At 37.4% G+C, this 57,671-nt stretch carries 45 protein-coding genes and 1 pseudogene (1 of these 46 running past the window's edge); 18 read left to right on the top strand and 28 right to left on the bottom strand.

What is annotated here, in order from left to right; translation table 11 throughout:
• The 5 genes from LIV57_RS12590 to folK form a co-directional block, all read right to left on the bottom strand.
• Window positions 1-1,643: the 5' portion of an ATP-dependent DNA helicase RecQ gene (locus tag LIV57_RS12590; protein ID WP_227942858.1), read on the bottom strand. The gene continues 265 nt to the left of window position 1, outside the view; only the first 1,643 of its 1,908 coding nucleotides appear in the window; the start codon lies at window positions 1,641-1,643; its stop codon lies beyond the left edge, outside the window.
• A 78-nt stretch (window positions 1,644-1,721) separates the two neighbouring features.
• Complete coding sequence (locus LIV57_RS12585; protein ID WP_202841231.1) at window positions 1,722-3,161, bottom strand: OmpA family protein; 1,440 nt, start codon at window positions 3,159-3,161, stop codon at window positions 1,722-1,724.
• 209 nt (window positions 3,162-3,370) lie between these two features.
• On the bottom strand, window positions 3,371-4,897 hold the full coding sequence (locus LIV57_RS12580; RefSeq protein WP_227942857.1) for an OmpA family protein: 1,527 nt from the start codon (window positions 4,895-4,897) through the stop codon (window positions 3,371-3,373).
• Window positions 4,898-4,951: 54 nt separating this feature from the next.
• Window positions 4,952-6,067: an OmpA family protein gene (locus LIV57_RS12575; RefSeq protein WP_227942856.1), complete on the bottom strand. Its 1,116-nt coding sequence runs from the start codon at window positions 6,065-6,067 to the stop codon at window positions 4,952-4,954.
• 17 nt (window positions 6,068-6,084) lie between these two features.
• Window positions 6,085-6,501 carry a 2-amino-4-hydroxy-6-hydroxymethyldihydropteridine diphosphokinase gene (gene folK, locus LIV57_RS12570; RefSeq protein WP_202841227.1) on the bottom strand — a complete coding sequence of 139 codons (417 nt, stop codon included), beginning with the start codon at window positions 6,499-6,501 and terminating at the stop codon, window positions 6,085-6,087.
• 20 nt (window positions 6,502-6,521) lie between these two features.
• On the opposite strand from folK, the gene sppA reads away from it, so the two are divergent.
• A complete protein-coding gene (gene sppA, locus LIV57_RS12565; protein ID WP_110008042.1) occupies window positions 6,522-8,279 on the top strand; it encodes a signal peptide peptidase SppA in 1,758 nt (585 codons plus the stop codon).
• 77 nt (window positions 8,280-8,356) lie between these two features.
• On the opposite strand, the gene LIV57_RS12560 is transcribed toward sppA, so the two are convergent.
• The 7 genes from LIV57_RS12560 to rpmB form a co-directional block, all read right to left on the bottom strand.
• On the bottom strand, window positions 8,357-8,617 hold the full coding sequence (locus LIV57_RS12560) for a GlsB/YeaQ/YmgE family stress response membrane protein (RefSeq protein WP_034694983.1): 261 nt from the start codon (window positions 8,615-8,617) through the stop codon (window positions 8,357-8,359).
• Between the two features lie 72 nt (window positions 8,618-8,689).
• The gene (gene ftsY / locus LIV57_RS12555) at window positions 8,690-9,643 is read right to left on the bottom strand and encodes a signal recognition particle-docking protein FtsY (protein WP_076595870.1); all 954 of its coding nucleotides are present in this window, start codon (window positions 9,641-9,643) and stop codon (window positions 8,690-8,692) included.
• A gap of 15 nt (window positions 9,644-9,658) precedes the next feature.
• Window positions 9,659-10,123 carry a RidA family protein gene (locus tag LIV57_RS12550; RefSeq protein ID WP_227942855.1) on the bottom strand — a complete coding sequence of 155 codons (465 nt, stop codon included), beginning with the start codon at window positions 10,121-10,123 and terminating at the stop codon, window positions 9,659-9,661.
• A gap of 156 nt (window positions 10,124-10,279) precedes the next feature.
• Complete coding sequence (locus tag LIV57_RS12545) at window positions 10,280-11,236, bottom strand: MBL fold metallo-hydrolase (RefSeq protein ID WP_227942854.1); 957 nt, start codon at window positions 11,234-11,236, stop codon at window positions 10,280-10,282.
• Window positions 11,237-11,317: 81 nt separating this feature from the next.
• Complete coding sequence (locus tag LIV57_RS12540) at window positions 11,318-11,470, bottom strand: DUF4295 domain-containing protein (protein WP_002976755.1); 153 nt, start codon at window positions 11,468-11,470, stop codon at window positions 11,318-11,320.
• 20 nt (window positions 11,471-11,490) lie between these two features.
• Entirely contained in the window at window positions 11,491-11,673 is a 183-nt protein-coding gene (gene rpmG, locus LIV57_RS12535) for a 50S ribosomal protein L33 (RefSeq protein ID WP_002976756.1), read from the bottom strand.
• A 6-nt stretch (window positions 11,674-11,679) separates the two neighbouring features.
• Window positions 11,680-11,922: a 50S ribosomal protein L28 gene (gene rpmB, locus LIV57_RS12530; RefSeq protein ID WP_002976757.1), complete on the bottom strand. Its 243-nt coding sequence runs from the start codon at window positions 11,920-11,922 to the stop codon at window positions 11,680-11,682.
• A 243-nt stretch (window positions 11,923-12,165) separates the two neighbouring features.
• On the opposite strand from rpmB, the gene LIV57_RS12525 reads away from it, so the two are divergent.
• Window positions 12,166-13,875, top strand: a complete 1,710-nt coding sequence (locus LIV57_RS12525; RefSeq protein ID WP_227942853.1) for a T9SS type A sorting domain-containing protein — start codon at window positions 12,166-12,168, stop codon at window positions 13,873-13,875.
• 137 nt (window positions 13,876-14,012) lie between these two features.
• Here the strand turns inward: LIV57_RS12525 and lnt are convergent, their stop codons facing one another.
• On the bottom strand, window positions 14,013-15,647 hold the full coding sequence (gene lnt, locus LIV57_RS12520; protein ID WP_227942852.1) for an apolipoprotein N-acyltransferase: 1,635 nt from the start codon (window positions 15,645-15,647) through the stop codon (window positions 14,013-14,015).
• A 56-nt stretch (window positions 15,648-15,703) separates the two neighbouring features.
• Here lnt and LIV57_RS12515 point away from each other — a divergent pair, with 56 nt between their 5' ends.
• Window positions 15,704-16,117 (top strand): VanZ family protein, encoded by a 414-nt coding sequence (locus LIV57_RS12515; protein ID WP_227942851.1) that lies wholly within the window; start codon window positions 15,704-15,706, stop codon window positions 16,115-16,117.
• Here the strand turns inward: LIV57_RS12515 and proC are convergent.
• From proC to LIV57_RS12495, 4 genes are all read right to left on the bottom strand, one after another.
• Complete coding sequence (gene proC, locus LIV57_RS12510) at window positions 16,107-16,910, bottom strand: pyrroline-5-carboxylate reductase (RefSeq protein WP_227942850.1); 804 nt, start codon at window positions 16,908-16,910, stop codon at window positions 16,107-16,109. The two genes, LIV57_RS12515 and proC, sit on opposite strands and share 11 nt — an antisense overlap.
• 382 nt (window positions 16,911-17,292) lie before the next feature.
• On the bottom strand, window positions 17,293-18,306 hold the full coding sequence (gene murB, locus LIV57_RS12505; protein ID WP_227942849.1) for a UDP-N-acetylmuramate dehydrogenase: 1,014 nt from the start codon (window positions 18,304-18,306) through the stop codon (window positions 17,293-17,295).
• A gap of 6 nt (window positions 18,307-18,312) precedes the next feature.
• On the bottom strand, window positions 18,313-18,798 hold the full coding sequence (locus LIV57_RS12500) for a hypothetical protein (RefSeq protein WP_227942848.1): 486 nt from the start codon (window positions 18,796-18,798) through the stop codon (window positions 18,313-18,315).
• A gap of 11 nt (window positions 18,799-18,809) precedes the next feature.
• Complete coding sequence (locus tag LIV57_RS12495; protein ID WP_110008033.1) at window positions 18,810-20,015, bottom strand: pyridoxal phosphate-dependent aminotransferase; 1,206 nt, start codon at window positions 20,013-20,015, stop codon at window positions 18,810-18,812.
• A 214-nt stretch (window positions 20,016-20,229) separates the two neighbouring features.
• Here LIV57_RS12495 and LIV57_RS12490 point away from each other — a divergent pair, with 214 nt between their 5' ends.
• From LIV57_RS12490 to LIV57_RS12470, 5 genes are all read left to right on the top strand, one after another.
• On the top strand, window positions 20,230-22,722 hold the full coding sequence (locus LIV57_RS12490; protein WP_227942847.1) for a GEVED domain-containing protein: 2,493 nt from the start codon (window positions 20,230-20,232) through the stop codon (window positions 22,720-22,722).
• Window positions 22,723-22,995: 273 nt separating this feature from the next.
• Complete coding sequence (locus tag LIV57_RS12485) at window positions 22,996-23,961, top strand: T9SS type A sorting domain-containing protein (RefSeq protein WP_227942846.1); 966 nt, start codon at window positions 22,996-22,998, stop codon at window positions 23,959-23,961.
• Between the two features lie 145 nt (window positions 23,962-24,106).
• On the top strand, window positions 24,107-25,291 hold the full coding sequence (locus LIV57_RS12480) for a hypothetical protein (protein ID WP_227942845.1): 1,185 nt from the start codon (window positions 24,107-24,109) through the stop codon (window positions 25,289-25,291).
• A 10-nt stretch (window positions 25,292-25,301) separates the two neighbouring features.
• A complete protein-coding gene (locus tag LIV57_RS12475) occupies window positions 25,302-26,723 on the top strand; it encodes a hypothetical protein (RefSeq protein ID WP_227942844.1) in 1,422 nt (473 codons plus the stop codon).
• Window positions 26,724-26,747: 24 nt separating this feature from the next.
• Entirely contained in the window at window positions 26,748-27,203 is a 456-nt protein-coding gene (locus tag LIV57_RS12470; protein ID WP_227942843.1) for a DUF1801 domain-containing protein, read from the top strand.
• Between the two features lie 261 nt (window positions 27,204-27,464).
• Here the strand turns inward: LIV57_RS12470 and LIV57_RS12465 are convergent, their stop codons facing one another.
• From LIV57_RS12465 to LIV57_RS12450, 4 genes are read right to left on the bottom strand one after another with little or no spacing between them, the layout of a single operon-like run.
• Window positions 27,465-28,730 (bottom strand): TolC family protein, encoded by a 1,266-nt coding sequence (locus tag LIV57_RS12465; RefSeq protein ID WP_227942842.1) that lies wholly within the window; start codon window positions 28,728-28,730, stop codon window positions 27,465-27,467.
• The gene (locus tag LIV57_RS12460) at window positions 28,720-31,815 is read right to left on the bottom strand and encodes an efflux RND transporter permease subunit (RefSeq protein WP_227942841.1); all 3,096 of its coding nucleotides are present in this window, start codon (window positions 31,813-31,815) and stop codon (window positions 28,720-28,722) included. Before LIV57_RS12460 ends, LIV57_RS12465 begins: the two co-directional genes overlap by 11 nt.
• A gap of 15 nt (window positions 31,816-31,830) precedes the next feature.
• Window positions 31,831-32,931, bottom strand: a complete 1,101-nt coding sequence (locus tag LIV57_RS12455; protein ID WP_227942840.1) for an efflux RND transporter periplasmic adaptor subunit — start codon at window positions 32,929-32,931, stop codon at window positions 31,831-31,833.
• Between the two features lie 4 nt (window positions 32,932-32,935).
• Entirely contained in the window at window positions 32,936-33,418 is a 483-nt protein-coding gene (locus LIV57_RS12450; protein ID WP_227942839.1) for an MgtC/SapB family protein, read from the bottom strand.
• 403 nt (window positions 33,419-33,821) lie between these two features.
• On the opposite strand from LIV57_RS12450, the gene LIV57_RS12445 reads away from it, so the two are divergent.
• Window positions 33,822-34,673: an EamA family transporter gene (locus LIV57_RS12445; protein WP_227942838.1), complete on the top strand. Its 852-nt coding sequence runs from the start codon at window positions 33,822-33,824 to the stop codon at window positions 34,671-34,673.
• Window positions 34,674-34,755: 82 nt separating this feature from the next.
• On the opposite strand, the gene LIV57_RS12440 is transcribed toward LIV57_RS12445, so the two are convergent.
• Together LIV57_RS12440 and LIV57_RS12435 are read right to left on the bottom strand one after the other, a co-directional pair.
• Entirely contained in the window at window positions 34,756-36,117 is a 1,362-nt protein-coding gene (locus tag LIV57_RS12440; protein WP_227942837.1) for an ATP-binding protein, read from the bottom strand.
• A 27-nt stretch (window positions 36,118-36,144) separates the two neighbouring features.
• Window positions 36,145-36,849: a response regulator transcription factor gene (locus tag LIV57_RS12435; protein ID WP_227942836.1), complete on the bottom strand. Its 705-nt coding sequence runs from the start codon at window positions 36,847-36,849 to the stop codon at window positions 36,145-36,147.
• 100 nt (window positions 36,850-36,949) lie between these two features.
• Between LIV57_RS12435 and LIV57_RS12430 the strand changes: the two genes are divergently transcribed.
• Both LIV57_RS12430 and LIV57_RS12425 read left to right on the top strand, forming a co-directional pair.
• Window positions 36,950-37,609, top strand: coding sequence for a YiiX/YebB-like N1pC/P60 family cysteine hydrolase (locus LIV57_RS12430; RefSeq protein WP_227942835.1), 660 nt, complete (start codon window positions 36,950-36,952; stop codon window positions 37,607-37,609).
• A gap of 160 nt (window positions 37,610-37,769) precedes the next feature.
• On the top strand, window positions 37,770-38,081 hold the full coding sequence (locus LIV57_RS12425; protein WP_227942834.1) for an NIL domain-containing protein: 312 nt from the start codon (window positions 37,770-37,772) through the stop codon (window positions 38,079-38,081).
• A gap of 454 nt (window positions 38,082-38,535) precedes the next feature.
• On the opposite strand, the gene murA is transcribed toward LIV57_RS12425, so the two are convergent.
• Both murA and LIV57_RS12415 read right to left on the bottom strand, forming a co-directional pair.
• Window positions 38,536-39,843: a UDP-N-acetylglucosamine 1-carboxyvinyltransferase gene (murA, locus tag LIV57_RS12420; protein ID WP_110008022.1), complete on the bottom strand. Its 1,308-nt coding sequence runs from the start codon at window positions 39,841-39,843 to the stop codon at window positions 38,536-38,538.
• Window positions 39,843-40,508, bottom strand: a complete 666-nt coding sequence (locus LIV57_RS12415; protein ID WP_202841191.1) for a DUF4290 domain-containing protein — start codon at window positions 40,506-40,508, stop codon at window positions 39,843-39,845. The genes murA and LIV57_RS12415 overlap by 1 nt, the downstream gene beginning before the upstream one ends.
• Before the next feature lie 188 nt (window positions 40,509-40,696).
• On the opposite strand from LIV57_RS12415, the gene LIV57_RS12410 reads away from it, so the two are divergent.
• Window positions 40,697-42,136: an alpha-amylase gene (locus LIV57_RS12410; protein WP_227942833.1), complete on the top strand. Its 1,440-nt coding sequence runs from the start codon at window positions 40,697-40,699 to the stop codon at window positions 42,134-42,136.
• 241 nt (window positions 42,137-42,377) lie between these two features.
• On the opposite strand, the gene LIV57_RS12405 is transcribed toward LIV57_RS12410, so the two are convergent.
• On the bottom strand, window positions 42,378-42,788 hold the full coding sequence (locus LIV57_RS12405) for a thiol-disulfide oxidoreductase DCC family protein (protein ID WP_110008019.1): 411 nt from the start codon (window positions 42,786-42,788) through the stop codon (window positions 42,378-42,380).
• A 4-nt stretch (window positions 42,789-42,792) separates the two neighbouring features.
• The gene (locus tag LIV57_RS12400) at window positions 42,793-43,260 is read right to left on the bottom strand and encodes a heme-binding domain-containing protein (RefSeq protein WP_227942832.1); all 468 of its coding nucleotides are present in this window, start codon (window positions 43,258-43,260) and stop codon (window positions 42,793-42,795) included.
• A gap of 430 nt (window positions 43,261-43,690) precedes the next feature.
• On the opposite strand from LIV57_RS12400, the gene katG reads away from it, so the two are divergent.
• From katG to LIV57_RS12370, 6 genes are all read left to right on the top strand, one after another.
• Window positions 43,691-45,967, top strand: a complete 2,277-nt coding sequence (gene katG, locus LIV57_RS12395; RefSeq protein ID WP_227942831.1) for a catalase/peroxidase HPI — start codon at window positions 43,691-43,693, stop codon at window positions 45,965-45,967.
• 575 nt (window positions 45,968-46,542) lie between these two features.
• Window positions 46,543-47,271: a hypothetical protein gene (locus LIV57_RS12390; RefSeq protein ID WP_227942830.1), complete on the top strand. Its 729-nt coding sequence runs from the start codon at window positions 46,543-46,545 to the stop codon at window positions 47,269-47,271.
• Window positions 47,268-48,161 (top strand): T9SS type A sorting domain-containing protein, encoded by an 894-nt coding sequence (locus tag LIV57_RS22955; protein WP_227942829.1) that lies wholly within the window; start codon window positions 47,268-47,270, stop codon window positions 48,159-48,161. The genes LIV57_RS12390 and LIV57_RS22955 overlap by 4 nt, the downstream gene beginning before the upstream one ends.
• A gap of 119 nt (window positions 48,162-48,280) precedes the next feature.
• Window positions 48,281-52,915 (top strand): DUF5977 domain-containing protein, encoded by a 4,635-nt coding sequence (locus LIV57_RS12380; protein ID WP_227942828.1) that lies wholly within the window; start codon window positions 48,281-48,283, stop codon window positions 52,913-52,915.
• 5 nt (window positions 52,916-52,920) lie between these two features.
• On the top strand, window positions 52,921-56,397 hold the full coding sequence (locus LIV57_RS12375) for a DUF6443 domain-containing protein (protein WP_227942827.1): 3,477 nt from the start codon (window positions 52,921-52,923) through the stop codon (window positions 56,395-56,397).
• A 1-nt stretch (window position 56,398) separates the two neighbouring features.
• Window positions 56,399-57,121 carry a hypothetical protein gene (locus tag LIV57_RS12370; protein WP_227942826.1) on the top strand — a complete coding sequence of 241 codons (723 nt, stop codon included), beginning with the start codon at window positions 56,399-56,401 and terminating at the stop codon, window positions 57,119-57,121.
• Between the two features lie 133 nt (window positions 57,122-57,254).
• Here LIV57_RS12370 and LIV57_RS12365 read toward each other — a convergent pair.
• A pseudogene (locus LIV57_RS12365) lies at window positions 57,255-57,548 on the bottom strand (XRE family transcriptional regulator); the annotation flags it as partial.
• Between the last annotated feature and the right edge of the window lie 123 nt (window positions 57,549-57,671).

The following is a 57,671-nucleotide window of genomic DNA, read 5'->3' as shown; positions in this document are numbered from 1 at the left end:
AGTTTCATTTTACAATAGTCGTTATTTTCTACGTAAAATTTCATCTCTTCCCATTTCTGGATTTTATTCCTCTGAATATGTTCAAATAATTTCCAGTAAGCGCTGTTCACAGCTCTTTCATCACGGGGTTTCAGGAATTTAATGCTGGCTAATGCTCCGTCGATATATTCAAGGTAATTCTTTTGCTGAAGCTCTTTCAGACGTTCCTTGATTAAGGGAACACTGATATTGATTTTGTTGCTGACCTGCTGTTCGCTGAACATCACTTTGTGCGTAGTAATTCCTGATAGGGTACGGAAAAGGAGTTCTATGAAATGGCCATCTTTTTGTGGCAGCTGATCGATTTCATCAGCTTTAATAAAAAGTTCGAGCGAAGACAGACTTTTGTTGTCATTGTAGTAGACAATTTCCTGGTTGTGCAGAAAATTGAGTACATTGTTGATCTTGGCCTTCGATAGTTTTGTAAAATTCTGTATACTGAGATGATTCAGTTGAAATGTCTTTTCCGGAAGTTCAAATTCAGCTACCTGAAAAATAGAGTAGAGATAACTAACAATTTTCAAAAACTCAGCTTTGTTGGGTGTCTGGTTTTTTAAGACCTGATCAAAATTCAATAGTTCCTGTTTGTTCCAGAGCATGAAGGCAAAACTGTCTTTGCCATCTCTTCCGGCCCTTCCGATTTCCTGATAATAGTTTTCAAGGGATGCAGCGGGAGAATAGTGAATGACAAAACGAACATTATCTTTGTCAATACCCATTCCAAAGGCATTGGTAGAAATAAGGACGTGATTGTCACTGTTATTCCAAAGATTCTGTCTTGCATTCTTTTCTTTTGTTGTGAGGCCCGCATGAAAATAATCTACATTTTTCAGTTGATTTTTCTTTAGAAATTCTGCCAGCAGTTCAGCTTCTTTTCTTGTTCTTACGTAGACAATTCCGGAATCATTGCTGTATTTTAAGATATCAAAAACACGCTGAAATTTATCAGATACTTCATCTGTAAAAATTTTAATGTTCTCTCTTTTGAAACTCTTTTGAAAAACAAAAGGATTTTTCAGTTCCAGTTTATTTTTAATTTCTTCCAGCACTTTCGGAGTTGCAGTTGCAGTTAAGGCAAGGCAGGGAATCTCCGGGTTATTACTTCTGAATCCTTTTATATTCTGGTAGCTGGGCCTGAAATCCTGTCCCCATTCTGAAATACAGTGCGCTTCATCAACGGCAATGAAGGAGAGCTGTATTTCTTCCATATTCTGAATAAACTGAGTATTGGTAAGCCTTTCAGGAGAAACATAAAGCAGCTTGGTAAGTCCTTCTTTACAGCGGTCATAAATGGTTTCAGCATCATATTCATCCAATTCGGAGGAAAGATATTCTGCTTCTATACCGCGGGCTTTAAGCTGATTAACCTGGTCTTTCATCAATGCCAGCAAAGGAGAAACAACAAGGCAGGTTCCTTCTTTCAATAAGGCTGGTAATTGATAGCATAAAGACTTTCCTGCTCCTGTAGGTAAGAGAACCAGGGTATCTTTTTCATTAATAACAGCATTGATAATTTCTTCCTGAGAATCTCTGAAGTCGGTATAACCCCAGAAATACTTAAGAGTATCATATTTTAGCTTTTGAAAATCCTGCGGAGAAATCATGTTGTAAAAATAAGGAAAGAATTAGGACAAAAAAAGTCACGCAGGGCGTGACTTTCATATAATATATCAATATGTTTATTATTTAGCTTCGAAGTATACTCTTCTGTTGGCTCTGTTTTTCCATTCAGGGCACTTCGTTGCCGGTTCACATTCAGGATATTTAAGGTCTTTTTCACCTTTTCCTATTGCCTGTAATTTACCTGTCTGAACACCGTTTTTGATCAGATAGTTCTTAACGTTGTTTGCTCTTCTTTCAGATAGTTTCTGGTTGTAAGCATCAGTACCTCTTGTATCTGTAGCTCCGATTACATTGTAAGAACCATTTGAAGAATTAATATAGTTTACTGCATTATTTAAAATTGGAGTATTTGAAGGTAAAATTCTGTCAGAATTCAGATCAAACTCAATTCCTTCCAATTTAGTTTCTGTTTCTACTACAGGTCCTGTTGTAGCTACAGGACATCCGTTGTTTTCAACAGGTCCCGGAACCGTTACACACTTATCGTAAAGGTCAATTACACCGTCTAAGTCAGTATCAAGCGCAACTCCGGCACCATCCACTCTTGCCCCTGCAGGAGTATCAAGCTGTCTGTCCCAATCGTCGCATACACCGTCGTTATCAGCATCACCTTTTTTACATACTTCAATATCCTGGTTTTTGTTAGCCAGTACATCAAGTTTATAATAGATTTCCTGAAGCGGGTCATGCCACATTAAGTGAGATTCGTGTTTTCCAAGTTTAACAGAAAGACCTAAAGTAGCGTTGAAGAAGTTGTCGGAAACCTGCTCAGAACGTTTGTTGATAGCGCTGTATTTATCACCTCCACCGTCAAATTCATCATCACCGGTTACTACATACATTAATCTACCTTCAATATCGATTCTTCTGTTCACTTTAAACTTCAGACCTGTACCAGCCTGCATGAACATAGAACCTAATTCGAAAGGTTTGATTTCAGTCATCAATCTCTGTCTATTGCTTCCGTCTTTCTGATATGCTCTGTACGCAATAGTACCGATACCAGCATATCCGTGAAGTGCCCATCTGTAAGGAGAATGGTTGTCAACTCTTCTTAACAGGTTTGAGAAGTTAATATCTCCTAAGATAGAGATCGCGTCATACTGAGTTCTTGCTCCTACTGCTGTTGCATCCGGTGCTGAATTTTTAGTATTGAACCATCCTTGTCTGGTTTCACCTCTGTCATACTGTAAATTGATCCCAAAAGCATGGGTAATTGCTTTATCAATACTTACATACGCTGAATATCCAAAAAGGTTTTTACCGTTACCATTTTTGATAGAGGTTAAATCCGCAGACTGAAGAAGTGGAACACCCACCCCGGCAGAAATAGACCAATCGTTAAATCTTTTAGATTGATTGGTGAATGGGGAAACATTAGCAGATCCCGAAGAAAATGTATTAGGATATTCTCCTTTTGAAACTGCCGTTGAGTCTTGTGCATACGTGGCAGAAGGAATTGCCAATGCTAATGCAACAATTGCTAAACTTAATTTCATAGTGTTATTTTTTTAAGTTAAGTTATTTTAAATGATTTTTTACGCTAAAAAGTGATATTGTGTTAATTTTTTTCAAAACAAACGTACTGATTACTAATGTGTTTGTACAATTGTCCTGAAAATAATGATAAAGGTATGTAAAAAAATTCGTAGTAGAAAAAAAATAAACCGAAAAGAACAATTCTTTTCGGTTTATGAAGTATTTGAAATTATTTCTTCTTTTTCTTAGCGGGAGCTTTTTTGACTGCTTTTTTTACAGGAGCATCTTCATAGTCTTTCTTTTTGATAGAATCCCATTCTGAACTTTCTATAAATCTTACAGTAACTTTTCTGTCCGCCATTCTTTCAGCATCTGAAGCTGATGCAGGAATAGTAGCTTCAGCAGAACCTACTCCTCTTGATTTCAGCACATTTTCATTGATGCCTCTGTTTTCCAGAGCTCCAACTACAGCTGCTGCTCTTTCTTTAGACAATCTAAGGTTGTATGCTGCATTTCCCTTGATATCTGTATGTCCTGTTAACAGGTAATTACCCCCGTTTTCTTTAATAATTGAAGCAGCCAGATCCAGTTTCTCATTAGATTCAGGTCTGATGGTTGCTTTATTAAAGTTGAAATAAATATCTTTAAGGGTTTTTTCTACTTCTACAGCAGTTTGCTTATTATCTTTAACAACAGGACATCCGTTGTTTTCAACAGGGCCCGGAACCGTTACACACTTATCGTAAAGGTCAATTACACCGTCTAAGTCAGTGTCAAGTGCAACTCCGGCACCGTCCACTCTTGCCCCTGCAGGAGTATCAAGCTGTCTGTCCCAATCATCGCATACTCCGTCGTTATCAGCATCTCCTTTTTTACATACTTCGATATCCTGGTTTTTGTTAGCCAGCACATCAAGTTTATAATAGATTTCCTGAAGCGGGTCATGCCACATTACGTGAGACTCGTGCTTACCTAGTTTGAAAGAAAGACCTAAAGTAGCGTTGAAGAAGTTGTCTGAAACCTGCTCAGAACGCTTGTTGATAGCGCTGTAAGCATCACCTCCTCCATCAAATTCATCATCTCCGGTTACCACATACATTAATCTACCTTCAATATCGATTCTTCTGTTCACTTTGAACTTCAGACCTGTACCAGCCTGAAAGAACATAGAACCTAATTCGAAAGGTTTAATTTCTGTCATCAATCTCTGTCTGTTGCTTCCATCTTTCTGATATGCTCTGTACGCAATAGTACCGATACCAGCATATCCGTGAAGTGCCCATCTGTAAGGAGAGTGGTTGTCAACTCTTCTTAACAGGTTTGAGAAGTTGATATCTCCTAAGATAGAGATCGCGTCATACTGAGTTCTTGCTCCTACTGCTGTTGCATCCGGTGCTGCATTTTTAGTATTGAACCATCCTTGTCTGGTTTCACCTCTGTCATACTGTAAATTGATCCCAAAAGCATGGGTAATCGCTTTATCAATACTTACATACGCTGAATATCCAAAAAGGTTTTTACCATTACCATTTTTGATAGAGGTTAAATCTGCTGACTGCAGAAGCGGAACACCTGCTCCTACTGAAACAGACCAATCATTAAATCTCTTGGATTGGTTGGTAAATGGTGTAACATTAGCAGATCCTGAGGAAAATGTATTGGGATATTTTCCATTTGAAACTGCTGTTGAGTCTTGTGCATAAGCGGCAGAAGGAATTGCCAAAGCTAATGCAACAATTGCTAAACTTAATTTCATCGTGTATTATTATTTGATTTTCTTTTTTGAAAAAGAATGGTAAGGCTGTTTTAATTATTTAATCGGGCATCCGTTATTTTCAACAGGTCCTGGTACAGTTACGCACTTATCGTAAAGGTCAATAACTCCATCAAGATCCATATCCAAAGCAACTCCGGCTCCATCTACTCTTGCTCCTGCAGGAGTATCAAGCTGTCTGTCCCAGTCATCACATACTCCGTCATTGTCTGCATCTCCTTTTTCACAGACAACAAGGTCTGTACTTGCATTTTCAAGAACGCTGGTTCTGTAGTAAGCTTCCTGAAGCGGGTCATGCCATGCCAGATGAGATTCGTGCTTTCCTAGTTTGAAAGATACTCCTAAACTTACTGTCCAGGCGTTATCAGATCTTCTGGAATTTAACATGTTATATTTTGAACCTGGAGTGGAAGGATCATAATCATTAGGATCTGCCCATCCGCCGCCATCGAATTCATCATCACCACTGATAATGTACATGGTTCTTGCCTCAACGTCAATAAGTTTTGAAACATTGTATTTTATTCCCACACCTCCCTGATAGAAGATAGAGTTGATATCAATGTCCTGTTTAATGAATAAAGGAGTTCTTCTTGGAGAATTGCTCCATCTGAATTCGTCGTTATCATGCAGTGATGTTCTGAATCCCTGAAGACCGATACCCATATATCCGTGGAAAGCCCATCTGTATGGAGAGTGGTTGTCTACTCTTCTGAATAAGTTCGAGAAGTTGATATCCCCCAATAAAGAGATGTTGTCAAACTGTGTTGTTGCAGTAGCTATTCCTGATTTTACACCTTCAGCACCAGGAAGCTGGGCTGTCTGTTTTGTTTCTCCTCTCATATACATAAGGCTTAGCCCGAATGCATGTGTGATTTGTTTGTCCACGCTTACGTAAGCATTGTATCCCCAATTGGTTTTATCCTTGCGGATAGATTTTAAATCGGAGTGTACCATAAATGCAGGACCTCCTCCAACAGAAATAGACCAGTCTCTGAAACGTCTGGATTTATTGTCAAAGGGTTTTACATTAGCGGAACCTGAGGAGAATGTATTAGGGTACTCTGTGGAAGAGTTTACTGTTGTGCCGCTGTTCTGTGCGAAAGCTGCAATTGGCAATGACGTAGCCAATAATAATAAACCTAATTTCATACAATATGTTTTATGTTTTAAATAAAATCTTTTAATAATATCCTGGAAAAATCCCTTTCAAAAAGATGTTTTTTATGAGGGATTTCTAATCTTTCTGATTTAAAATTCAACTCATTATACTTAATGATATCAATATCAATTATCCTGTCTGTGTAACCACCGGATACTTTTGAATCATTAATTCTTCCCATCTCAACTTCTATATTCTTAATACAATCAAGCAGTTGAATGGGTGAAAGATGTGTGAATATTATTGCTGCAATATTACAAAAAATATTGGAACTGGCAAACTCTACAGGCTCAGACATTAAAAATTCGCTGGTTTGTGAAATGTAATTTCCGGCTTCACTGATTTTTTTTAATGCAAGCTCTACATTTTTTTTTTGCTCTCCTAAGTTACTTCCCAGTAACAAAACGACCTTATGCTGCGACATATTAGAAAATTGATTGATTTATGAGAAGTTTCTTCAAAAATGTTTTGGCAAATATAGTCGCAATTATCATACTTTGCGCTCTATTTTTCATCTTTTTCATCATGATGCTTGTGTTCAGTGCAATGGGGAATGATAAGTCGGTGGCGGTGAAAAAGAACTCAGTTCTTACGATTAATTTAAAGACCAATATCATCGATAGTCCTACCGAAGAAGAGATGGGATTATTCGGGATAGGCGCACAAAATAAAAGTATTCTTATATATGATGCATTGGAGGCTATCAACAAAGCAAAAACTGATGATAATATTAAAGGAATCAGTATAGAAGCTGATGACTTGTCTGCAGGCCTTACGCAGATTGATGATCTTAGAAATGCTATTGAGGATTTCAAAAAAAGCGGAAAGTTTGTATACGCTTATGGAAACGGAGTATCACAGTCTGCTTATTATTTAGGATCTGTTGCTGATCAATATTATCTGCATCCGGCAGGAATGATTGAATTAAAAGGTCTTTCTACTGAGGTTACTTTCTTCAAAGATTTTGCAGATAAATACGGAATCGGAATTGAAGTAATCCGTCATGGTAAATTCAAGTCTGCGGTAGAACCTTTTTTAAGAAATGATATTTCTCCTGAAAATAAAGAACAGTTAAGTACTCTTTTGAATGATCTTTGGAAAAATACATCCAATAAAATGGCTGCTTCAAGAAAAATTGATACTGCTCAGTTCAGAACAATTACAGACAGCTTATACGGAATGATTCCTGAGCAGAGTTTACAATATAAACTAGCGGATAAGCTGATCCAGAAATCCGAATATGAAGATCTTCTGAAAGCGAAGCTTAATGTAAAAGATAAAGAAAAGCTGAACAAGATTTCCTTGACAAGCTATATCAATTCTTATGCGGATGAAGATAAATCCGGTGAAAAGATCGCTGTACTTTATGCTTCGGGATCTATTAATAACGGAGATGAATACAATGATATTCATTCTGAGAAATATGTGAAGTACATCAAAAAACTTCAGGAGGATGATAAAGTGAAAGCGGTTGTGTTCAGAATCAACTCTCCGGGAGGAAGTGCCAATGCTTCAGATGAAATTTTATTTGAATTACAGCAGCTGAAAAAGAAAAAGCCACTGATCGTTTCCTTTGGAGACTATGCAGCATCAGGAGGATATTATGTAGCAATGGCTGCAGATAAAATTTATTCGGAACCTAATACACTTACCGGTTCTATCGGAGTGTTCGGAGTGATGCCTTACTATAAAGATATTGCTGCTAAAAACGGGATTCGTGCGGATATTGTTTCTACCAATGCCAACTCTATGTATTATTCCGGATTAAACGGAGTGACCCCTTACGGAGTCAATATGATGACAAGAAGTGTGGAAGGTACCTATAAAAGATTTGTCCATTTTGTAACTCAGAACAGAAAGAAAACTTTTGAACAGATTGATAATGTAGGAGGCGGTAGAGTATGGAGTGGTGTTCGTGCCAAGCAAATTGGATTGGTGGATGAATTGGGAACTTTAGCTGATGCTGTGAAATTTGCCGCTCAGAAAGCAGGAATGAAATCTTACCACGTAGAGGCTTTCCCTAAGAGAATGACTCCGTTCGAACAAATCTTTAAAGACCTGAATGAGGAAGATGTTTCGGCAAGAATTATTAAAAATAAGATAGGGAAGTCCAACTATGAGATTTTGCAGCAGATCACAAACAAAAAGCTACAGTCTGAGGTGAAAATGGAAATGCCTTATCAGATCAGAATCAACAACTAACTAAATTTTATATTGTATACAAAAATCCCGGACCTGAAATTTCAGATCCGGGATTTTATTTTTTATCAGCTTTACTATCAGCTTTTCTTTGTTGCCATTCCATAAATCCAGAGAATGATTAAAGCGCCTCCGATTGAGAGAATCCAGCTTCTCGGATTCCAGAATGAAGTAACATCTCCCCAGTGTAAAACGTAAACTCCTATAGCTCCTCCTACAAATGCTCCCAGAATTCCCAGGATAATAGTGATTAGCCATCCTCCTCCCTGAGTTCCAGGCATGATCATTTTAGCGATAGCACCTGCAATAAGACCGAATAAGATCCATGTAATAATTCCCATAGTTGCAAATTTTTTTATTGTTAATATTTTAAAAATGATTTGTTACTAATATAAGGGAAAACATGATATAAATCATCTTTTCTTGAAGAATGAGTCTACAAATTCCGTACCATTAAAAAGCTGTAAATCCTGCATTTTTTCGCCTACACCGATATACTTCACCGGAATCTGGAATTGATCGGAGATACCGATAACAACACCTCCTTTGGCTGTTCCGTCCAGTTTTGTTACTGCCAACGCGTTTACTTCCGTTGCTGCTGTAAATTGTTTTGCCTGTTCGAAAGCATTCTGCCCTGTAGAGCCGTCAAGCACCAATAAAATTTCATGAGGTGCATCAGGAATTACTTTCTGCATCACTCTTTTGATCTTGGAAAGCTCGTTCATCAGGTTGATCTTGTTGTGAAGTCTTCCTGCAGTATCGATGATGACAACATCTGCATTTTGAGCTACAGCACTTTGTACCGTATCAAAAGCTACAGATGCAGGATCTGATCCCATTTCCTGTTTTATAATGGGAACACCCACTCTTTCGCTCCAGATAACAAGCTGGTCAACGGCAGCCGCTCTAAAGGTATCTGCAGCTCCAAGAACTACTTTTTTACCTTCCGATTTGAACTGATGAGCCAGTTTTCCGATGGTTGTTGTTTTTCCCACTCCATTTACTCCCACTACCATAATGACATATGGTTTTTTGGAAGTATCTATATTTCCCGTACCGGCATGTGGATTTTCAAGCAATAATCCCGAAATTTCTTCACGGAGAATCTTGTCAAGTTCGTTAACGCCTACATATTTATCTCTGGCAACACGTTCTTCAATTCTTTCAATAATTTTGATAGTGGTAGAGGCACCTACATCGGAAGCAATCAGTACTTCCTCCAGATCATCCAGAACTTCATCATCTACTTTGCTTTTACCGACTACGGCTTTCGTCATTTTTTCAAAGAATCCCTGGCTGGATTTTTCCAATCCTTTATCTAAGGTTTCCTTTTCTTCCTTTTTGAAAATATTTTTAAACCAACTCATAGTTTTAGTTTATTCTTATTTATTTTTAATCACTGCTGTGGCTTCTACTTCTATCAACACATCATCTCTGAAAAGCCTGCTCACTTCTACAAGGCTGCTTACGGGAGGATTCTGAAGATTGACATACAAATCCCTTACTTTTCTGAAATCAGGTGTTTTTTTGATGTCTGTGGTGTAGATGACCAGTTTGATAATATCTTTTCCTGTACCTTCATATTCTTTCAGGATGTTTTCAATATTTTTGAAAACCTGCTGGGTCTGCTCTTCAATAGTATTTCCCACAAGATTGCCCTCCGTGTCCAGAGGAACCTGTCCGGATAGCAAAATCATACTGGAATTTCCGCAATCAAGGCTTACCGATTGAGATAATCCTTTTATGCTGAAAACTTTCGGCGAACTTTTATATTCTATATTCATTGTTTTCTGACTAAATGAAAATAGAAAAGTTGCTGTGCAGGCCAGAACAAGTATCTTTTTCATACTTTACTGATTAATAATCTGGTGAGCAAAGATAGCAAAAAAACTACCCAAAACAGGAGTTGTTTTTTTATATGTAAACAAAGTCTTTATTATTTTTATCTCCTGATATTCAGCAGCAGGGTTTTTATTACAGTCTGGTAAAGAAACTGATTGCAATTATAAGTCAAATTCGTCTCCCAGGCGTGCTATATTAAAACCTTTTTCAATAACCTGTTTACTCTGTCTGCTGTCAGGATTTAAAATTTTATTGGTATGGTTAAAATGGATAAAGAAAATTCTTTTTTTATATTCAGGCGGAAGGCTTTTAAACAGTTCCATACTCTCCACTACAAATGGATGCGGGATATCCTCAATATTTCTATAGCCTATTTCTTCCGAATCATAAAATGTGCCGTCCAGAAATGCATAATCTACTGTTTTTATGAGATCTGTGATATTGTATTTCCACTTATTCCATTTATCTATATCCGGAATGAATAATGCCTTTTTATGAGGACCTTTAATAATGAAACCCACTGTTTCCGAATATTCATCACGGTGAGGAACCTGTATAGGAGTAACTTCTAAATGAGAGTTCACCTTTATTGGTGTTTCATTTTGCATCTCATAGGGAATAATATTACTCAAACGGGTTAGCTGAGACCACGGGCCATTGTTTTCAAAAAACTTTTTAAGCCTTGGCATGGTATAGACGGGAACATCCTTGGAATTCATACCTTCTTTCCCCAAAAACATAAGACCTGTATAATGTCCGATGTGGGCATGGGTAATAAAGATACCATCAGGGACAGTTTTCTTTGGAACGGCTGTATGTTCCATCAGGAATTGCAGCTGTTGAGTGAAATCAGGGGTGGCATCGAAGATATAATTTTTCTGCAGTTCGTCGTCGATGACTCCCAGAGAAGATACTTTCCTGTCCTGCCGGGGATGTTTCCACAGATCCATACAGCATTCTTTACGGCATCCGATCTGAGGAGAGCCGGCATCCTGTACATTTCCCAGAATTATAATTTTTACATTCTCTGTAGCGTTTCTTTTATTCTGAAGGGTTTGAGAATGATAGGAATGCGCTGTGAATAGTAGGGCTGAAAATAAAATAAAGAATTGCTTCATAATGTGTTTTTTATGAAACGAATATAACAAAAAAACTACTCAAAAAATGAGTAGTTTTTTATATTGTAAACAAAGTACTGATTATTTTTTTAAATAACCATCTACTTCATCAGCATTCATTACTTTTTCTTCGAAAACGTAAGCTCCTGATTTAGAAGACTTAACCATTTTCACCACTTTAGTCATCTTCTTAGACTGACCGCTTTGTAGGGTTGCTACTACTTTCTTTGCCATGGTAAGTTATTATTTATAAATTACTTAATTTCTTTGTGAATGGTAGATCTCTTAAGAACAGGATTGTATTTTTTCAATTCCAATCTTTCTGTAGTGTTCTTTTTATTTTTTGTAGAAATGTATCTTGACATTCCTGGCATACCACTTTCTTTGTGCTCTGTACATTCAAGGATTACTTGAACTCTGTTTCCTTTTTTTGCCATGATTTATTAATTCTTTTTAATCAATCCGTTTCTAGTAGCTCTTTCAATAGCTTCCTCGATTCCAATCTTGTTAATCACTCTCAATCCATGAGCTGATACTTTCAGTGTAACGTGCTTATCTTGCTCTGGAAGGTAAAACTTCTTCTCTAATAAGTTAATTTCAAAACGACGCTTCGTTTTGTTATTAGCGTGAGAAACGTTGTTACCAACCATTGCACGCTTTCCTGTTATTTGGCAAATTCTTGACATATCTCGATGTTCTTATTTGTATAATATTTGAGAGTGCAAAATAACGAAGAATTTTTTAGATAGACAAATCTTTTGGAAAATATTTGCAAATAAGTGGCTGATTAATAATATTGAATTTTTAAAATAACAGAATCCTTGGGATACAGCAGATAATCAGTGCTGATATATTTCATACAGCCTTTTTTTCACCCGGAAAATTTAATACTCTATCTTTGTTTTTAATTAATCTAAATAAAAAGAACTATGAAGAGGATCTATATTTTATGTTCTATGCTGCCTGTCAGTATCATGGCTCAGAATTTTACTGAGATTCAGACCGGCATGAATAATTTTTATTATGCTGCAGCTGATATTGCAGATATAGATAACAACGGTACGCTGGATATAGTACTCAACGGAGCGATAGATGCTGATGGCGATGGAAATGTGGACAGTACGTACAATGAAGTATATCAGAACAATGGAACAACATTGTCACCGTTTGCAGGATTAGGAGCTGATGTAACCCATCTTGGCGATATTAGATTCATTGATTATAATAATGACGGGCTGATGGATATTGTTTCTACAGGGCTCAGCTATATGGATGTTGTTAATTATAAACAATACCGCTTCAAAAACACCGGGGCAGGATTTGTAAAAGAAGCGGAACTGCCGGGAAAAATTTATGGATCCCTGGAAGTTTTTGATTTTAATCATGACGGAAAGCCTGATTATGCCCTTAATGGAACTCAATATGCTCATGGCGGAGGCTTCGGAAACAGTCTGGATTATTATAAAAATACTGGGACTGGTTTTGAACTCACAGAAAACTGGGTAGATGGAACTCAGAGCGGGAGCTTTAAAGTGGTAGATCTTAATAATGATAATCTGCTGGATCTTGTGATTATCGGATCAGACATCAACGGAGATGCTGTATCCAAAGTATACATGAACCAGGCAGGAGTTCTTACTCCTACACAGGATCTTGCGCCTGTTGTAGTGGGAAAAATAGATTTTGCAGATTTTAATGCTGATGGATTTCAGGATATCGTGGTGATTGGAAGAGATGCCAATGATGATGCCTATTCTGCTGTTTTAATGAATGATGGTACCGGAGCATTAACTCCTCATATAATTCAAGCAGGCGATATTTCTGATGTGGCACTAAGTGTCGGAGATTTAAATAATGACGGCTATTACGACTTTATTATTTCAGGAAATGAAAATTATAATGCTGTAGTGAAAACCTATATCTATGATGTTTCCAATCATACATTCAATGAAGGAGCTGTAACGGGGATTACTGCCCTTGGAGGTCCTGGGCTGGTGCAGCTTTTTGATTTTAATAATGATCATCATCCGGACATTTTATTGGGTGGATTCGACTGGGCTGCTTCAGATCTGCCTTCACTGACTAAAGTATTTAAAAACAATGCTGCAGAAGCAAACGCTAAACCTACAGCACCAACGCAACTGAATCTGACTAAAAACGGAAACCGTTTCAATTTTATATGGAGTGGGGCATCGGATGATAAAACTCCTGTGAATGCATTACGTTATGAGATCTCGGTAGGAACTGCGCAGGGAGCTCATGATATTGCAAAATATGTGGTAACGACACCATCATGGTTCCTTGAGCTTGATCCGGCTGTCCAGAATGTATACTGGAGTGTGAAATCAATTGATGCTGCAAAAGTATATTCTGACGCTTCTGCACAAAGTGTGTTGGGAACAGCGGAAAACAAATATGAAAAGCAGCTTGTTATCTATCCGAACCCTGTGTCAGATAAAGTCTATATCAAAGGAGAAAAAGTTTCAGAAGCTGAAATGTATTCGATGGATGGCAGAAAACTGAATATCAGTATCAATGCAGATCAGTCTATTGATGTTGCTCATTTACCAAAAGGAATCTACATACTAAAACTGAAGATAAAAAACGAAATAACCATGAGGAAACTTACGATTAAGTAATTGAATCAATTCTATCTTCTATCAATGAGAAAAGCCAGACGTCCAGCTGGCTTTTCTCTTTTTTATGGAACAAAATCTTTATGATCTGCAGATCTTGTGTTATTCGTGAGTAAATTTGTGCAATTAGTGTTTGAGAACTAAGCTTTCTTTGTTTTCTTTTTGAACCATTCAATCAGATAGTAAAACAATAAGAATCCTAATGCAAATATGGAAAACCTTGAAAGAAGATCTCCTGCTCTTGTATAAAAAGTCATTGTATCATACAGGTTTACCTTTGCGAATAAGGCTGTCTGGTCACCATAAAAAGTATCGGCTGTGATCTCTCCTTTAGCATTGATATGCGCTGAAATTCCGCTGTTCGCTGCACGGGCGATTTCTCTTCTGGTTTCAATAGCCCTCAGTTTAGCATAAGATAAAAGCTGTTTGTGCCCTTCGGTAACGCCCCACCATGAGTCATTGGTCATAATACCTAAAAAGTTAGCTCCTTTTTTTACATAGTCTGTTACAAATTCACCATAAATACTTTCATAGCAAATGATAGGCGCTAGTTTTCCTTTGTTGTAAGGATTTGCAAAGGCAACTCGTTCTTTATCTGTTCCCAGAGAAGCTACAGTACCTCCAAGATTCAGCATGGCATCTCCCAATAATGGTTTTAAAACATTCATATAAGGAAATATTTCAACACCTGGCACCAGTTTTCCTTTATGATAAGCCTGTACTTTTTGACCAGGCACCAATTGAATGGCGGTGTTATAACTGCTCACCCAAACACCGCTATTAATCTGGTAAGCTTCCTTTGGTAGGTTGGCCGGGTTATAATAAAAACGGTGTGAAGAAATTCCTGTAGCAAAAACAGATCCCGGGTGACTGGATAAAAAGCCTTTGATATTATTAAGAAGTAAACTCTTTTCAAAACCTGTTTCGGAAATAGATCCTCTTCCCGGAAGGGCGGTTTCCGGTGCCATATAATAATCAATTTTACCGGTTGAGTTTTTTTCAGCAAGCGCTAATAAATCCTGTTCTATAGTCAGGCTATCTTTGGAGTATTTTTCAGCATAAGGATCAAGGTCCGGCTGAAGCATCAGAACATTAACCTGTCCGATTGGTTTTTCATCAAAATTGTTATATCTGATTACTGAAATAATCATTGGCAGAACAATTAAAGCCGCAACAATAGCGGAGTTTTTGATCAGATCTTTTCTCTTTCTTCCGGCTTCCCATGTTCTTACAGTATAAAAAATCAGAACATTGATGACAAGAATCCAGAAACTTCCTCCGGTTGCTCCTAAGGTATCATACCATTGGATCAGTTTCGGATAGTCTGAGAATACATTCCCCAGGTTCAGCCACGGCCATGTCAGTTCCCATCCTAAATGAAATTTTTCAAAACTCATCCAGATGGCAATTAAAAATCCTAATCCCCAATACGTTCCCTGAGCATTTTTGTACCAGTGATAACATTGGAATACCAGAGAATATAAAAGAGAATTGACCAATACAGGGAATAAAACAGCCATCAGTGAGTGGCTTCCATCCGGATTCTTTGAACCATACAGCCATCCTGTAGTAACTACGTTCCAGATGACAAAGCATAGGTAAGAATATCCGAAGACTACCCAGCTTTTCCTTTTATAATCAGAAAATTTTGAAATGCCATGTTCCATCATCAGAAGAGGAACAAGGGCAAAAAATATAAAAAACGGAACCCCATAAGTTGGCCATGAAACCGACAGCAGCATTGCTGAAATAAGTGTAAGCAGAACGTATTTCATTAAATTATTTTAATACACAAATTTAATGTTTTTGAAATGAATATATTAGCAGTTCGATGTTAAAGAAAATTTATACAATCATTATTGTTCCGTATACTCTGTTTTTGCTCTATCTGATGTTCTTGGGAATGGGCAGATTTCAATATGAGGAAAATCTCATCACGGTAGAACCTGTTTTTTCTACGATTAAATTTATTCAGGGACCCAATAAAACTATGGATATAGTAACAATTGTTTTGGGTAATATTATGATGTTTATTCCTTTTGGATTTCTGGGCTGGGTAATTCCCGGACTGAAAAAGCTGAAGCCTCTGATATTTGGTTTTATTTCATGTATTGTTATTGTGGAAGCGCTTCAATATTTTACCAGAATGGGAATATTTGAGGTAGATGATATCCTCCTGAATACTTTCGGGGTATATATTGGATGGTTGCTACGCAGATTTTTGGATAGGAAACTTAACTATTAAGTTCTTTTGCACGCTTTTCAGCATTCAGAATTCCCTGTTTCAGAATTTCTTTAAAACTGTTTTCTTCAAATGTTTTTAAAGCAGCTTCAGTAGTTCCTCCTTTGGATGCAACATCTTTAATCAGTTCCTCAAGATTTTTTTCCGAATTATTGATCAGATGGTAAGCGCCCAGCATGGTCTGCTTTACAAAAAGTTTGGAAAGGTTTTCTTCAATTCCCATTTCAATACCTGCTTTAATCATAGCATCAATAATATAATAAAAATAGGCAGGGCCGCTTCCTGAAAGGGCAGTGACACCATCCAGAAGTTCTTCATCCTCCAGATAAACCGATCTTCCTGTGCTGTTTAATAATCTTTCAATATTGATTAACTGGCTGAAAGAAATTCCGTTGGCAGCAGTATACCCTGTGATTCCCATTCCCAGAAGGGTAGGAGAGTTTGGCATTGCTCTTACCACAAGCGGATGATTCAGTAATTTCTGGATTTTTTCAATATTGATTCCCGCCATGATGGATAAGACCATCTGGTTTTCCTTGAAAGTAAATTGAATGTTTTGGGCAACCGCCTGAAAATCCTGAGGCTTTACTGCAATGATGATCAAATCAGCATCTATATCTTTTACGTCTTCAAAAGTAGAGATTTTGGATTTGGGAAATTCCTCAGCTATTTTGGAGATTTTTTCCTGGTTTCTGATAATAAGATGCAGATGTTCAGGTTTGATCAGTTCGTATTTTAAGAATGATTTCGAAAAAGAAAGTCCCATATTTCCGGCTCCAAGAATAGCTATTTTCATCACAACTAGTAATTTTTAAGCTAAAATAATGATTTTCCGGAGACTAGATATGAATTGATTCTGAATTAATTTTGCTGGGTGAGCGCAAAGGGCTCAAAGATTTTGAATAATCTGCCGTTTTAAGATGCGAGAACATTTATTTCGACTTCGCTCAATATGAGATTTTCAGTAAGGGTGAGAATGAAATCAGATAAGGTTAATCCTTTTGTAGTACAAAGATCGAACAGCATTAAATGTTATCGAAGATAAAATCCTTGCGCCTTAAAATAATAACAAAGAAAAATAAAAGATCTTTGCGTCTTTGCGTTAATCCAACAGTTACAGATAATAAGTAATAAAAAAAGACTTAATTCATACGAATCAGCCTTTATATATTTTTAGATTAAATAATATTCACTTCCCGTTCAAGTTCTATCCCAAACTTTTCCTTTACAGAATTAATGATCTCTGTAGAAAAATCAAAAATTTCTTTTCCTGTAGCACTCCCGGTTGCATTAATGATCACAAGAGATTGTAGTTTGTGTGAAGCTACATTTCCGATTTGTTTTCCTTTCCATCCACATTGTTCAATCAGCCAGCCGGCAGGAACTTTTACCCCATCTCCATTCGGATAACCCTGAATATTTTCAAATTTTTGTTTTAATGCTTCATACTGAGCTAAAGGGATGGTTGGGTTCTTGAAAAAACTTCCGGCATTTCCAATTTCTTTAGGATCCGGTAATTTGCTTTGACGGATATTGATCACTGCTTTTGAAACATCCTGAATGGTAGGATTTTCAATGCCAAGATTTTCCAGTTCAGATTGGATTGCTCCATATTCGGTTTTGATATGGTGATCTTTTTGGGTTAGTTTAAAAGTAACTTCCAGAATAACATATCTGCCTTTTCCTTCCTGTTTGAAAATAGAGTCCCTGTATCCGAATCTGCATTGTTCAAGATTAAAAGTTCTCAATTCAAGATTCTCCAGGTCCAATACTTCACAGCTTACAAAAATATCTTTGATCTCTGTTCCGTAAGCCCCGATATTCTGCATCGGAGAAGTTCCTACATTTCCCGGAATTAAAGAAAGATTTTCAAGGCCTCCATAATTTTTTTGCAGGCAGTACATTACAAATTCATGCCAGTTTTCACCTGCTTTTGCGGTTACCAATACCTCATTTTCATTGATGATTTCTTCGGAAATACCTCTTAAACTAAGTCTGATAGCAAGACCATCAAAATCTTTGGTAAGAAGAATATTGCTTCCGCCTCCCAGGAACAGAAGCTGAAGATTTTGGGTCTTCGCGAAAATGAGTGCCTCTTTTAATTCATCAATAGTATTAACTTCCGTAAAATAACGGGCTTTGGCTTCAACACCAAATGTGTTGTAAGGTTGTAATGAAAAATTTTCCTGCATGTTTTTTTATTGGTATTCTTTGGGGAGAATTTTGTCTAGTTGTTCTTTAAGTTGCTGTAACTGCTTGTAATGTAAAGTATCTGCATAAGCATTCACATAGATATGTGATTTTTTTGGAGTCCGGATCTGGAAGGTTTCATCTGTTCCGTCTACAGACTGTTGGCTTGGAGAACTTTTGATATGATCAAGATCTACAATATTGATCGTTGATACCAGCTTTTTCCAGGTTTCGGAATTCATAGCAGATGCCCATGATTTATGGGTTTGATTGGCTGTCATCCCTTGTTCTGCAAAAACAGAATCTTTTGTAGCCTTCACAATTCTGTAGTTTCCCAGATGTCCTCCGATGTCGGATACGCTGATGAAGGTAATCTCGTGTGGATTTTTTTGAGAAACAGATGGCTCTGCCTTTTTGGAATCACAGGAAAAAAATGCCGACAGCAAAAGGATCGAAAACAGGATTTTCAGATGGAGTTTTTTTGTTGTCGGCATCAGTATATTTTTTACAGACTGAATTCTTCTCTGTACTTCTTTAAAGCTTCTTTAAGAATTTCAGCACTTCTTTTTAAGTCTTCTTCTTTCAGTACATAGGCAATTCTTACCTGCTTTTTACCTAATTCAGGATCGCTGTAGAATCCTCCTGCAGGCGCCACCATGATGGTTTCATTATTAAGAGAATATTTTTCAAGCAGCCACTGGGCAAATTTTTCAGTATCGTCTACCGGAAGTTCTGCAACACAGTAGAAAGCTCCTCTTGGTTTAGGGCAGATCACTCCTGGAATAGCATTTAAAAGATCTACCAATACATTTCTTCTGTGGGTATATTCTTCTCTTACAGCTCTGATGTAAGGGCCGTCATTTTGGTGTGCTGCTGTTGCTGCAATCTGTCCTAAAAGAACCGGGCTTAATCTTGCCTGTGCAAAAAGCATCGCTGCATTGCGGATCTTGTTGGAACGTGTCACCATACACCCGATTCTTACTCCACACATAGAGTAACGCTTGGATTCAGAGTCAATAATGATACAATTTTCAGCTAATTCAGGGAAATCAAGCATTGAGATCTGCTGCTTTCCATCGTATACGTATTCTCTGTATACTTCATCAGAAATGATGACGATATCATATTTCAAAGCGATTTCTGCCAGTTTCTGAAGTTCCTCACGGGTATAAAGATATCCGGTAGGGTTACCAGGGTTACAGATGATGATCGCTCTTGTTTTTTCTGTAATTTTTTTCTCAAATTCTTCAACAGGCGGCAAAGCAAAACCAGTATCAATTGTAGAAGGTACAGCTACTACATTCACATCAAATGTGCTGGTGAACCCATTGTAGTTGGCATAGTAAGGTTCTGGGATAATGACTTCATCACCTTCGTCACATAGAGTAGAGATCGCAAAGTTAAGCGCTTCAGAACCTCCGTTGGTAACAATGAAGTTATCAGGAGTAAGATCTGAGAAGCCTAATGAATGATAATATTCAGTAAGGGCCTTTCTGTATTCTATATTACCTTCAGAAAGAGCATATTCCAATACTTTTAAATCGATGTTCTTTAAAGCATTTAAAGCTGTTTCCGGAGTTTCAATATCAGGCTGTCCGATATTAAGGTGGTATACTTTTATTCCTTTTTGTTTTGCTTGTAACGCAAAAGGAACCAGTTTTCTTACCGGCGATGGCGGCATATGCAGTGCTCTGTTTGAAATATTCGGCATTGTTCAAAAAATTTGTATGACAAAAATAGGATTTAATTTCTCAATAATAAAATTAAGAATCAATAAGAAGATGTTTCATACGTTTTATGTTGTCTTTAAAATTTGATTGTTTAATATTAAATTTTCATGTATTTAAAATAAACTTTATGATTATGTTAAAAATAATATTTTCGTGTTATTATTTTTCTTAAATTTCGCCTCAAATGTGATTAAAATGGTAATAAATTTATTTTCTAGAGTAATACCTGCTATTGCTCTGTTTTCGGCCACGGCTATGATGGCTCAGAATTATCAAACCATGCCCATTTCCTCAGGCTTTACAGCTGATGTGATTGCTAATGGCATTGGTTCTTCCACAATTACTACAAACAATGACGTAGACGGAGTTTCTTACGCTTTTGTAGCTAAAGATTTTCAGTTAACCTCCACAAGCGCAGCTATTACCTATGGTATTCCTGTTGACGGGATTATTAATTCTGTAGTGGGAACTACTCCGGGGCTGAGTTTTCAACTGGCCGGTCTGAGTGCGAACAACTCTTTAAGACTGGCTGCAATTAATGATAACGGAACCCTGACATTTACAGCACCAAAAGCTGCAACCAAGTTGTACATGCTTGCTGTAAGTGGAAGCGGTACTTCTACGGTAAATGTAGTGGTGAATTTTACCGATGGCAGTTCGCAGACGTTTTCAGGGATCAGTCTTGCTGACTGGTATAATGGACCTAGTTTTGCCATCCAGGGAATAGGAAGGATTAAAAAGCCCGGGGCTACTCCCGGTGCCAGTGATGATATCCCCTCTCCTGAGGGCGGAACCAATCCAAGATTATATCAGGCTGAACTGGCTATAGATGCTGCGAACCAGGCAAAACTAATACAGAGCGTAACGGTAACCAAAGCAAGCGGTTCAGGTATACCGAATATTTTTGCTTTTTCGGCAGATGCCTATTCGGATTGTATGCCTCCTGTATTGCAGGCCGTTTCCGGAATCACAGCCAATTCTGCTTTAGTCTCATGGACAGGCAGTGCTGCCAGTTATGATGTGTACCACAGTACTTCCAGCACAATACCGGCAAGTACAGTAACACCTACTTATCAGGGAGTAACAGGAACAAGTACAACAATAGGAAGTCTTAATTCCAATACAACCTATTATTATTGGGTGAGATCGAATTGTAATACTGTAACCGGGCAGAGTGTATGGTCTTTTGCAGGAACATTTAAAACGGCTTGTTCTACTTTCACGGTTCCTTACACAGAAAACTTTGATACGACAAGTACAGGTTCAAGCACCAATACCAATGCTCCAAGCTGCTGGGCATATTTGGAAACTCCTTCATTTTCGGGTTATGGCTATGTATCAACCTCCAATAGTTATTCAGCACCTAATTCTTACTACATGAATAACTCGAGTGGGACTACAGGCAGTCAGATGTTGGTTGCACCTCCAACGGTGAACCTTTCAGACGGGACCAAACGTGTGAGATTCTATGCAAAAGCCGGAGGTAGTAATTATACTTTATTGGTGGGAACACTATCGAACCCTGCGGATCCTGCATCCTTTACACAGATAGGAGCTCCTATTTCCCTTACAACTACGCATGCACAATATACAGTGAATATTCCTGCAGGGTCTGATTTGCAACTGGCATTCAAACACGGTTTAGGAGGTTCTTCACGTTCTATTTATATTGATAATATTACCGTTCAGGATATTCCATCCTGCCTTGAGCCAACTGCAGTTGCGGTATCCAATCTTACAGTGAACTCTGCAACAATTGGCTGGACTGCTCCTCTTTCGGTTCCTTCAAATGGATACGAAGTATACTACAGTACAACGAATACTGCACCTGATGCATCTACTGTCTTGAACGCTTCCAATTCTGTAACTTCCGCTACGACTTCTGCACCATTAAGTTCATTATCTTCTGATACCAATTATTATGTATGGGTAAGATCTGTATGCAGTGCTGCTGATAAAAGTATCTGGAGTGAGGTGCTTACATTCAGAACAGGGTATTGCTTACCTTCATCTACTTCTCAGAATTCATGGCTTTCTGACTTCAGTTCTACAGGAGGACTTGTAGATATGGCTTATTCATCCGGTTCAAGTGTTGCAGGCGGATATCAGAATTTAACAACAACCAGTAGCAAAATAATCAATGCTCCTGGCTCCAGTACTTCCGTATCTTTTACGGCCGGTGGTCCTACATGTGGAATCGGGGTTTGGGTAGACTGGAATAATAATTTAACTTTTGAAGCTTCAGAAAGAATGTTTGTAACCAATACTTATGTTACAAGTACGTCGGGATCTATCACAGTCCCTGCAGGAACACCTCTTGGATCTTATAGAATGAGAGTAGTGACTGATTATAACAGTACAGCCCCTTCAAACCCTTGTGCTACTATTTCAAGAGGAGAATTTATTGATTTTACCTTTGAAGTGGCTACCTCTTTATCCACTTCAGAAACGAATCTGAAGAAAAAAGAAGTGAATGTATATCCAAATCCTTTCAAAGATGTGCTTCATGTTGCAGATATCAAAAATGTAAAATCTGTAACGGTTACAGATGTAGCGGGAAGAGTAGTGAAAACTATTGACAATCCAACTAATGAACTTCAATTAGGGGAATTGAATTCCGGTTTATACTTAGTGACGATGAACTTTAAGGATGGTTCAAAATCAACGGTAAAAGCCATTAAAAAATAAAATTTTTTGAGTTAATAATTTCTGTAGGCAGCTGCATTCGTGCGGCTGCCTTTTTTGTTTTTATGAGGCGGATAATTTTCTGACTTCCAAAATCTATTATTGAGAATAAGTAAATAATATTCATTGTGTGCTTTTTGAGTGTTAATAATTTTAGTCTTTTTATCGTTATTTTTTATAATTTAAGTCAATATGTTATTTATTGTTTTGGAAAATAGCTTTTTTAGTATTGGTTTTTTATTTTTGGATTAGATTAAACACAAAAAATATCTCATTATGAAAAAAAAACTATTTTTAGAAAAGCTTTCATACATTGCTTTATTTTCTACCGTTGCCATGCAGGCTCAGAATTATCAAACCATGCCTGTTTCCTCAGGCTTTACAACCGATGTCATCGCTAACGGGATGGGTTCTTCCATGATGAGTACAAGCAATGATGTAGATGGAGTTTCTTACGCTTTTGTAGCTAAAGATTTTCAGTTGACACCCACAAGCCCAGCTATTACGTACGGTATTCCTGTTGATGGCATTATCAACTCTGTAGTTACAACAACTCCGGGACTTAGTTATGTTTTAGGAAACTTAAATGCGAATAATTCATTAAGGCTGGCTGCTGCCAATGATAGTGGAACTCTTACGTTTACAACTCCTAAAGCTGCTTTTACATTGTATATGCTTTCTACCAGCGGTAGTGGAACATCTAAAGTGAATGTAACAGTTAATTTTACGGATGGAAGTAGCCAGGTATTTTCCAATATAAGTCTTTCTGACTGGTATGGAGGATCCAATTTTGCCATCAAGGGAATTGGAAGGATTAAAAGAACTTCAGATGGTTTAGAACCCAGTACTTCGGATCCAAGATTGTATCAAAATGCATTGGCAATAGATGCAGCCAACCAGGCAAAACCAATACAAAGTGTGATGATAACCAAAGCAAGTGGCTCGGGCTATCCTAATATTTTTGCTTTTTCAGTAAACGAAAATACGCAGCTTAGTACCGCTGAAGTAAATGGTCTTAAAAAAGGAGATATTTATCCGAATCCTTTTAAAGATGTGCTTCATATTAATAATGTAAAAAATGTTAAGGCTATAACGGTTACAGATGTAACGGGAAGAGTAGTGAAAACTGTTGACAATCCAACTGCCGAACTTCAGTTAGGGGAATTGAATGCCGGTTTATACTTAGTGACAATGAACTTTAAAGATGGTTCAAAATCAACAATAAAAGCTATGAAAAAATAATAATTTTTGAGTTAATAATTTTTGTAGGCAGCTGCATTCGTGCGGCTGTCTTTTTTTGTGACCAGTTTTGATAATAACTGGACAAAATATTATCAGAAAATGTCCATAAAATTATTATACATTTGCACCGAAAACTATAATATCCATGAATAAATTTAAACTATTTTTTTTAATACCATTATTTTATTCCGAATTTTCCCAGGCTCAGCGAATTGATAAAGAAATAATCAGTTTCCAGCTTTTAAAAGAGCCGGTTTTTCCTACGGAACTTTCCAACAGAAATTACACGATTACGGTAAAGTCTCCCTACAATATTACAAAAGATGATGTCATCAGAATTTCAAAAGAAGACCACCAGAAAAAGGTAGACAATTACCAGACTAATGTTGAAAATGCCAAGTATGAGCATCAGGAAAGATTAAAAGACTATGATGCCGAAGTGAAAAAACTTCAGGAAAAATACAAACTTGAATCTGCAGAATATAGCAAATTGTCAGCTGTAGAAAAAATTGCAGCAACCAATGGAGCTCCCGTACTGAGGCTTCCTTCAAGACCTATCCTTAATATTCCTCCGATGCCGGTGTACCAGCAGCCTGATCTGAGGGATGCTTTAATTGTGGATAACAAAATTCTGGCTTCTCAAATCGATGTGACCGGTTTTTCAAAAGGTGGAAATTATCTTGATATTGTCATTGAAATGGAAAGAACAAATTTCCAGGACAATCAGGGAAAAACTTTTGCCAACCAACCTACAAAAATCACAGCGAAACAAGGCGGTGCCGTAAAACTGGATAAAACTTACTTCTCAGATTTTGCAGAAATAGCAAGCGTTCCGACTAATGAAATTAATCTGAATGCTCAGGAAAAAAGATTCCTGCAAAGAACGATCGACCGCACAAGAAATATTATCAATGAAAACTTCGGGTATCAGACGATTAATTCTACGGTGACATTAGCGACTGTAAAGAATAAAGGAGAGTATGATGATCTGGAGAAAGCATATATCTATGTGACGACCAATCTGAAAAAACTTCAGGCAAAATCGGATTATGCACCGAACAAAATTGCCATGGAGAATATGCAGAAAGGAATTGATCTCTGGAAAACAGCTTTAACAAAAGTAAATTACAACGATAAAAAATCGCTTTACAACCAAAAGATCGGAGAATACCTTTATTTTAACCTGATCAGATTGAATATTGCTTTAGGAAACTACCAGGAAGCAGAGAAATATTTAAACGAGTTACAGGAGCATTTAGTAGATATTAAATTATCCTACGATGCCAATCTTGAACTGAAAAGATTAGAAGAAAAAATTTATAATAACTAAAGAAAACGATATGATTAAACAGATTATTGCTTCGGCATTAATTACCGCTTCTGTGTACTCTTTTGCACAGACGAAAGTAACAGAAGGAACAAAATTCACAGTGGATGCCAATCTTGAAACGGATGATAAACTGGTACTGGCAGATGATTACAATTCTTATATGTTCAGCGCTATTAATATTGACGGATTGATGAGAAATGTTTTCCCTCACAAAAAATTACTGATGAGAAAACTGGATCAGAACGGAAGTCTTGTGGATACTTATGTGAAAGATTATGCCAACAAAATGAATGGTGTTCTTCACAATTATCTGGGGTCACAACAGATCGATGATGATAAATTTATAGCATTTACGGAAGAGTATTTCGGAAAAGAAAACAGAAAAGAAGTATTCCAGCATGTTTTCAGCAGAAAGGAAGGTACTTTTACAACAAAGAGTATTGCAAAATACAGCATCGAGTCTACCAACAAATCAGGAACTACCTATGTCCTTTTCTCAGAAAACGGGAAATATGCAGCTATCTTCAATGACAGATATGCGAATAAAAAGACAGATAATGTCAATGACGTGCTGGTAATGGATCTGAGAACACTTTCTCCGGTCTGGAACAAAGAAATCACATTGAGTAATGATTATGTTGAAAAGTCTTTGACATTAACCAACTCAGCGAAAATCGTTCTATTACGTAAAGCAGCAGGCTGGAAGGAATCCTATAAGCTGGAACTGGTTTCCAATACTGAAGATAAAGACCTTCCGTTCGATGATAAATATATTCCTGAAAAATTATATGCTTTCAGTAAAAATGATAATGATTATCTGGTAACTTTTGGAAGAAAAAATGCAGCAGTTACCATTGGAGCAAGTACTTTCGGAACGGTAATGTTTTATGATATGAAATCAGGAAAAGCAGTTATCAGCAATACCAATCTGGCTGGAAGCAAAGACATGAGCGATGTGAAAGTCATTAAAACGATTGTGAAAGGGGATGAAACTTTAATGGCTGTTCAGCAGGAGACGGTGACAAGACCTATGCCTACAGCAATGAACCGTTTCCCTGATCCTGTATATTCTCTGGATGCGGGAATGCTGATGAAGTTTAATAAAGAAGGTGAAGTACAACAATTCGTAGCAGCAGGAACTTCTACCGGAAAAAGAATTCATGTGGTGGAAGCAGGAGACAAACTTTATATTTCCGCTTTCTATCCTAAAGGAGCATTTGGTAATACAGGATTTTCTATGAAAGTTTTTGATTTTGCCAATCTGAAACCTCAGGAAGTAAGCCTTGATTATAAAGGCAGAAACTTCTTCCAGAACTATGGTTTTGCAGATGGAAATATGATTCAGTACGTTCCGAATGTCAATAAAATGATGTTCCTTCAAAAGAGCAGCAAAGAGGTTCAGATGTTCAGTGTGTACAATTTTATAAAATAATCGTATTTTAGAAAAAATTATCACATGCAGATTCAGTCGGTTTCTATAGAAGATTATATCACGAAAATTCCTGAAGAGAGACAGGAAGCTTTTAAAAAACTTTTTGATACGGTGAACGACAACCTTCCGAAAGGTTTTGAAAATGCTTCAAATTACGGGATGATAGGCTGGGTAGTTCCTTTGACAACCTATCCTGCCGGATATCACTGTGCACCCGGGACACCGCTGCCTTTTATCAATATTGCTTCCCAGAAGAATTTTATAGCACTCTATCATATGGGACTGTATTCGAAACCGGAACTTCTGGATTGGTTCGTAGGAGAATATCCCAAACATTCGAAGAAAAAGCTGGATATGGGTAAATCCTGTGTCCGTTTCAAAAAAACAGATGATATTCCTTTTGAACTGATTGCTGAGCTAAGTCAGAAAATGACGCCTGATGACTGGATCGGAATTTATGAATCACAGTATAAGAAATAAAAAGAGCCCTGAAATCGAATAGATTTCAGGGCTCTTTTGTGAGGGAAGCTGGAAGTTTGAAGCTGGAAGTACTATTCGTGCTTTAGAATCACTTATCGTAAATTCTGGATGGTAAAGTTTGAAGCTGGAAGATATATTTGTGTGGCAAACCACCAATTGTTATTCCTTGATGAGCAATCTGAATATTAAAAAGTTAATTAAATGGTGTGTATTTATTCATCGACATCCAGAAACTTCCATCCTCCAGCTTCCCTCTTCCAGCTAAAAATGAATATCCCAGATTCCTGCTTTTCTTTCAAGCTCAATCAGAGCGGCTGCATTATCTGCAAGAGCCTCATAATAATCTTTTCGAACACTGTTATAGGTTCTCTGGGCATTCAGGACTTCAAGGATAGAGCTTTCTCCTCTTTTGTAGCTATAGATGATTCCTTCCAGAATACTTTTGGCTTCAGAAAGCATTCCGTTATGGAATTGTCTGAGCTGTTTCTGAGTGGCTGTGTATTGCTGAAAAGCCTGCATTACCTCAGCTTTTATCTCCTGTTCGATCTGTTTATACTCAACTTCTGCCTGCGAATGGGCCATTTCTGCTATTTTCAATCCGGCATTTCTTCGGTTGGAAAATTTTAAAGGAATACTGATACCCATTTTTACAGCATTTACAGTGGGAGAAGGGGCCATTTCATTCGTTGCTTCAGTATGTCGTTCTGCTCCGGCACTGATGCCCAAATCTATGATGCGATTAGCTTTTTCAAGGCTGATCTGGCTTTTGGCAACCTCTTTATTTTGTTTCGCAGCCAATAAATCTGCTCTTTCATTTAAGGCCTGAAGAATCAGATCATCGACATTAAAATCTCGGTTGAAAGCATTAAAGTCTCCGGCAACATCTCTGCCTGTAATTTTGCCGTCTCCCATAAATACAGATAAACCGGTGAGAGCCTGCTGCTCTGCACTTTCAGCCTGATATACTTCATTGAGCAAAGAAGCTGCTTCCAGCTTACTCTGTTTGGAAGTGACCCATGTTATCGTTCCCAATTTGTACCGGATACTGTCGGATTTTGCGAGTTGCTGCATGTTTTGATAAGAATCCTGCTGCACTTCAAGCAAAGCCTTGGATTTTAAAGCCTCAATATATCCTAAACTGGCATCTGCACGAAGATTCCTGAAAAAATCCTGCAATTGTATTTTGCTCAGCTCCGATTGATTTCTTGCCAGATTTACCCTGGCCTTTCTTTTACCACCCAATTCAAGTGTCCAGCCAAGTGAGGCTCCATACACATAACCCATACTTTGTCTTACTCCGTTATTGGTGGTTTCCATTTCCAGCTCAGGATCAGGAAACATATTAGCCGTCTGAATCGCTGCTTCGGACATGCTTACATTGTATTTTTGAGAAGCATAGCCTAAATTTTTATTTCCTACAAGACTCAGGTATTCTTCAAAGGGTAAAAGTTCTTTTTCCTGTGCCTTTATCCCTTTGATGCTGAGTAATACGACAGCTAGTATGATAAAACGAACTCTAATTTTCATCTGATTCTAAATTTTGTTTTTTGTTTCGGCGTTCAGCCATAAAATAAATAGCCGGCAGCACGAATAAGGTTAAAATGGTAGAGAACATCAGCCCGTAAACAATTACTGTTGCCAGTGGGCGCTGTACATCAGAACCGATTCCTGTGGCCAATGATGCCGGAAATAATCCGATGACAGCAACCGTCGCGGTCATCAGTACAGGTCTGAAACGGTCTTTTGCCCCTTTGATGGCAGCCTCTTTCAGTTCATATCCCTTTTTACGCAGATCATTGATATGAGAGATCATGATCACTCCATTCTGGATGGCGACTCCAAAGAGAGCGATAAATCCTACTGCAGAAGATACATTCAGAGACATTCCGCGGATATTGAGTGCCAGCATTCCCCCAAATAAAGCCAGCGGAACGATAGACATCAGTACCAAAGCCTGTCTGAAATTTCCAAAGGCACTATACAGCAGCAGAAACATAATAGCTAATGCCAGCGGAACAATAAATGCCAGCCTGGAATATGCCCTGTTTTGATTTTCAAACTGTCCGCCCCATTTGATCTGGTATTTCTCATGATCGTATTGGATCTCTTTTTCAATTGTATTTTGTGCATTTTTCAGGAAAGAAGAAAGATCGGTGCCTCTTAAATTCAGCTTTACCGTAAGATGTCGTTTATTCATTTCTCGGGTAATGGTGCTTTCTCCGGTACTTAATTTCACTTCTGCTACCTGTGATAAAGGGATTTTGGCTCCTGAAGCTGAGGTCAGCATCAGATTTCCGATTTTATCCGGAGTATCGCGGCTGTCTTCTGTATAACGGCATGAAATATCATACACTTTATTGCCGATAAAGATCTGGGAAATGGCTTTTCCTCCCAATGCGACTTCAATAAGATCGGCCACATCTGCTACATTCAGTCCGTACTGAGCAATTTTATCTCTGTTGGCAATAATCTGCAGTTGAGGTAACGGTGGCTCCTGATCGATAGCAAGATCTGCCGAACCCGGAATTGTATGTAAAGTAGACAAAATATTATCCGCAATTCGTCTGGTTTCTTTAAAATCTTCTCCATATACTTTTACCACCAGCTCACTGTGCGCTCCGGAGATTTTGTCCATAACTCCATCAATCATAGGTTGTGAAAACCCGACGGTGAATCCCGGCATATCCTTATAATCTGCAGCAAGTTCTTTGATGAGGTCTGCTTTTGTTTTTCCGGAAGGCCATTCGCTGTATGGTTTTATTCCGACCGATACCTCAAAGTGGGAAGCGGTCCATGGGTCGGTACCATCATCGTTACGTCCTGCCTGAACCATCATATAGGTAATTTCAGGATGTTTCAGCGTGCGGGCACGTAAGGTATCACTCATTTCTTTTGATTTGGCCAAAGAAATTCCGGGTGGAAGCTGTACCTGCAGCCATATAGAGCCTTCATCCAGTTCAGGTAAGAAATCTTTTCCCACATGCCAGGAGAGAATTCCGGCAGATACTAAAACAATCATAATGGGAATGAGAACTCTTTTAGGAGTCTGCATTATTTTTTCAATGCTTTTTCCATAGGCTTTGCCGAGTTTCTCCAGCCATTTATTGTGATAGATCTTCTGTGGTTTCCGATAAATTACATAGGCTAATCCCGGGATAAGAAGTAATGCTACGGCAAGGGCTCCCAACAGGGCATATCCAACAGTAAAAGCCATGGGGGTAAATAATTTTTTTTCCACTCTTTCAAAAGCAAATAATGGAAGGTAGGCCGTAATGATAATGATGGTGGAAAAGAAAATAGGTTTTGCCACTTCAATCACTCTTTGGGTAATTGTTTTTTCTTCCAGTGTTTCTTCAGAATTCTCTTCCCGTTTCTTCAGGATAGTTTCCAGCATGACGATGGCTCCGTCTACAATGATTCCAAAATCGATCGCTCCCAGTGAAAGAAGATTAGCCGGAATATTGGTAAAATGCATTAGTATAAAAGCAAATAATAAAGAAAGCGGAATGGTAATCGCTACCAGTAATGCTCCCCGCCAGCTTCCCAGAAATACAATCAGTACAATAATAACCAGTACAATTCCTTCGGTAAGGGTATGAGAAACTGTGGTAAGCGTTGTTTTTACAAGATCTGTTCTGTCCAGAAAAGGGTGGATCTTTACTCCGGGTGGAAGCGTTTCGTTATTAAGTTCTTCAATCGCTTCATGCACACCTTCCAGTACCTCGGAAGGATTTTGTCCTCTTAGCAATAGTACAATTCCTTCCACGCTTTCAGAATAATCCCGTTTTCGGTCTGTGTAGCTAAGGACTCCTTTTCTTTCAAGGTTTCCGTATTTCAGTGTTCCTACATCATTGAGAAAAACAGGAACTCCATTCTGGGTTTTGACTACAATTTTTCCAAGGTCATCCAGGTCTTTTACCAAACCAATTCCGCGGATTACATACGCAAGGTTTCCGCGGGGAAGCATGCTTCCTCCGGCGCTGACATTATTTTTGGAGATTGTTTCGGTAACTTCTGACAGGGATAAACCATACTGTTCAAGCTTATGCGGATCCAGCTCAATCTGGAACTGGGTGGTAATTCCTCCGAAATTGGTGACATCAGCAATTCCTGAAACCTGTTTGATTCGGGGAATAATAACAAATTTCTGTAAATCTGTCAATTCCCGCAGGCTGTGGCTGTTACTTTCGATAATGTAACGATACACTTCGCCGATGGGAGAGGTAAGGGGATCTAATCCCGGCTGTGCCCCATAAGGGAGCTCCACATCTGTCAGTCTTTCCTGAATACGCTGCCTTGCCCAGTAATCATCTATACCATCATCAAATACGATCGTAATAATGGAAAGCCCGAAGGTACTTTTGCTTCGCATCACATGCATTCCGGGAAGTCCGTTCAGAGATCTTTCCAAAGGAATTGTGATCTGCTGTTCTACTTCTTCGGCGGCCAGGCCCGGAACCTGCGTTACCACCTGGGAAGTGACATCGGCAATATCAGGATAGGCTTCTATGGATAGTCTGGTCCAGGAATAGTATCCGAAGAATCCCAGCAAAAGGAAGAGAGAAAGCATAAGCCATCTCTTCTGTATAGAGATTGTCAATAATTTCTTCATAGTTTTTCATTTACATTATTTTGTATCCGGCATATAAATTCCGCCTTCGGTCATGATGGTTTCTCCGGGTTTTAATCCTGATATGATTCTTACAGTTTTCTCATCGGTTTCTCCCGTTGCCACAGAACGTCTGGTAAATTGGTTTTTTCCTGTTTTTATCCATACATATTGTAAACTGTCCTCCTGCATTAAAGCTGTTACAGGAATCATCACTGTCTTTTCAGGGGTTGTTGAAAAGTTCACGGTGGCGTACATTCCCGGCTTTAATTTTCTGTCCGGATTATCGCATTCAATAAGAACTTTAATGCTTCGGGTATCTTCATCCACCATTTCATTGATGTGATATACTTTTCCGGTAATATTTCTGTCGGGATAGGCGCTTACTTTTACAGAAACCTGGTCGCCAATATTGACAAAGCGAATATCTTTTTCCTTTACATCACCGGAAATCCAGACTTTTGATAATTCTGCGATGATCACGACCGGATCTGCATCTCCTTTCAGATATTGGCCGTTGACAATTTTGTTGGAAATAATTTCTCCGTTAATGGGTGCTCTTACAACAAGCGGACTTCCTATGCCTCCACTTTTGCTGTTATAGACCTTCAGGGCAGAAGATGCATTGGAAAGGGATGTTTTTTTATTTTTAAAATCGGTTTCCGCTTCGTCCAGCTCTTTCTGGATACCGACTCCGTGTTTTACGAGGTCCTGCTGGCGTCTGTAATTTTTTTCTGCAAGTTGTACATCATTCAGAGCATCCGTATAATCTTTTTGAACTGAAAAATAATCTGATGAAAGGATTTCAAAAAGTGGGTTTCCGGCAGAAACATTTTGTCCAAGCTGAATAAAAGATTTTGTAATTCTTCCGGAAAAAGGACTGGCGATTTCCGCGTAGTGATTGGGAATTGCCTGGATTGTTCCCGCTGAAATTACACCGTCGCTGTGTTCCTGTTCGGCTACCATCTGTGTTTTAATTTTTTTGAAAACCGGATGGCTTTCCGGAATGATGATCTGGTTACCTTTTGTTATGATTTCCGGTTCTTTGTTTTGCTGAGGTGCATTGTCTTTACAAGAGACTGCAAAGAGAATAATACTACTTAAGATTATTTTTTTCATGATCTTAATACAATTGAGTGCTGTTGCTGATTTTTACTTTTTCTTTATTATTTTTCCTGGTACTGAACCATTTTTTGCTTCTGGCTTCTTTCTGTGAGGATAGAGTAGGCCTCAGGAATATATTGGTAGATACAATGAAGAGAACTGTGATAAAGGCTTCCAGAGGATATCCCAAAGCGCATAATGCGCCTATGGCTGCTGAACACCATAATGTGGCTGCTGTATTTAATCCTCTTACGGTAAGGCCGTCTTTCATGATAACACCGCCGCCAAGGAAACCTATTCCACTGACGATGTAAGAAGTGATTCGGCCGGCTGCATCGCCACCAATTCTGATGGCAATCAGTACAAATGCTGCAGAACCGATACATACCAGAGTGTTGGTGCGGAGACCTGCATTTTTTTTGCGCCACTGTCTTTCGAAGCCAATACCGGCTCCCAGACAAAATGCGGTCAGTAAACGAAGGGTAAATTCGAATGTATTCATAACTTTTCCTGTTTTGTAAGCTTTTCAGCTGTACGGGAAAAGTGAGTACAACTAAAGCTTTTAAGATTGATAATTACTGTAAGGATCTGAGTCCATATTGCTTTATTTTTTACTGTGCAAAAGTAAAACTGACTGCCCTTTTTTGCCGTTAGAAAAGCTTTAGAATGTGATTAGAAAATCATTAGAGAAAGTTCCTTCCTGTTTTTTTGATGATTCTGCAGGAAATAGTTGTTTATTATATCCTTTTAATATGTGTAAACTGTACTCATGATAAGCGATAAAATTTCAATACATTTGGAGGCTGATTTTTGTAGGACGAATTTTACAATCTGTCATATGAAATAAAAGCTTGTTAAATCCCGGAGACTTCCTTCCAATATCTTTTGAATTATATATTTTAGAAATGAAAAAATCAAACTTAGCAATACCGGCTACGCTTTTAGCGATTATCTGTGTGCAGGGAGGAGCCTCCATTGCAAAACAGCTTTTTCCTGTAATCGGAGCGATTGGTACGGTTACTTTAAGAATTGTACTTTCTGCTGTTTTGCTTACTTTGATTAACCGTCCTAAGTTTTTACAATTTAACAGCCAGAAATGGAAATACTGTGCAATCTATGGAGTTGGATTGGCTGCAATGAATCTTATTTTCTATATGGCGATTCAAAGGATTCCGCTGGGATTGGCTGTTACTGTGGAATTTGCCGGGCCATTATTTCTCGCATTGGCATTGTCCCGTAAACTCTTGGATGTCGTGTGGGCATTACTGGCCTGTGTGGGAATTCTGTTAATTGTTCCGTGGAAAAATGATCATGTCGATTTGTTAGGACTTGGATTGGCCTTTCTGGCAGGGATGTTCTGGGCCCTGTATATTGTAATGGGTGGAAAGGTCTCCAAAATAATGGATGGAAAAGATGCGGTTACCACCGGGATGATATTTGCCAGCCTTGTCATTATTCCTTTTACCATCTGGGATGGAGCCGTTTTCAATCTTACTCCTTCTATTTTTGTAAAAGGACTTGGTGTGGCTGTTCTTTCGAGTGCTTTGCCCTTTTCACTGGAAATGATGGCTCTGAAAAAGCTTCCTGCAAAGACTTTCAGTATTCTGATGAGTCTGGAACCGGCATTTGCAGCACTTTCAGGATTGGTTTTTCTTGCTGAAGAATTATCTTTTTTGCAATGGATTTCTATTGCCTGTGTAATTACAGCGAGTATAGGAACGACCGTTTTCAATAAAAAATCTCTTTCTCATGATTGATGAAATTTTTTTAACCATTAAGTAAATGAAGGTTGTAAGGAAAGTTAAGATTCAAATACATTTGAATGAAGTTTCTGATCAATTACTGGGTGATAAACTCTACCTTAAAAGTAGTTTTATTCTGTTCTGATACCACTTTGATTTTTGCATTGTGAAGGTGAATAATTTTCTCCGTGAGAAATAATCCTATTCCATGACCTTTTTCACGTTTGGAGTTTTCGCTTCTGTAAAAAGGTTCGAAAATATGCTGTAAATCTTTTTCATGGATACTATTTCCGGTATTGGTAAAATTGATTGTAAGAATTTTTGAATCCATGCTTACATCAATCTGGCAGGTATGTTCCGGAGAATATTTACAGGCATTGTCAATAAGATTGTTGAAGGCCACCTGCAGAAGATATTCATTCCCTTCAATGATTAGCTGGTGTTCTTCTATCGAATCTTCTATGTTCAGAGAAACTTTATATCCTGAATTTTCTTTGGTGATTTTGGTATAAGATTCCAAAAGAACTTCGTCAAGACGTACCTCAGAAAAACTGATCTCATTGGGATCATAGCTTGCTTTGGCGAGATCCATTAAGCTATTGGACAGTTTTACCATATTCCGGGCATCATCCAGCGCGAATTGAATGGTTTCCTGATATTCTTCCCTGGTTTTATCTTTTACAGAAGCCAGTTCCAGCTCGGTGATGATGGCTGATAAAGGCGTTCTCAGTTCGTGTGAAATATTGGATACAAAATGTTTTTGCGAATCAAATGAATTTTCAAGCCGTTCCAGCATTCCATTGAAGTTTTCAGCAAGCTCATTTAGTTCGTCTTTTTCTTTGGTTGTTTTCAGGCGTAACTGTAATTTCCCGGCGGTTATTTTTTTTATCTGAATAACCATTTCAGTCAGCGGACTCAATGCTTTTTTAGAAAGAAATATTCCGGCCAGATAAATCAAAATCAGAATAATGAAAAACGAGATGAGACTGATGGTAAGAAGATGTGTAAGATAATCATATCCGTATTGATCATAGGCTGCCGCAGTTACCGCATACGTTTTTCCTTCATAATGATACACGATTCCAATGACCTGCAGATCATTGAGAAAGAAATTGATTTTCTTTTTTTGAAATATCTTGGAAAGCATTTCCGAAGTTTCCTTTACATAATCTACTTTGGCGTCATCATGATAAACCAGCTCCTTATTACTGTCATAAATCGCTACCTGAACTTCGTTAAGCGTTCTGGTATTATTTTTATAAAGCTTGTGCATTTCCTGCTCGGGGAGCGAGCTTCGGAAAAATAAATCGGCCTTGGCAATGGCTTCATTTTGAAGTTCGCTGTAAAAAGATTGTTCTCTGGCTTCTTTGGATGAATAATAGATCGAAATGCTGTAAATACCTAAAAGCATTGCAGTGATTAAGGTGAAAAGCAGCGTTAGTCGGGTTCTTATTTTCATCCGGATATTTTTAGTTTATCTTAATGCTTACTGTACAGTGCCTGTTTCGTAGTCTTTTTTCAGAATAAATCCCATACCGGCTTTGGTATGGATCAGTTTGGTTTCAAAATCTTTATCTATTTTTTTTCGTAGATAATTGATATAGACATCAATAAAGTTGGTCCCCGTATCAAAATGGGTTTCCCACACTTTTTCCGCAATTTCACTTCTGGAAAGCACTCTTTCTGAATTTTCCATCATGAATTTTAAGAGATTAAATTCTTTCGGGGTCAATTTTATAGGCGTATGATCACGGCTCACGGTTTTTTGTTCCAGATTCATTTCAATACCTTCATATGTAAGAACAGAAACTCTTTGGTGGGGCTGTTGTGAAAATCTTTTCAGAAGTACTTTGATCCTTGCTACCAGTTCACGCATTTCAAAAGGTTTGGTGAGATAATCATCAGCTCCGGCATCAAATCCTTCCAGCTTATCATCCGTAGTTCCCAATGCAGTAAGCATAATGACAGGAAGATTGGGTTTTAAACTTTTGATTTCATTACAGAATTCAAGACCATCTTTTTTGGGTAATACAATATCTGTCACTACCAGATCAAAATGGGTCTGTAAAGCCAGCTTCAGACCGGTATTTCCATCGTAAGCTGCAGTGACCTCAAACTCTGCTTCCTGAAATCCCTTTGCAATCAATTTTGAAAGTCTGTTGTCGTCTTCAATTAATAAAATATGGGGCATAAAATTCCTGAAGTGTTTGGGTTGGGGTGAAGAATAGATCAATATTCTCACAAATGTAATGAATTCTATTTTGTAATTTTGGTTGCGAAAATAGAATCGAATGTCTGAATTTAGATTAAAAAAGAGGTATGTGGCTGGATTTTTATACGGTCTGATGTTATTATTGGTACAGTGTCATAATAATGTTTCTGTAAGTACTGTAGATATCAAAAACGGAGACCTTCTTTTTGTAACTGCAAAAGAAACAGGGCTTTCCGGAGCGATTAATAATGTAACTCAACAACAAAAAACAGCTTCATTTGATCATATAGGAATTCTGGAAAAAGAGGGCCGCAAAATGTTTGTTCTGCATGCTGCACCAAAAGGCGGTTCTCAGAGACAAGATTTAAAAGACTTTATTAAAGATCAGAAAGAAGAAGGTCAGGAAGTGATTGTTTACCGGTTAAAACCGGAATATCAGAAAGCAATTCCTGAAGCGGTTAAAAAAGCGCATTCCATGCTGGGAAAACCTTACAATTTCAATTATATCCTTGATGAAAATTCCTATTACTGTTCAGATTTTGTGGAAAGAGCTTTTCGGGACGAACATATTTTCAAACTGGAGCCCATGACATTTATTGATCCGAAAACAGGAAAAACAAACACATTCTGGGAAGAATTTTATACTAAGAAAAATATCAAAGTCCCTGAAGGCGAGCCTGGTTGCAACCCAAACGGATTGGCCGGTTCTGATAAATTAGAAAGAATAGGGAACTATTAAAACATAAGAGAAGCTCAACAGGCTTCTTTTTTTTATGTTAAATTTTTAAAAATATTAGTCTACTAATTTGGTAGACTAATATTTTTTTATATTTTTGTCACAGATTTAAAAGCAAAAGTGTCATATGATCTGACAGAGTTTAACCCAAAAATGTTTAGCAATGATTACACCTAATCCCGGCCTGCAGGTTTTACAAAATAAAATTAACCTGCCTAAAAAAGAATTGTTATTGGAAATAGAGTTGAATGGTAAAATGAAATTTGAACATTTGATGAATACGATCTACAATCAATTTGGCATTTATCATAGAGTGTTATCTGCTAACGTAGAGTATGTGAACGGGTACAGTTTCGGTTCAGTACAGTTATATATTAATGTCAATTCAGAAGATTTTCAGCAGCTTGAAGTGTATCTGAATAAAAATAAACTTATCAATACGACGGTAGAATATACCTGCAGAACATATTTTTAAGTGAGATTCATATAGTTTTAATTACTCAAAGCGTCCGGTTTTACCGGGCGCTTTTTATTTGCCACTATAACAGATTTAAATGACGAATCAAATTGCTGCAGAACAGAGGTGCCTCAAGGGTGTCATTCTGAGCGAAATGAAATGTAGTAAAGAATCTTATATATTTTATTGGCAATAAGATTCTTCCTTCGTCAGAAATCAAAGATTCGACGTAGTCAATGACAGAAGTAAAGCAAAAAAACGCTCAGAATATTCTGAACGTTTTTAAATAAAATTCTTGGCTTATCCCTTTAGTTAATATTAATAACTCGGGATTAATAATTAACAAAGGTTTTCTTATTGATAACCCTTCGACAAGCTCAGGGTGACAGCCCTAAAACCAACCGAAATTTTTAAACATTGTCAGGCTTAGCCTGACGAAGCATTATTTAAAGATTAGCTCAATAAAATAATTTTAGATTCTTTCAATGTCAGCACCAATAGCTCTTAGCCTTCCATCAATATTTTCATATCCTCTGTCGATCTGCTCGATATTGTGGATAATAGATTTTCCTTCCGCAGAAAGTGCTGCAATAAGAAGGGCGTTTCCGGCTCTGATATCCGGGGAAACCATTGTTGTCCCTCTTAACGGAGCTTCCTGGTTCAATCCGATTACCGTAGCTCTGTGCGGATCACATAAAATGATCTGAGCACCCATATCAATTAATTTATCCACAAAGAATAATCTGGATTCAAACATTTTCTGATGAACCAGAATACTTCCTTTGGCCTGAGTAGCCACTACTAAAATAATAGATAATAAATCAGGCGTAAATCCAGGCCATGGCGCATCCGAAATCGTAAGGATAGAACCGTCAATAAATTTCTGGATTTTATAATGCTCCTGTGCCGGAATATAGATATCATCACCGCTTTGTTCAAGCTGAATTCCTAGTTTTCTGAAGGTATTCGGAATCACACCAAGCTGGTTCCAGTTGACATTTTTGATCGTGATTTCAGATTTTGTCATGGCTGCAAGACCAATCCATGAGCCGATCTCTACCATGTCCGGAAGCATGGTATGCTCAGTACCTCTCAGATATTCAACCCCTTCAATAGTAAGAAGGTTGGACCCGATTCCTGAGATATTGGCTCCCATTCTGTTCAGCATTTTACATAATTGCTGAAGATAAGGTTCACAGGCAGCATTGTAGATTCTTGTTTTTCCTTTAGCCAAAGCGGCTGCCATTACAATATTGGCAGTTCCGGTTACAGAAGCTTCTTCCAATAAGATGAATTTTCCTCTCAGTTCCTTAGCTTTTAAAGAGTAGAAATATTCCTCCTCATCATAATTGAATTCAGCACCTAATTCAACAAGTCCCTGAAAGTGAGTATCCAATCTTCTTCTCCCGATTTTGTCACCTCCGGGAGTAGGCATATAAGCCTCTCCATAACGGGCAAGCATTGGTCCCATCAGCATAATGGATCCGCGTAGTTTGGCTCCGTCTTTTTTAAACTCGTTAGATTTTATATAATCAAAATTGACCTGATCCGCTTTGAAAGTATAATCTCCCTGTCCGTTTTTGGTAATTTTTACTCCAAAATCTCCAAGAATTTCAATCAGTCGGTTCACATCATGGATATCAGGAATATTTTTGATTCTTACTTCTTCGTCTGTCAGAAGAACAGCACATAAAATTTGTAGAGCCTCATTTTTGGCTCCTTGTGGAGTTATTTCACCCTGCAGTCTTTTTCCTCCTCTTATTTGAAATGTTCCACTCATTATTTTCTGTTTTTATGATTGTTATTATGCCTTCTTTTGTTGGGCTGGTTATTATTTTTATTGTTGCTGTTGTTCCTGTTGTTGTTATTATTGTTCCTGTTGTTATTATTGCTGGTGTAATAGATTTTACTCTTTTCAAGAGAATCTATTCCGGTAAGATCCAGCCTGTTTTCAGACAGTTCTTTCAGGTGGCGGAAAATCACATCATCTGTCACATGTTCTTTATTATAGACATTATAAGACTTCTTCATATTGTTGGCAATTACCTCGATAAGGGCTTCTTTTTCATCACCCGTTTCCAGTTCGATTGCTTTTTCTATCAATTGAAGAATACTTTTTCCGTAGAACTTAAAGTCACCTTGAAGTTTTGGATATTCCATTCTTTTAGGTTTTTCCGCCAGCTGTTCCATTGTAGGGAACGGATAAGGAGAATCTACATCCAGATCATAATTGGCAAGAATAAAAAGATGGTCCCAAAGTTTATGTTTATAATTTTCCTCGTCGCGAAGTTGCGGGTTTCTCTGACCCATAAAATCGATGATTGCCATAGCCATTTCATTCCTTTCGTCTTTGGAAGGAAGTTCTTTGCAGCGCTCAACCAACTGTTGTATAATTCTGCCATATTCCGGCATATGAAGCTGAGTTTTTTGGGTGTTGTATTCCATAGTATGCAAATATATGCATTAAAAGAAAAATTGTCTCGGGAATCTGAAAAATTTATGATTTTTTAATGAAAAAAATTGAATGCCTTTCATCTTGATTTATTAGGTGAAATGAAAATATTTCCCGTTTATTTGATTTTGTTTTTAATAAAATTGTATCTTGTTTAATAGATTGATAATTAATTACAGCGATGAAAAAAACAAACTTTTTCCTTTCACTACTGGCTTTAGCATTAATAAGTTCATGCCGTACAAGTGATGAATTAATGACAGAACCTACCAAGCAGGAAGAGGTTCATAACAAAACAGTGAATGTGACCAATCATGATGGCCGGCCTTTCAGTACAGGAAGCGGTTCAGGTTCTGCCCAAAGTAAATTCGTAGCCGGACCGGGTGGCGGAGTTCTTATGCAGGGCTTTTACTGGGATGTTCCGGAAGGTGGTAACTGGTGGAATACCGTTAAAGACAAAATAACAGCGTGGTCCAATGCCGGAATTGGGGCAGTATGGCTGCCGCCGGCATCAAAAGCACAAAACGGGGCATATTCTATGGGGTACGATCCTACAGATTATTATGATTTTGGAGATTTTAATCAGAATGGAAGCACGGAAACCCGTTTCGGATCCAGAGCCGAACTGGAAGCATTGATTACGAAGGCTCATGCCGAAAATATGCAGGTATACGCAGATATTGTAATCAATCATAACAGTGGAGGACAATCTGAAGCCAATCCTTTTACAGGAACCAATACCTGGACCAATTTTTCAGGAGTGGCATCAGGGAAATTCCAGAGAAACTATAATGACTTTTACAAAAATGCTTATGGAAATAATGATGAAGGAGCTTTTGGCGGTTTTCCGGATTTATGCCACGCGAATCCTCATGTGCAGGACTGGCTTTGGGGAAGAGATGATTCTGTCGCAAAATATTATAAAAATGTGATGAAATTTGATGGCTGGAGGTTCGATTATGTTAAAGGGTTCGGGCCATGGGTTGTTAACACCTGGAATTCTAACGTAGGCGGATTTTCTGTCGGAGAATTATGGGATTCCAATGTCAACACATTGGAGTGGTGGGCCAACAATGCCAACAGTTCCGTATTTGATTTTGCGGCTTATTATAAAATGGATGAAGCCTTTGATAATGGTAATCTAAATGCTTTGAATGATGATATGATGTGGAAAAGAAATCCATACAAAGCAGTCACCTTTGTTGCCAATCACGATACCGATATCATTTACAATAAAATGCCGGCATATGCCTATATCTTAACCCATGAAGGATATCCTACCATTTTTTACAGAGATTATGAAGAATGGTTAAATAAAGAACGACTGAACAATCTGATCTGGATTCACAATAACAAAGCCACCGGAACAACTTCCATTCTCTACACCGATAATGATGAATATATTGCAAGACGTAACGGTTATAATGGTAATCCGGGACTTGTAGTTTACATCAATACGTCTTCAAACTGGCAGGAAAGATGGATAGAAACCAACTGGAGCAGCCAGCAGATCAAAGATTTTACAGGGAACTCAAGCTGGTACCCAACAACTCAGGGAGATAAATGGGTGAAAATCCAGTGCCCGCCGAATTCTTATTCTGTGTGGTCGCTGAATTTATGAGTAATGAGCAATGGGTAATTATTGATAATTGATAATTGATAATTGATAATTGATAATTGATAATTGATTAAGCTGGTAAGAGACTGCTCTTCAGTTTAATTTTTATTAAACATTAAACAAGCAAAACTATACGTATTATTTATCATTCCGTAGGAATATCTATACAAAGCATTAATATTGTAGGAAATTCTTACGGAATGATCTTTTTATAAGTTAAATGAAACGGTGTAAGAATCATTAATTACACCTGAATAAATTTTTTCTTCTGATGAAGGTCCGGTAAATAACATTTCTGATTGGCCAGCTTCATCCTGTTTCTGGAAATAAGATCATAAGCCTTGTCCCTTAAAAATGCCGGAATGATTTTTCCGATAAACGAAAGTTTATATATGCCTCCCAACAAGTTAGCAATTTCCAGTACTGCCTTTGACTTGATCAGATAAAACCGTCCGGGTTTCCACAGATACATAGTATTGAATACATTGGTTTCCAGTCCTCTTTCGGATAAAAACTGCTGTCCGAAATCAGATTGAAGAGAAGCAAACATGAACTGGTCTTTATTGTCCCGCTCCAAAATCCATTGTACCCAGAAATTGCAGACTCCGCAATCTCCGTCAAAAAATACAATATGCTTATTTTCCCAATTTTCCATGACGTTATTTATTAAATAGAATTCTCCTTTCCGTGTCTTCTTTTACTTTTTTGAAATAATGGATAAGATCTGCACGCTGTTCATCCGACAGTTTAGCATTCTGATGTCCTAAATAATAGGATTCAAGTGGCATCTCTTTTTTTTCAACCATTTCTATACATTCCTCAAGTTTATGAAGCTGTCTTTTAGGTTCATACACTGCAAAGGTAGAAAAATTAAGATGATTCCTGCCCTCGTCAATATGATTTTTTACCCACCATGACATCGGGGAGATATTGCTGTACCATGGATACTTTGTTTCATTGGAATGACAGTCATAACATGATGTTCTGATAGTATGCGCTATCTTTTCAGGAGTATTTTTAATTTTCAGAAAATCCATGCCGGGAGTTGGCGGCGGATTCGTTTTATCGATAGGAAAAAACTGTATGATGATAAATACAACGAGAATGACAACAATTATTTTTTTCATAGCGGATGTTCATGTTTTATAATATAAAGATAGTTAATTTATTTTTAGTGAGAAGTTGAAAGCTGAAAGAGGGAAAAGCTTCCAAAAAATGTTGTAATAGTGTATTTTTTCGGCAATTACTATGTTATTTTCATGGTGATATCAAACATCCTCCTTTCAACTTCCTTTTCCCATTAAATTCTTACGTTGAGTAATTCTAAATTGGACGGTATACTGTTGTTTTTATTTAAGTTAATCTTAAAAATGACTAACTTAATACCACAATTCTGACAAGATATTGTGCCGTTGAAAATATTTATTTATAGTTTTTAACTATCATTGAAATAAAAATTAATAGATTGTATTTATTAAACAAACGTTGTAGGTTTGTGATGTTCTTAGAACACAATTGGAAACAGTATTAATCAACATAAAAAATAAATAAACGAAAATGGAAAAAGATTTGAATGACATCAGTAAATGCCCGTTTCACAACGGAACAATGAAGAAGAATGTAGCAGGAGGAGGAACCCAGAATTCTGATTGGTGGCCTGATCAGCTTAGAGTAGATCTTCTGCGCCAGCATTCTTCCCTTTCAGATCCTATGGATAAGGATTTTGATTATGCCAAAGCATTCGAAAGCCTTGATCTGGAGGCTGTAAAAAAAGACCTTCATGCATTGATGACAGATTCTCAGGATTGGTGGCCGGCCGACTTTGGTCATTATGGCCCTCTGTTTATCCGTATGGCGTGGCACAGCGCCGGAACGTATCGTGTAGGTGACGGAAGAGGTGGAGCAGGAGCTGGGCAACAGCGTTTCGCACCGTTGAACAGCTGGCCTGATAACGTAAGTCTTGATAAAGCACGAAGATTATTGTGGCCCATCAAACAAAAATATGGAAGAAACATCTCATGGGCAGACCTTCTGATCCTTACGGGAAATATTGCTCTTGAATCCATGGGCTTTAAAACATTTGGATTTGCGGGAGGGCGTGCAGACGTTTGGGAACCGGATTCCGATGTCTATTGGGGATCTGAGAAGACATGGCTTGGAGGTGATTTACGTTATGCTCACGGTTCGGAGGGAGTAGCAGAAGGACATTCAGCGGTTCTTCCTACCGATGATGATGCAGATGGAGATATTCATTCAAGAAACCTTGAAAATCCATTGGCTGCCGTACAAATGGGACTTATTTATGTAAACCCTGAAGGTCCGGACGGAAATCCTGACCCTATTGCTGCTGCCAAAGACATCCGTGATACTTTCGGACGTATGGCGATGAACGATGAAGAAACCGTTGCTTTGATTGCTGGAGGACATACTTTCGGTAAAACCCATGGAGCAGGTCCGGCAGATCATGTAGGAAAAGAACCTGAAGGAGCCGGAATTGAACAGCAGGGATTAGGATGGGCAAGCACATATAAGTCTGGTAGCGGAAGAGACGCGATTTCCAGCGGACTGGAAGTAACCTGGACAGAAACTCCTACTCAATGGAGTAATTACTTCTTTAAAAATCTTTTTGAAAATGAGTGGGAATTAACAAAAAGCCCTGCAGGAGCTCACCAATGGGTAGCCAAAGACGGTGCTGAAATCATTCCTGATGCATTTGATGCTGACAAAAAACATAAACCAACCATGCTTACCACAGACCTTTCGTTAAGAATGGATCCTGTATACGAAAAAATTTCAAGACACTTCTACGAAAATCCTGATGCGTTTGCCGATGCGTTTGCCAGAGCATGGTTTAAATTAACACACAGAGATATGGGACCACGCGCCCGTTATCTGGGACCGGATGTACCGCAGGAAGAACTGATCTGGCAGGATCCTATTCCGGAAGTCAACCACGAACTGGTCGATGAAAATGATGTGGAGGCATTGAAATCAAAAGTTTTAAATTCAGGACTAAGCAATACAGAACTGATATCTACAGCCTGGGCTTCCGCTTCTACTTTCAGAGGAAGTGATAAACGTGGTGGTGCCAACGGAGCAAGAATCAGACTGGAGCCTCAAAGGAACTGGGAAGTCAACAATCCTTCTCAATTGAATAAAGTATTAAATGTTCTGGAAGGAATTCAGAAAGAATTCAACGATTCTCAAAACGGAGGTAAAAAAATATCATTGGCAGACTTAATTGTACTAGCAGGAAATGCTGCTGTTGAAGTGGCTGCCAGAAATGCGGGTCAGGACGTAAAAGTTCCTTTTGCCCCGGGAAGAATGGATGCTTCTCAGGAACAGACGGATGTAGAATCTATGGGTTACCTTGAGCCTGCTGCTGATGGATTCCGAAATTATCTGAAAAGAAAATATACGGTGTCTACAGAATCTTTACTGATTGATAAAGCACAGCTATTAACTCTTACCGCTCCGGAACTGACTGTACTGATAGGAGGAATGCGTGCTTTGGATACGAACTTTGACGGTTCAAAACATGGTGTATTCACCAGCCGTCCGGGCGTTCTTACCAATGATTTCTTTGTAAATCTTCTGGATATGGGAACTCAGTGGAAAGCAATGTCAGATGACAGAGAATTGTATATTGGAACTGATCGGAAAACCGGCCAGCCAAAATGGACCGCTACGCGTGCGGATCTTGTTTTCGGCTCCAATTCTGAATTGAGAGCCGTGGCTGAGGTATATGGAAGTGCCGATGCACAAAACAAATTTGTAAAAGATTTTGTGGCGGCGTGGACGAAGGTGATGAATCTGGATAGGTTTGATATTTAAGAAATAGTTTTTATATAATAGGATCGGCTGCCCTTCGGGCAGCCGATTTTTATTTATCCACTAATTGAATTTTTATTTTGAAGAATATTAAATTATTAATAATCAGTTTTACTATAAATGTTAATCACATATTTAGCAGAAAAATATTATAGAGCATTTATTCAATTGAGAATAAAATGAATCTATTAAGTGTTAAAAAAGAGATGTTTAAGTGATCTGAAAAAATCATAACAAAAAAATTGTAGTTAATCAGAAACTATCCTATTTTCGAATCAGATATAAAAAACTTATCAAGAAATATCATAGAAGAGTACTTATCAAAATTTTACGAACTCAATATATTATTTTAAAGTTTTTTTTATAAAAATGTAATGCGACAAGTATTGTCGCTTTGCTGGTATATCTTTGCTTTATTAAAGAAAGTTAATCAATTTTCTTTGGGATAAACTTTAAAAATTTTAATTTTGTAAGCATTAAAAAACATGACCATGAAACAATAATTACACTCGATAATTTGTGTATTTCTATGTACACAATACATCAATCAATATTTACTTAACATTAATAACACAAGTATGAAAAAACTCTACATGTGTGCATTGTCTTTATGCACTATTACGGACATATTTGCCCAAGAGGTACTTTGGCAGAAAGATATAAAGTCCTCAGCTCAGGATTTTTTAAGCCAGATTACTACAACAATTGACGGACAGTATCTGATCACGGGAAGCAGTATTCAGACCGATAAGCTTAGGCAGAACAGCAAGCAGAACAACGGTTACGATTTCCATCTGATAAAATTAAACCAGCAGGGAGAACAGGTTTTTGAAAAGTATTTTTCTGGAAACAATCACGACTATTTATCTTCAACGGTTACTACTCAGGACGGTGGTTTTCTGATCACAGGTTCATCATATTCAGGAAAAGGACTTGATAAAAAGGAAGATTCTAAAGGTGGCTCAGACATTTGGTTAATTAGAATCAATGAATTAGGTGACGAATTATGGCAGAAAACTTTAGGAAGCTCATCAGATGAAGAAGCAAGAGCTGTGATTCAGACTACAGATCAGGGATTCTTTGTTGCTGGAAGTGTACAAAACTCATCTAAAGGTCATGGCTCAAAAGATGTCCTGATCATTAGATTAGACAAAGACGGAAAAACACTATCTGAACAAACATTGGGAGGGCGTGGTTTAGATGAAGTCGAAAAGATAATCCCTACCAAAGATGGAGGAGCTTTACTGGGAATGTATTCGAGGAGTTCTGAAGTAAAGGCGGGAAGCGGGAAGCTGGAAGTGGTGTGAAGATCGACGCTTATTCCAAAGCCAGCAGCAACTTCGGTGAAGGTGACTATTGGATCGTAAAGCTTGATAAAAACGGAAAAATAGAATGGGAAAAGAACTTTGGAGGAAAAGGTGATGATCATATCAGAACACTGGCCTTAACTTCCAATGGATTTATCGTTGGCGGGGAATCCAGATCGGAAAGATCAGGAAACAAAACCGTCGGATTAGAGGAAGGAACAGATCTTTGGCTGATTTCTTTAAATGAAAGAGGAGATGAACAGTGGCAGAAGTCTTACAATTTTGGAAACCGTGATGTCCTGATGGGAATGAGTGGAATAAGCGGGAAGCAGGAAGATGGAAGCGGGAAGTCTAAAGGCATTCTGCTGGGGGGGTATACTCAGGCAGAAGGAAGAATAGAAACAGATGATGAAACGTTCTGGATGCTTTATCTCGACCAAAACGGAAATGAGCAGTGGAGAAAGCACGTCAAAGGAGAATCCAGAAAAAAGGAAGAAAGACTTTCTGATTTAAAGTTGAACAGAGACGGTTCTATTATTCTGGCAGGGACCAGTGCTGAAGAACTGGGAAAAGAAAACTGGAAGATTGTCAAGTTAGGAGATAAACAGGTTGATCAGCTGATTGAAAAACAGGACATAAAGATCTATCCGAACCCTGTTTCAGACTATGCTTATGTAGAAATAGGCTTTGATCCTTCGACAGGCTCAGGACAGGGTTTCAAAGAAGCAGATATTCTGTTATATGATATGTCTGGAAGGCAACTACAAAATATAAAAACAAAGAATAGAGTAACAAAGATTAATACCCAGGTTTTGGTACAGGGAGCATATCTCATTACCATTAAAACGGATGCTGGCAAAACGGCGAATGCTAAACTTATCAAAAAATAAACTCATTTTAAAATCAAATTAAGGTGAAATAAAAACAACTCTTACTAACACAAAATGCTTAGCGGACACTAAATTTTAGTTCTGCAATTCAAATTAATTTATGCATGATTTCTTAAACAATGACAAATAATAAAAATTTTAGCAAAGCAGCTATTAATTCCAGACCTGCGGCCAACGTAAGATTGGTTTGGAAAAAAATATTCTTACTATCTACCTTCCTAGTAATGTATGAGATTCATGGACAAGCAGCAGACTTTACATCAAAGGTGGTTGATATTAAATCTCCTCAAACCTATGAAATGGAAAAATTTGGCAAAACCCCGGTCAATCTTTACTCTGGAAATGTTGATTTGACTGTTCCAATTTATTCTGTTGAAATACCTGGATCTGGAGATAATTTCGATATTAATTTAGCCTATAATTCTTCAGGCTTCATCCCAGCTAAACAATCCAATTATGTAGGACAGGACTGGTTCCTTAGTTATGGTGGGGCTATTACCCGTACAGTTAATGCTATACCTGACGATGTAAAGCACATTGAAAATCAAGCTGGTCTTATAGATGGCGGCGGATATCTCGTAGGAGCAAGAGAGGTTACAAATTTAGGGCTTACCAATCAGAATATCTTTGATATACAATATCCCCGAGCAAATTTATTTAATGATCCGCTTCCTGCGTACTATCCTCCATATTTAAGTCCTAGAAAGCAAGTAGGAAATTATCATGAATTAGAACCGGATAAATTTAGTTTTAATTTTATGGGAGTTTCCGGATACTTTTATATTGATATTAATCTAAAACCTAAAGTAGTATCTAATGATCCTAACCTAAAAATAGATATTACAGGACTTGTCACTCAAAATGACCCCAATGCTGGGTGCAAACCTAATTTTTCTCAAATAATCATTACCGATGGGAAAGGTAATAAGTACTATTTTGGAGGAGATGTTGACAACTTGGAAGTTTCATATAACCTCGGCTCCTTATTAGAAACACCGTTTCAAACTCCTCCTTATAACATGAAAATAATGTCATGGTATTTAACTAAAGTTGAGTATGCTAGTGGGCGCAGTGTAACTATTGAAAATAAAAAATATGGTTCTGAATGGAATAGCTTTTGTCATGGCAATTATTTTCCTCCTGTTGACTATAGTGTAAATTCAAATGGACTAAAACAAATTTTCTTCGATCTAAACTTATATGTTTCAGGCACGCGACAAATCAGACCAGACCGTAGTGACTCGAACCAATATGCAGGTCCTCAGGGGAATTTTGTAGGTGGAGCAATTATGAATTTGGTTAAAAAGGTATTTCCCGAGAAGATAATTGTAGATAATGTTGCAACCATCATGTTTAACTATACAGAATTTCCTGCATACACTTCCTATATTAATCACTATGGATCACCATATGGATATGGATATAAATCTATAAAATTAAGCAAGGTGTCAGTGGTCAATAATCAGAATAAAGAAATTAAAGCTGTTAATTTTAGTTATAATAGGATAAAAGATTATTTTTTCCTTTCTTCTGTAGTGGATAGTGATAAAAAATATTCATTTGACTATTATAAAACCTCTAACCTCCCAGAGCATGGAACATTTGGAGTTGATTTTTGGGGATATTGGAATGGTAAACCAGAAGATAACCAGCTTGTTCCAGATTATATATTTAGTAATATTCTATTAAGTGCCGATATTATAGGTAATCAAAGGAATCCAAATTCTGAATTATGTGATGTAGGTCTATTAAGAAAAATTGAGTATCCTACAGGTGGTTATTCTTCTTTTTACTATGAACCGCATGTTTATTCAAAAACGATTTGGAGAGATTATAATTCCCATTTCTTACAATATTTGAAAAACCAGGCAGGAACTACAGGAGGCGCCAGGATAAAAAAAATTATCGATTTTGATGGTAAAGATCAGTATACCCGTGACTTCACATATTATAAAGATGCATCTGATGGTTCTATTTCTGCGCAAAGTAGTGGAATAAACAACTCCTTTTTCTCTTATGTTTATATTGATTATCCGCAACTTTATTTTATTCTAAATCCCGGTTATTTATCGGCGCTACCTATTGAATCTATTAACAGTTTAAACCCAAATTCATACTCTGGAAATCCGGTTAATTATTCGCAGGTAAACGAATCGGTAAATAATAAGCTTTATAAGAAGTACTACTTTTCCGATTTAGAAAGTATTCCTGATGGAGCTCCTGATAAATCAATTTTAAAAGATATGGTTGATCCTCAAAAGATTCATGACAGTTATAAATATTTGACTATGTCTTATATTGATTACGGTTATTACAGAGGAAAATTACTTAAAACAAACTATATCGGAGAACAAGGAGTACCTATAAAGATTGTTGAAAACAAGTATGATATGATCAAGTTCCAAGGTAAAGACCAATTTGTAACTTTGGGAGATTTTAAGAGTTACGTATATGATCGTTATTATAAAATCAATCTCAATCAGCAACGTCTTACTTCTACAACCACTACGGATTTTCTAAATGGTAGCCAAATTAGCTCAAAAACTGATTATTCCTACGATACTAATTTAACGAATAATCTTCTATCAGAGGAAGTGACATCTACAGATCAAACAAAATTAAAAACCATTTATAAGTATGCTAATGATATATCAGGTTCAAACGACATCATTCAAAAAAATATTTTAAGTGTTCCTTTAGAGACTACTATTTATAAAAATAATACAGCTATCTCCAAAACAAAATTAAGATATTCTACTAATTGGAATGGGCATACAACACTTTTACCAAAACAGGTAAGCAGCATTTTGCTTAACACGATTAACAGCTCATCTGAAAACTTAGAAGATGATATTGTATTTGACCAATATGATATAAAAGGTAACCTGTTACAGTATCACACTAAATCAGGGGTAAATGTGAGTATTGTATGGGGTTATAACCAAACTCTACCTCTAGCCAAAATAATAGGGATAGATTATAATACCTTAATGGGATTACCTGGTATGACTGACGTGATTACTGATCTACAAACCAAATCACTTGCGGATATAGATGATGCTACAGAGCAAGCTCTCAATAATGCATTAAATAACTTCAGAAAAGTTCAATCTCTGAAAAATTATGAAATTACTACGTATACTCATAATCCTTTAATCGGTGTCAGTAGTATTACCCCATCTAATGGGATTAGCGAAATATATAAATACAATAATACTACTAATAAACTTGAAAAAATTGTTTCAAAAGACAACCAGCTTTTAAGGGAATATCAATATAAATTTCAGCAGCCAGCAACTGGTCTCTTTTATAACGATGAAATGTCTAATTACTTTACTAAAAATAATTGTCCTGTCGATCTGGTTGGCGAACGTTATTTATATATTGTTCCGGAAAAAAAATACAGTTCTACAATTAGTAAATATGACGCAGATCTGCAAGCAGTAAATGATTTAAAGGCTAACGGGCAATTGCAGGCAAACTTATATGGTAATTGTATGCCTTCAACGTGTGCATTTAATTCTTCTAATGCTGTCCCATACTTAGCAGTTGGAGTTTCAAAAGTTTCTCCGGATACGGTCCAAATAATGTTTGACGGTATATTTATAGCAGATGATCTTGTTATGAAAACCCTTTTATTACAAGGTGTTATAGTTGGAAAAATCACTGGTAGTTGTGTTCCTGTATTACAACAAACTCGTCAGATCACAAGTAGAAACAGGGTATGGTCAGTTTCTGTTGAACCTAATGGAGATGTAATCTTAAAGTTTCTATATGAGACGGCTGCTAATACACCCTCTTCGCTGGTTAATTTTTCTTTTACATACGATATATTCTTTTACAATACAGAGCAAAAGCAAGGTTTCATCCGAAATAATTGCCCAGCGGGAACATCTGCCAGTATGTATACGTATGTTGTCCCTGCTAAAACATACAAGTCTCAAATTTCTGTTGATGATGCCAATCTTAAAGCGATTAATGATATTAATACCAATGGACAGAATACTGCTAATGCAAATTCTGTTTGTCTATTTTATAACACAGTAAAAAGTCAGACATTTACTAAAAATTGTCCTCCCGGAGGATTAGCTAGCTATACTTATGTAGTACCTGCGCAAAAATATTCTTCAGAAATCAGCCAGGCAGATGCTGATCAAAAAGCCCAGGATGATTTAAATGCCAATGGCCAAAACCAAGCTAATGCCATACCATGCTTTTATAGTGTTGAAAAGAGCAAAGTATTTACAAAAAATTGTGGTGCTGATGCGGTTTCTAACACCTACACTTATGTAGTGCCAGCAAAAAAATACTCATCTGATATCAGTCAAGCAGATGCAGATCAAAAAGCTCAGAACGATGTAAATACCAATGGGCAAAACGAGGCAAATAATAGTCCATGCCAATACAATGGCTGTGATATATCTGCTTTAAATGGAATTACAGTTGGTTTAAGTTCTTTTATTACCCAGCCAAGTTCAGGACATTTTAATGGTAATTTAAGTATTGTAGCACCTAATAATACCTACTGGTACAGTAATCCTATGGCAAGTATTCCTACCACCTGCAGACCCAATACCACTAAGGTAATTAACAATGTTATTGAGTTTGGTTCTAAAACGATATGGAAAATTACAATAAGTACAAACGGAAGTATTGTTCTTACACCAAGTATTACTGAGCCTGGCCCTAATCATGGGGGAACTGCTATTGCGGGCAAAGCAGCTTCATTCTCTTTCGAATATGATAAAAACTAAAACTGATGAAAAAAATAATACTACCGATAGGAGCACTACTCTTATCCAACTTAACATACGCGCAGCTTTCCACGATCTCAAGCAATGAAAATTATATTCAGACTAAAACGTATTTAGATTATAATGGAACTACTGCTACAAAATCCTCAGAAACGGTACAGTATTTTGACGGGCTGGGAAGGCCCAAGCAGGTTATCAACTTACAAGCTTCACCTTTGGGAAGAGATGTTGTAACCCCCATTGAATATGACCCGTTTGGAAGACAGGTAAAAGATTACTTGCCTGTTCCCCAACTTTCCACAAGTAACGGGAACTATTATTCAGGGCCGTTGGGTGTTTATCCTACAACCTACGGGAATGAAAAGATTTATTCTGAAAAAGTGCTGGAAAACTCACCTCTGGACAGGATTCTGGAACAGAAACAGGTAGGTAATGACTGGAATGGAAAATCTGTAAAGTTTGGTTATGATACCAACGGATTTAATGAAGTCTATCAGTTTACCACAACCACAAGCTGGGTAGATGGAGCTACTAAAAGTGTACTGAGCTTATCCTCTGCCACGGTTTATGCCCCCAACCAGCTTTATAAAAACTCTGTCAAAGATGAGGATGACAATGAAACCATAGAGTTTAAAAACGGTAAAGGACAGGTTCTGTTGGTAAGGAAAATAAAGAGTTCTGCAGAACATATCGATACCTATTATGTTTACAATGAATATGACCAGCTGGCTTTTGTTATTCCTCCTCTGGCTGTTCATAAGCCTATTACGGATGATCTTCTCAATACCTTATGCTATCAGTACCGTTATGACGGCAGGGGAAGACTTGTGGAAAAAAAGCTTCCTGGCAAAAGCTGGGAGTATATGGTGTATAATAAGGCTGATCAGCTTATTCTGACTCAGGATACTGATCTTAAAGGAAAAGGACAATGGCTTTTTACTAAATATGATCAGTTTGGAAGAACCGTTTATACCGGAATCACCAATAATACTGCCAGCAGGGTATCAATGCAAAATAGTGTCAATGCCAATACTAATTTATATGAAACCAGAACTGCTGCTCCTGGATTTACCTTAAACGGCATACCTGTAAATTATACCAAGCTTTCGACTCCCACCAGTGTTGCCCAGGTGTTAACTGTTAATTATTATGATACCTATCCTGCCTATAGTTTTAATCCTGCATTCCCTTCAACGATTCAGGGAGAACCGGTATTGACTGAAACTCCTACAGCTGACGGAAGAAGCACCAAAGGACTACCTGTAATGAGTTTTGTAAAGAATATTGAAGATAACAACTGGACAAAGAATTACACCTATTACGATCAGAAAGGAAGGGCTATTGGAAACCACTCCACTAATCATTTGGGAGGATATACCTATACAGAATCCAAACTTGATTTTGCAGGAGTTACGAAACAGACTGTAACAAGACATAAAAGACTTGGTACGGATACTGAAAGGGTTATTACGGAAACCTTTGATTATGATAATCAGAACCGCTTGGTTACCCACAAACATAAGATTGATAATAATGCTGAAGAAATTCTGGCTCAGAATACTTATAATGAACTTTCCCAGTTGGAATCCAAAAAAGTGGGAGGAGTTACCGCTTCTTCTCCGCTTCAGCAGATAGACTACAAATACAATATCCGTGGGTGGCTGACTCAGATTAACGATCCAGCCAATTTAGGAAGTGACCTGTTTGGGTATAAGATCAATTATAATAAAGTGGAAGGTTTGGAAATTCCTAATTCGGATTATCCCAATCAAAAAGTAAAACCGAGATACAACGGAAATATTGCAGAAGTATCCTGGAAAACCCTTACAGAAGATAATGAACCGTTAAAAAGATATGGCTACGCATATGATGGTTTAAACAGGCTCACAGGTGGTTTTTATCAGAAAGATACAAATCCCTATGCAAAAGAATACAATGAGCTCCTGGCCTATGATGTCAATGGGAATATTTTGAATTTGGTGAGAACCCAAGGGTTGCTTCCAGGAAGTAACACCACTTTAATGATTGATAATCTAAAATATGATTACTCCGGAAACCGGTTGATAAAAGTAAGCGATGAGCAGCAAAATCCATCTGGTTATCCTTCCTTTACAGTACCTAATCCTATTGAGTATGATAATGGCAATCTCAGCGGGAATGGAAACATGACCAAACATTTAGATAAAGGTATTTCCTCTATTGAATATAATTATCTAAATTTACCAGATAAGATTACCCAAAACTCCAATATCACCCAATACATCTATCGGGCAGATGGAGTAAAGGTGAAGAAGCTCTTTAAAAATTTGGAGACCCATTATCTGGATGGATTTCAGTATAAAAGTACATTTGGTATAGAATCATGGAATGGACAAGGTACTTACCATCCTGATCCTAATGAAATTCCGGAATTAAAACTAAGAATCATCCCTACCTCAGAAGGATACTATGATGCTTTGTTGAACCGGTATGTATATAATTTTACAGACCATTTAGGAAACGTAAGGTTAAGTTATAGTGATATCAGTGGAGATGGAATTATCCAACCCAGACAATACAATGCTTCAAACTGTACAGGATGGCTTTGTATAGATGATTGGAGACCGGGAGAAATTGTAGAAGTAAACAATTATTATCCTTTTGGATTACTGCATAATTATACAGCTACAACGCAGAATGCTTATCAGTACAAGTACAATGGGAAGGAGCTTCAGGAAACAGGAATGTATGATTATGGAGCTAGATTTTATATGCCGGATATTGGGAGATGGGGCGTTGTGGATCCGTTAGCGGAAAAAACAAGAAGATGGACACCTTATGTTTATGCAGGAGATAATCCTATGAGATTTATTGATCCTGATGGAAGAACTTGGGGGGATCCGAAGGATCAAGAAAAATTAACAAAAAATGTTAATGATAGAATTGCTAAATTAAATAAAAGCAATGTTGATATACAAGCAAAAATTGATAAAAAAGGTTTAAACGATAAAAAATTTGCAGAACTTAACACTAAAATGGCTAATAATATTATAAAGATTGGAAAAATGAATCAATCTTTGAAGGATATTCAAACAATTGCTAGTGCTAAAGAGGTCTTCTATTTAACTGGTCCTAGTCAAGGGGATGGTACTCATGGGGTTGTAAAAATAACTGGTGAAGATGGTAAGGAAAGAATAAATATTGAAGGATCTGATACTTCATTACATTTACATGAATCTCGTCACGTAGGTCAAGGGTATGAAGCTGGAGGGTTAAGATTTAACAAGAACGGACAATTGCTTAACCCTGCAATAACGAAAGATAAACAAGATTATGCAAAAGGAAGAGCATTAGAAGTTGAAGCTTATAAAGTAGGATTCTCATATGATGAAAGTAGCTATCCTGTCTCAGCAAGTTCTTTAAATGATATTAATGAAACAACATTAATGCAGATTGGGGATGGTAAAACGTATAAAGCATTAGAAGATCCTAAAAAGAAATAAAATGAATAAAATTGTTATAAGTTCGATTGTGATTTTGACTATACAAATTTTTAATGCTCAAAAATTTAATGACGATTTTAGAACCGGAGTTTATATTAAAAAAGATCGAACAGATAAAATAGAGTTTAAGAATAATGGATTATATATTCTTTACAATACGCAGAATTTGGGACATTTAGCTTTAGATCAATGTGATATTTTATCTACCGGACAGTGGAAAAAAATAAGTAATGATGTTTTAGACTTGACTAGTGAAAATTACTATAAAGAGCAGCCAGGATATAAATATGAATTTAAAAAAGGTAATAAAGGCTCTCAAGATAGTATTTATATAGATATTCAATTATCAAAAGACTTTGAAACATCAATACCAACACCAGAGTTTAATATTTTGTTTAATTATAATACATCTAAACAAATTGAAACTGAAAACAATAAAATTGTAATCTCAAAGAATGAATATTCTCTTTTTGGTATGAATAATCAATTTTCCTTAGCTTTAATTTTTAAACCCAGTGGGAAAACATTCTATTATAACCGATTAAGATATAGTATTTTACAAGATTATATTTTAGATGTTAGCAATAACAATTATTTTATAATAAATTTACCTTATTTTGATCAGTGTTTTTATGAATTTGAACCGTATTATCATAGTAATGTATATATCAAAAATAAAAATACTATAATATGGCAAGGAGAAGAATGGATAAAGCAAAAATAACAAAGAAGCCAACTCTCAATTGAGTTAGCCTCTGCGCTGGCGCGAGCGTCTCGCTCGTGTCTCAAATAAAACAAAACCACTGCACAGCAGTGGTTTTTATCATTTTATTGGAAGTTTTTATCTCAAAAAGGCCTTACTTCTCAAGCAGCTTTTCCAGCCTGCTCATCATTTCATCCTTTTCCTTCAGCATACGCTCATACAAAGCTATTTTTTCTTCGTGAAGCTGAACAATTTTATCAATAGGATTAATATTTTGAACTTCGATTCTATTATTAAACATTGCATTATCTGAAAATATACAGGAAATTAGGTTCACAGCCTGTTCCTCATCAAAATTCTGAAAAGCTTCTACGGGAATTTTCAGTACTTCGGATATTTTTTCCAGCAGTTGGTTTTCAATGGTTTCCCCTGCTGGCGCGAGCGCAATGTCATTAAGTTAAGCAATTATCACAACGTATCTTTTTGATTTTTAGAGACTATAGGTTTAGCCCTAGCTCTGTATTTCCCTATATTTCTTTTGATTGATCTTTGAGGTCTTATAGGAATTAAA

This window comes from Chryseobacterium sp. X308, assembly GCF_020733145.1.
Taxonomy (GTDB): domain Bacteria; phylum Bacteroidota; class Bacteroidia; order Flavobacteriales; family Weeksellaceae; genus Chryseobacterium; species Chryseobacterium cupriresistens.
Note: the sequence above shows the minus strand (reverse complement) of the source record. Positions and strands in the feature narration are given on the sequence as shown.

What these genes read in the sequence shown, in the direction of transcription:
- LIV57_RS12585 (WP_202841231.1), bottom strand. Translation starts at nt 3,161, where the DNA reads ATGAAATTAAGTTTAGCAATTGTTGCATTAGCATTGGCAATTCCTTCT.
- LIV57_RS12580 (WP_227942857.1), bottom strand. Translation starts at nt 4,897, where the DNA reads ATGAAATTAAGTTTAGCAATTGTTGCATTAGCTTTGGCAATTCCTTCT.
- LIV57_RS12575 (WP_227942856.1), bottom strand. Translation starts at nt 6,067, where the DNA reads ATGAAATTAGGTTTATTATTATTGGCTACGTCATTGCCAATTGCAGCT.
- folK (WP_202841227.1), bottom strand. Translation starts at nt 6,501, where the DNA reads ATGTCGCAGCATAAGGTCGTTTTGTTACTGGGAAGTAACTTAGGAGAG.
- sppA (WP_110008042.1), top strand. Translation starts at nt 6,522, where the DNA reads ATGAGAAGTTTCTTCAAAAATGTTTTGGCAAATATAGTCGCAATTATC.
- LIV57_RS12560 (WP_034694983.1), bottom strand. Translation starts at nt 8,617, where the DNA reads ATGGGAATTATTACATGGATCTTATTCGGTCTTATTGCAGGTGCTATC.
- ftsY (WP_076595870.1), bottom strand. Translation starts at nt 9,643, where the DNA reads ATGAGTTGGTTTAAAAATATTTTCAAAAAGGAAGAAAAGGAAACCTTA.
- LIV57_RS12550 (WP_227942855.1), bottom strand. Translation starts at nt 10,123, where the DNA reads ATGAAAAAGATACTTGTTCTGGCCTGCACAGCAACTTTTCTATTTTCA.
- LIV57_RS12545 (WP_227942854.1), bottom strand. Translation starts at nt 11,236, where the DNA reads ATGAAGCAATTCTTTATTTTATTTTCAGCCCTACTATTCACAGCGCAT.
- LIV57_RS12540 (WP_002976755.1), bottom strand. Translation starts at nt 11,470, where the DNA reads ATGGCAAAGAAAGTAGTAGCAACCCTACAAAGCGGTCAGTCTAAGAAG.
- rpmG (WP_002976756.1), bottom strand. Translation starts at nt 11,673, where the DNA reads ATGGCAAAAAAAGGAAACAGAGTTCAAGTAATCCTTGAATGTACAGAG.
- rpmB (WP_002976757.1), bottom strand. Translation starts at nt 11,922, where the DNA reads ATGTCAAGAATTTGCCAAATAACAGGAAAGCGTGCAATGGTTGGTAAC.
- LIV57_RS12525 (WP_227942853.1), top strand. Translation starts at nt 12,166, where the DNA reads ATGAAGAGGATCTATATTTTATGTTCTATGCTGCCTGTCAGTATCATG.
- lnt (WP_227942852.1), bottom strand. Translation starts at nt 15,647, where the DNA reads ATGAAATACGTTCTGCTTACACTTATTTCAGCAATGCTGCTGTCGGTT.
- LIV57_RS12515 (WP_227942851.1), top strand. Translation starts at nt 15,704, where the DNA reads ATGTTAAAGAAAATTTATACAATCATTATTGTTCCGTATACTCTGTTT.
- proC (WP_227942850.1), bottom strand. Translation starts at nt 16,910, where the DNA reads ATGAAAATAGCTATTCTTGGAGCCGGAAATATGGGACTTTCTTTTTCG.
- murB (WP_227942849.1), bottom strand. Translation starts at nt 18,306, where the DNA reads ATGCAGGAAAATTTTTCATTACAACCTTACAACACATTTGGTGTTGAA.
- LIV57_RS12500 (WP_227942848.1), bottom strand. Translation starts at nt 18,798, where the DNA reads ATGCCGACAACAAAAAAACTCCATCTGAAAATCCTGTTTTCGATCCTT.
- LIV57_RS12495 (WP_110008033.1), bottom strand. Translation starts at nt 20,015, where the DNA reads ATGCCGAATATTTCAAACAGAGCACTGCATATGCCGCCATCGCCGGTA.
- LIV57_RS12490 (WP_227942847.1), top strand. Translation starts at nt 20,230, where the DNA reads ATGGTAATAAATTTATTTTCTAGAGTAATACCTGCTATTGCTCTGTTT.
- LIV57_RS12485 (WP_227942846.1), top strand. Translation starts at nt 22,996, where the DNA reads ATGAAAAAAAAACTATTTTTAGAAAAGCTTTCATACATTGCTTTATTT.
- LIV57_RS12480 (WP_227942845.1), top strand. Translation starts at nt 24,107, where the DNA reads ATGAATAAATTTAAACTATTTTTTTTAATACCATTATTTTATTCCGAA.
- LIV57_RS12475 (WP_227942844.1), top strand. Translation starts at nt 25,302, where the DNA reads ATGATTAAACAGATTATTGCTTCGGCATTAATTACCGCTTCTGTGTAC.
- LIV57_RS12470 (WP_227942843.1), top strand. Translation starts at nt 26,748, where the DNA reads ATGCAGATTCAGTCGGTTTCTATAGAAGATTATATCACGAAAATTCCT.
- LIV57_RS12465 (WP_227942842.1), bottom strand. Translation starts at nt 28,730, where the DNA reads ATGAAAATTAGAGTTCGTTTTATCATACTAGCTGTCGTATTACTCAGC.
- LIV57_RS12460 (WP_227942841.1), bottom strand. Translation starts at nt 31,815, where the DNA reads ATGAAGAAATTATTGACAATCTCTATACAGAAGAGATGGCTTATGCTT.
- LIV57_RS12455 (WP_227942840.1), bottom strand. Translation starts at nt 32,931, where the DNA reads ATGAAAAAAATAATCTTAAGTAGTATTATTCTCTTTGCAGTCTCTTGT.
- LIV57_RS12450 (WP_227942839.1), bottom strand. Translation starts at nt 33,418, where the DNA reads ATGAATACATTCGAATTTACCCTTCGTTTACTGACCGCATTTTGTCTG.
- LIV57_RS12445 (WP_227942838.1), top strand. Translation starts at nt 33,822, where the DNA reads ATGAAAAAATCAAACTTAGCAATACCGGCTACGCTTTTAGCGATTATC.
- LIV57_RS12440 (WP_227942837.1), bottom strand. Translation starts at nt 36,117, where the DNA reads ATGAAAATAAGAACCCGACTAACGCTGCTTTTCACCTTAATCACTGCA.
- LIV57_RS12435 (WP_227942836.1), bottom strand. Translation starts at nt 36,849, where the DNA reads ATGCCCCATATTTTATTAATTGAAGACGACAACAGACTTTCAAAATTG.
- LIV57_RS12430 (WP_227942835.1), top strand. Translation starts at nt 36,950, where the DNA reads ATGTCTGAATTTAGATTAAAAAAGAGGTATGTGGCTGGATTTTTATAC.
- LIV57_RS12425 (WP_227942834.1), top strand. Translation starts at nt 37,770, where the DNA reads ATGATTACACCTAATCCCGGCCTGCAGGTTTTACAAAATAAAATTAAC.
- murA (WP_110008022.1), bottom strand. Translation starts at nt 39,843, where the DNA reads ATGAGTGGAACATTTCAAATAAGAGGAGGAAAAAGACTGCAGGGTGAA.
- LIV57_RS12415 (WP_202841191.1), bottom strand. Translation starts at nt 40,508, where the DNA reads ATGGAATACAACACCCAAAAAACTCAGCTTCATATGCCGGAATATGGC.
- LIV57_RS12410 (WP_227942833.1), top strand. Translation starts at nt 40,697, where the DNA reads ATGAAAAAAACAAACTTTTTCCTTTCACTACTGGCTTTAGCATTAATA.
- LIV57_RS12405 (WP_110008019.1), bottom strand. Translation starts at nt 42,788, where the DNA reads ATGGAAAATTGGGAAAATAAGCATATTGTATTTTTTGACGGAGATTGC.
- LIV57_RS12400 (WP_227942832.1), bottom strand. Translation starts at nt 43,260, where the DNA reads ATGAAAAAAATAATTGTTGTCATTCTCGTTGTATTTATCATCATACAG.
- katG (WP_227942831.1), top strand. Translation starts at nt 43,691, where the DNA reads ATGGAAAAAGATTTGAATGACATCAGTAAATGCCCGTTTCACAACGGA.
- LIV57_RS12390 (WP_227942830.1), top strand. Translation starts at nt 46,543, where the DNA reads ATGAAAAAACTCTACATGTGTGCATTGTCTTTATGCACTATTACGGAC.
- LIV57_RS12380 (WP_227942828.1), top strand. Translation starts at nt 48,281, where the DNA reads ATGACAAATAATAAAAATTTTAGCAAAGCAGCTATTAATTCCAGACCT.
- LIV57_RS12375 (WP_227942827.1), top strand. Translation starts at nt 52,921, where the DNA reads ATGAAAAAAATAATACTACCGATAGGAGCACTACTCTTATCCAACTTA.
- LIV57_RS12370 (WP_227942826.1), top strand. Translation starts at nt 56,399, where the DNA reads ATGAATAAAATTGTTATAAGTTCGATTGTGATTTTGACTATACAAATT.